Origin of the sequence: Nocardia brasiliensis ATCC 700358 (genome assembly GCF_000250675.2) — a bacterium.
Classification (GTDB): Bacteria; Actinomycetota; Actinomycetes; order Mycobacteriales; family Mycobacteriaceae; genus Nocardia; species Nocardia brasiliensis_B.
This window is the reverse complement of the sequence record NC_018681.1, coordinates 7,581,353-7,634,399: the sequence shown is the minus strand read 5'-3', so window position 1 is coordinate 7,634,399 and position 53,047 is coordinate 7,581,353. Positions and strand designations below refer to the sequence as shown.

Annotated in this window: 65 protein-coding genes and 1 pseudogene (1 of these 66 only partly in view); 30 read left to right on the top strand and 36 right to left on the bottom strand. The window is 66.4% G+C overall.

Annotation, left to right across the window (positions count from 1 at the left end; translation table 11 throughout):
* Positions 1-578 precede the first annotated feature (578 nt).
* The 5 genes and pseudogenes from O3I_RS44265 to O3I_RS47105 all read right to left on the bottom strand — a co-directional run bounded on the left by O3I_RS44265 (position 579) and on the right by O3I_RS47105 (position 6,321).
* Positions 579-1,457: a UbiA family prenyltransferase gene (locus O3I_RS44265; RefSeq protein WP_167829196.1), complete on the bottom strand. Its 879-nt coding sequence runs from the start codon at positions 1,455-1,457 to the stop codon at positions 579-581.
* A 161-nt stretch (positions 1,458-1,618) separates the two neighbouring features.
* Positions 1,619-2,533 carry a UbiA family prenyltransferase gene (locus tag O3I_RS44260; RefSeq protein ID WP_141691878.1) on the bottom strand — a complete coding sequence of 305 codons (915 nt, stop codon included), beginning with the start codon at positions 2,531-2,533 and terminating at the stop codon, positions 1,619-1,621.
* A 144-nt stretch (positions 2,534-2,677) separates the two neighbouring features.
* Positions 2,678-2,962: pseudogene (locus O3I_RS33920) on the bottom strand (flavodoxin-dependent (E)-4-hydroxy-3-methylbut-2-enyl-diphosphate synthase); the annotation flags it as partial.
* A gap of 216 nt (positions 2,963-3,178) precedes the next feature.
* A complete protein-coding gene (locus O3I_RS33915; protein WP_041563043.1) occupies positions 3,179-4,219 on the bottom strand; it encodes a polyprenyl synthetase family protein in 1,041 nt (346 codons plus the stop codon).
* A gap of 1,889 nt (positions 4,220-6,108) precedes the next feature.
* Positions 6,109-6,321 (bottom strand): recombinase family protein, encoded by a 213-nt coding sequence (locus O3I_RS47105; RefSeq protein ID WP_081594354.1) that lies wholly within the window; start codon positions 6,319-6,321, stop codon positions 6,109-6,111.
* A 14-nt stretch (positions 6,322-6,335) separates the two neighbouring features.
* Here O3I_RS47105 and O3I_RS33910 point away from each other — a divergent pair, with 14 nt between their 5' ends.
* The 7 genes from O3I_RS33910 to O3I_RS33880 all read left to right on the top strand — a co-directional run bounded on the left by O3I_RS33910 (position 6,336) and on the right by O3I_RS33880 (position 12,868).
* Positions 6,336-7,010, top strand: coding sequence for a response regulator transcription factor (locus O3I_RS33910; RefSeq protein ID WP_014987550.1), 675 nt, complete (start codon positions 6,336-6,338; stop codon positions 7,008-7,010).
* Positions 7,007-8,422: a sensor histidine kinase gene (locus O3I_RS33905; protein ID WP_014987549.1), complete on the top strand. Its 1,416-nt coding sequence runs from the start codon at positions 7,007-7,009 to the stop codon at positions 8,420-8,422. Before O3I_RS33910 ends, O3I_RS33905 begins: the two co-directional genes overlap by 4 nt.
* Positions 8,419-8,922, top strand: coding sequence for a hypothetical protein (locus O3I_RS33900; RefSeq protein WP_141691879.1), 504 nt, complete (start codon positions 8,419-8,421; stop codon positions 8,920-8,922). The genes O3I_RS33905 and O3I_RS33900 overlap by 4 nt, the downstream gene beginning before the upstream one ends.
* Before the next feature lie 67 nt (positions 8,923-8,989).
* Complete coding sequence (locus tag O3I_RS33895) at positions 8,990-10,159, top strand: DUF418 domain-containing protein (RefSeq protein WP_041563042.1); 1,170 nt, start codon at positions 8,990-8,992, stop codon at positions 10,157-10,159.
* 75 nt (positions 10,160-10,234) lie between these two features.
* Positions 10,235-10,684: a hypothetical protein gene (locus O3I_RS46635; protein WP_237748179.1), complete on the top strand. Its 450-nt coding sequence runs from the start codon at positions 10,235-10,237 to the stop codon at positions 10,682-10,684.
* The gene (locus O3I_RS47100; protein WP_366929488.1) at positions 10,666-10,941 is read left to right on the top strand and encodes a hypothetical protein; all 276 of its coding nucleotides are present in this window, start codon (positions 10,666-10,668) and stop codon (positions 10,939-10,941) included. Before O3I_RS46635 ends, O3I_RS47100 begins: the two co-directional genes overlap by 19 nt.
* A gap of 868 nt (positions 10,942-11,809) precedes the next feature.
* On the top strand, positions 11,810-12,868 hold the full coding sequence (locus O3I_RS33880; RefSeq protein WP_014987545.1) for a methyltransferase domain-containing protein: 1,059 nt from the start codon (positions 11,810-11,812) through the stop codon (positions 12,866-12,868).
* 192 nt (positions 12,869-13,060) lie between these two features.
* Here the strand turns inward: O3I_RS33880 and O3I_RS33875 are convergent, their stop codons facing one another.
* Genes O3I_RS33875 through O3I_RS33865 form a run of 3 tightly spaced genes read right to left on the bottom strand, consistent with a single transcriptional unit; the run spans position 13,061 to position 15,656 of the window.
* A complete protein-coding gene (locus tag O3I_RS33875; protein ID WP_014987544.1) occupies positions 13,061-13,387 on the bottom strand; it encodes a hypothetical protein in 327 nt (108 codons plus the stop codon).
* A complete protein-coding gene (locus tag O3I_RS33870) occupies positions 13,384-14,490 on the bottom strand; it encodes a hypothetical protein (protein ID WP_014987543.1) in 1,107 nt (368 codons plus the stop codon). The genes O3I_RS33875 and O3I_RS33870 overlap by 4 nt, the downstream gene beginning before the upstream one ends.
* The gene (locus O3I_RS33865; RefSeq protein ID WP_014987542.1) at positions 14,490-15,656 is read right to left on the bottom strand and encodes a DUF418 domain-containing protein; all 1,167 of its coding nucleotides are present in this window, start codon (positions 15,654-15,656) and stop codon (positions 14,490-14,492) included. The genes O3I_RS33870 and O3I_RS33865 overlap by 1 nt, the downstream gene beginning before the upstream one ends.
* A gap of 47 nt (positions 15,657-15,703) precedes the next feature.
* Between O3I_RS33865 and O3I_RS33860 the strand changes: the two genes are divergently transcribed.
* Positions 15,704-16,315, top strand: a complete 612-nt coding sequence (locus O3I_RS33860; protein WP_014987541.1) for a TetR/AcrR family transcriptional regulator — start codon at positions 15,704-15,706, stop codon at positions 16,313-16,315.
* A 140-nt stretch (positions 16,316-16,455) separates the two neighbouring features.
* On the opposite strand, the gene O3I_RS33855 is transcribed toward O3I_RS33860, so the two are convergent.
* Complete coding sequence (locus tag O3I_RS33855; protein WP_014987540.1) at positions 16,456-17,358, bottom strand: LysR family transcriptional regulator; 903 nt, start codon at positions 17,356-17,358, stop codon at positions 16,456-16,458.
* A 150-nt stretch (positions 17,359-17,508) separates the two neighbouring features.
* Between O3I_RS33855 and O3I_RS33850 the strand changes: the two genes are divergently transcribed.
* On the top strand, positions 17,509-17,820 hold the full coding sequence (locus tag O3I_RS33850) for an EthD family reductase (RefSeq protein ID WP_014987539.1): 312 nt from the start codon (positions 17,509-17,511) through the stop codon (positions 17,818-17,820).
* A gap of 79 nt (positions 17,821-17,899) precedes the next feature.
* Here O3I_RS33850 and O3I_RS33845 read toward each other — a convergent pair whose 3' ends face one another.
* The gene (locus O3I_RS33845) at positions 17,900-18,841 is read right to left on the bottom strand and encodes an alpha/beta hydrolase (RefSeq protein WP_014987538.1); all 942 of its coding nucleotides are present in this window, start codon (positions 18,839-18,841) and stop codon (positions 17,900-17,902) included.
* Positions 18,834-19,076: a hypothetical protein gene (locus O3I_RS33840; protein WP_014987537.1), complete on the bottom strand. Its 243-nt coding sequence runs from the start codon at positions 19,074-19,076 to the stop codon at positions 18,834-18,836. Before O3I_RS33840 ends, O3I_RS33845 begins: the two co-directional genes overlap by 8 nt.
* 79 nt (positions 19,077-19,155) lie before the next feature.
* Here O3I_RS33840 and O3I_RS33835 point away from each other — a divergent pair, with 79 nt between their 5' ends.
* Entirely contained in the window at positions 19,156-19,770 is a 615-nt protein-coding gene (locus O3I_RS33835) for a TetR/AcrR family transcriptional regulator (protein WP_014987536.1), read from the top strand.
* A gap of 69 nt (positions 19,771-19,839) precedes the next feature.
* Here O3I_RS33835 and O3I_RS33830 read toward each other — a convergent pair whose 3' ends face one another.
* A complete protein-coding gene (locus tag O3I_RS33830; protein ID WP_014987535.1) occupies positions 19,840-20,391 on the bottom strand; it encodes a CGNR zinc finger domain-containing protein in 552 nt (183 codons plus the stop codon).
* A gap of 48 nt (positions 20,392-20,439) precedes the next feature.
* Here O3I_RS33830 and O3I_RS33825 point away from each other — a divergent pair, with 48 nt between their 5' ends.
* Both O3I_RS33825 and O3I_RS33820 read left to right on the top strand, forming a co-directional pair.
* A complete protein-coding gene (locus tag O3I_RS33825) occupies positions 20,440-21,108 on the top strand; it encodes an AzlC family ABC transporter permease (RefSeq protein ID WP_014987534.1) in 669 nt (222 codons plus the stop codon).
* Complete coding sequence (locus O3I_RS33820) at positions 21,105-21,410, top strand: AzlD domain-containing protein (protein WP_014987533.1); 306 nt, start codon at positions 21,105-21,107, stop codon at positions 21,408-21,410. Before O3I_RS33825 ends, O3I_RS33820 begins: the two co-directional genes overlap by 4 nt.
* A gap of 53 nt (positions 21,411-21,463) precedes the next feature.
* Here the strand turns inward: O3I_RS33820 and O3I_RS33815 are convergent, their stop codons facing one another.
* The 3 genes from O3I_RS33815 to O3I_RS33805 all read right to left on the bottom strand — a co-directional run bounded on the left by O3I_RS33815 (position 21,464) and on the right by O3I_RS33805 (position 22,864).
* Positions 21,464-21,898, bottom strand: a complete 435-nt coding sequence (locus tag O3I_RS33815; protein ID WP_014987532.1) for a hypothetical protein — start codon at positions 21,896-21,898, stop codon at positions 21,464-21,466.
* Positions 21,899-22,043: 145 nt separating this feature from the next.
* Complete coding sequence (locus tag O3I_RS33810) at positions 22,044-22,433, bottom strand: hypothetical protein (protein WP_141691880.1); 390 nt, start codon at positions 22,431-22,433, stop codon at positions 22,044-22,046.
* A 236-nt stretch (positions 22,434-22,669) separates the two neighbouring features.
* Entirely contained in the window at positions 22,670-22,864 is a 195-nt protein-coding gene (locus O3I_RS33805) for a hypothetical protein (RefSeq protein WP_014987530.1), read from the bottom strand.
* 121 nt (positions 22,865-22,985) lie between these two features.
* On the opposite strand from O3I_RS33805, the gene O3I_RS33800 reads away from it, so the two are divergent.
* Positions 22,986-23,480 (top strand): hypothetical protein, encoded by a 495-nt coding sequence (locus O3I_RS33800; protein ID WP_237748178.1) that lies wholly within the window; start codon positions 22,986-22,988, stop codon positions 23,478-23,480.
* A 67-nt stretch (positions 23,481-23,547) separates the two neighbouring features.
* Here the strand turns inward: O3I_RS33800 and O3I_RS43165 are convergent, their stop codons facing one another.
* The 3 genes from O3I_RS43165 to O3I_RS33785 all read right to left on the bottom strand — a co-directional run bounded on the left by O3I_RS43165 (position 23,548) and on the right by O3I_RS33785 (position 25,809).
* Positions 23,548-24,504: a CorA family divalent cation transporter gene (locus O3I_RS43165; RefSeq protein WP_014987528.1), complete on the bottom strand. Its 957-nt coding sequence runs from the start codon at positions 24,502-24,504 to the stop codon at positions 23,548-23,550.
* 70 nt (positions 24,505-24,574) lie between these two features.
* Positions 24,575-25,324 (bottom strand): enoyl-CoA hydratase-related protein, encoded by a 750-nt coding sequence (locus O3I_RS33790; protein WP_041563039.1) that lies wholly within the window; start codon positions 25,322-25,324, stop codon positions 24,575-24,577.
* Between the two features lie 110 nt (positions 25,325-25,434).
* The gene (locus O3I_RS33785; RefSeq protein WP_014987526.1) at positions 25,435-25,809 is read right to left on the bottom strand and encodes a DUF4186 domain-containing protein; all 375 of its coding nucleotides are present in this window, start codon (positions 25,807-25,809) and stop codon (positions 25,435-25,437) included.
* A gap of 308 nt (positions 25,810-26,117) precedes the next feature.
* Here O3I_RS33785 and O3I_RS33780 point away from each other — a divergent pair, with 308 nt between their 5' ends.
* A complete protein-coding gene (locus tag O3I_RS33780; protein ID WP_167829195.1) occupies positions 26,118-27,179 on the top strand; it encodes an alpha/beta hydrolase family protein in 1,062 nt (353 codons plus the stop codon).
* 16 nt (positions 27,180-27,195) lie between these two features.
* Here the strand turns inward: O3I_RS33780 and O3I_RS33775 are convergent, their stop codons facing one another.
* Positions 27,196-27,615, bottom strand: coding sequence for a DUF2000 domain-containing protein (locus O3I_RS33775; protein WP_014987524.1), 420 nt, complete (start codon positions 27,613-27,615; stop codon positions 27,196-27,198).
* Between the two features lie 50 nt (positions 27,616-27,665).
* On the opposite strand from O3I_RS33775, the gene O3I_RS33770 reads away from it, so the two are divergent.
* Positions 27,666-28,472, top strand: coding sequence for an AraC family transcriptional regulator (locus O3I_RS33770; RefSeq protein WP_014987523.1), 807 nt, complete (start codon positions 27,666-27,668; stop codon positions 28,470-28,472).
* Between the two features lie 52 nt (positions 28,473-28,524).
* Here O3I_RS33770 and O3I_RS33765 read toward each other — a convergent pair whose 3' ends face one another.
* On the bottom strand, positions 28,525-29,622 hold the full coding sequence (locus tag O3I_RS33765; protein ID WP_014987522.1) for a winged helix DNA-binding domain-containing protein: 1,098 nt from the start codon (positions 29,620-29,622) through the stop codon (positions 28,525-28,527).
* Between the two features lie 119 nt (positions 29,623-29,741).
* The gene (locus tag O3I_RS33760) at positions 29,742-30,164 is read right to left on the bottom strand and encodes a VOC family protein (protein WP_014987521.1); all 423 of its coding nucleotides are present in this window, start codon (positions 30,162-30,164) and stop codon (positions 29,742-29,744) included.
* 90 nt (positions 30,165-30,254) lie between these two features.
* Between O3I_RS33760 and O3I_RS33755 the strand changes: the two genes are divergently transcribed.
* Positions 30,255-31,217: a helix-turn-helix transcriptional regulator gene (locus O3I_RS33755; protein ID WP_014987520.1), complete on the top strand. Its 963-nt coding sequence runs from the start codon at positions 30,255-30,257 to the stop codon at positions 31,215-31,217.
* Between the two features lie 127 nt (positions 31,218-31,344).
* Positions 31,345-31,548, top strand: a complete 204-nt coding sequence (locus O3I_RS33750; RefSeq protein ID WP_014987519.1) for a hypothetical protein — start codon at positions 31,345-31,347, stop codon at positions 31,546-31,548.
* Between the two features lie 94 nt (positions 31,549-31,642).
* On the opposite strand, the gene O3I_RS33745 is transcribed toward O3I_RS33750, so the two are convergent.
* The 3 genes from O3I_RS33745 to O3I_RS43160 all read right to left on the bottom strand — a co-directional run bounded on the left by O3I_RS33745 (position 31,643) and on the right by O3I_RS43160 (position 35,320).
* Positions 31,643-33,247, bottom strand: coding sequence for a peptide ABC transporter substrate-binding protein (locus O3I_RS33745; protein ID WP_141691881.1), 1,605 nt, complete (start codon positions 33,245-33,247; stop codon positions 31,643-31,645).
* 113 nt (positions 33,248-33,360) lie between these two features.
* A complete protein-coding gene (locus O3I_RS33740; RefSeq protein ID WP_014987517.1) occupies positions 33,361-33,831 on the bottom strand; it encodes a hypothetical protein in 471 nt (156 codons plus the stop codon).
* 154 nt (positions 33,832-33,985) lie between these two features.
* Positions 33,986-35,320: a pentapeptide repeat-containing protein gene (locus O3I_RS43160; RefSeq protein ID WP_081594202.1), complete on the bottom strand. Its 1,335-nt coding sequence runs from the start codon at positions 35,318-35,320 to the stop codon at positions 33,986-33,988.
* A 158-nt stretch (positions 35,321-35,478) separates the two neighbouring features.
* Between O3I_RS43160 and O3I_RS33730 the strand changes: the two genes are divergently transcribed.
* From O3I_RS33730 to O3I_RS33695, 8 genes are all read left to right on the top strand, one after another.
* A complete protein-coding gene (locus O3I_RS33730; protein ID WP_014987515.1) occupies positions 35,479-37,689 on the top strand; it encodes an MMPL family transporter in 2,211 nt (736 codons plus the stop codon).
* A gap of 81 nt (positions 37,690-37,770) precedes the next feature.
* Positions 37,771-38,997 (top strand): sensor histidine kinase, encoded by a 1,227-nt coding sequence (locus O3I_RS33725; RefSeq protein WP_014987514.1) that lies wholly within the window; start codon positions 37,771-37,773, stop codon positions 38,995-38,997.
* Entirely contained in the window at positions 38,994-39,677 is a 684-nt protein-coding gene (locus O3I_RS33720) for a response regulator (RefSeq protein ID WP_014987513.1), read from the top strand. The genes O3I_RS33725 and O3I_RS33720 overlap by 4 nt, the downstream gene beginning before the upstream one ends.
* A 149-nt stretch (positions 39,678-39,826) precedes the next feature.
* Complete coding sequence (locus O3I_RS33715) at positions 39,827-40,108, top strand: hypothetical protein (protein WP_014987512.1); 282 nt, start codon at positions 39,827-39,829, stop codon at positions 40,106-40,108.
* Positions 40,105-40,824 (top strand): F0F1 ATP synthase subunit A, encoded by a 720-nt coding sequence (gene atpB / locus O3I_RS33710; protein WP_014987511.1) that lies wholly within the window; start codon positions 40,105-40,107, stop codon positions 40,822-40,824. Before O3I_RS33715 ends, atpB begins: the two co-directional genes overlap by 4 nt.
* A gap of 22 nt (positions 40,825-40,846) precedes the next feature.
* Positions 40,847-41,107: an ATP synthase F0 subunit C gene (gene atpE / locus O3I_RS33705; protein ID WP_014987510.1), complete on the top strand. Its 261-nt coding sequence runs from the start codon at positions 40,847-40,849 to the stop codon at positions 41,105-41,107.
* Between the two features lie 7 nt (positions 41,108-41,114).
* Positions 41,115-41,585 (top strand): F0F1 ATP synthase subunit B, encoded by a 471-nt coding sequence (locus O3I_RS33700; protein WP_014987509.1) that lies wholly within the window; start codon positions 41,115-41,117, stop codon positions 41,583-41,585.
* Between the two features lie 6 nt (positions 41,586-41,591).
* Positions 41,592-42,089, top strand: coding sequence for a F0F1 ATP synthase subunit delta (locus tag O3I_RS33695; RefSeq protein ID WP_014987508.1), 498 nt, complete (start codon positions 41,592-41,594; stop codon positions 42,087-42,089).
* A 73-nt stretch (positions 42,090-42,162) separates the two neighbouring features.
* On the opposite strand, the gene O3I_RS33690 is transcribed toward O3I_RS33695, so the two are convergent.
* Together O3I_RS33690 and O3I_RS33685 are read right to left on the bottom strand one after the other, a co-directional pair.
* Complete coding sequence (locus O3I_RS33690; RefSeq protein WP_014987507.1) at positions 42,163-42,903, bottom strand: TetR/AcrR family transcriptional regulator; 741 nt, start codon at positions 42,901-42,903, stop codon at positions 42,163-42,165.
* A 90-nt stretch (positions 42,904-42,993) separates the two neighbouring features.
* The gene (locus tag O3I_RS33685) at positions 42,994-43,530 is read right to left on the bottom strand and encodes a DUF6886 family protein (RefSeq protein ID WP_014987506.1); all 537 of its coding nucleotides are present in this window, start codon (positions 43,528-43,530) and stop codon (positions 42,994-42,996) included.
* Between the two features lie 357 nt (positions 43,531-43,887).
* Here O3I_RS33685 and O3I_RS33680 point away from each other — a divergent pair, with 357 nt between their 5' ends.
* The gene (locus O3I_RS33680; protein WP_014987505.1) at positions 43,888-44,778 is read left to right on the top strand and encodes an NAD(P)H-binding protein; all 891 of its coding nucleotides are present in this window, start codon (positions 43,888-43,890) and stop codon (positions 44,776-44,778) included.
* Between the two features lie 6 nt (positions 44,779-44,784).
* Here the strand turns inward: O3I_RS33680 and O3I_RS33675 are convergent, their stop codons facing one another.
* The 8 genes from O3I_RS33675 to O3I_RS33645 all read right to left on the bottom strand — a co-directional run bounded on the left by O3I_RS33675 (position 44,785) and on the right by O3I_RS33645 (position 48,347).
* Positions 44,785-45,501 carry a hypothetical protein gene (locus tag O3I_RS33675; RefSeq protein ID WP_014987504.1) on the bottom strand — a complete coding sequence of 239 codons (717 nt, stop codon included), beginning with the start codon at positions 45,499-45,501 and terminating at the stop codon, positions 44,785-44,787.
* Between the two features lie 146 nt (positions 45,502-45,647).
* Positions 45,648-45,803 carry a hypothetical protein gene (locus O3I_RS45770; RefSeq protein WP_014987503.1) on the bottom strand — a complete coding sequence of 52 codons (156 nt, stop codon included), beginning with the start codon at positions 45,801-45,803 and terminating at the stop codon, positions 45,648-45,650.
* A 358-nt stretch (positions 45,804-46,161) separates the two neighbouring features.
* The gene (locus O3I_RS33670) at positions 46,162-46,347 is read right to left on the bottom strand and encodes a hypothetical protein (protein WP_141691882.1); all 186 of its coding nucleotides are present in this window, start codon (positions 46,345-46,347) and stop codon (positions 46,162-46,164) included.
* Between the two features lie 11 nt (positions 46,348-46,358).
* Entirely contained in the window at positions 46,359-46,664 is a 306-nt protein-coding gene (locus tag O3I_RS33665; protein ID WP_014987501.1) for a hypothetical protein, read from the bottom strand.
* A gap of 223 nt (positions 46,665-46,887) precedes the next feature.
* Positions 46,888-47,115, bottom strand: a complete 228-nt coding sequence (locus tag O3I_RS33660) for a hypothetical protein (protein ID WP_041563037.1) — start codon at positions 47,113-47,115, stop codon at positions 46,888-46,890.
* 26 nt (positions 47,116-47,141) lie between these two features.
* Positions 47,142-47,495 (bottom strand): hypothetical protein, encoded by a 354-nt coding sequence (locus O3I_RS33655; protein WP_014987499.1) that lies wholly within the window; start codon positions 47,493-47,495, stop codon positions 47,142-47,144.
* 3 nt (positions 47,496-47,498) lie between these two features.
* The gene (locus O3I_RS33650) at positions 47,499-47,975 is read right to left on the bottom strand and encodes a hypothetical protein (protein ID WP_014987498.1); all 477 of its coding nucleotides are present in this window, start codon (positions 47,973-47,975) and stop codon (positions 47,499-47,501) included.
* A 6-nt stretch (positions 47,976-47,981) separates the two neighbouring features.
* Positions 47,982-48,347 carry a hypothetical protein gene (locus O3I_RS33645; protein WP_014987497.1) on the bottom strand — a complete coding sequence of 122 codons (366 nt, stop codon included), beginning with the start codon at positions 48,345-48,347 and terminating at the stop codon, positions 47,982-47,984.
* Positions 48,348-48,576: 229 nt separating this feature from the next.
* Here O3I_RS33645 and O3I_RS33640 point away from each other — a divergent pair, with 229 nt between their 5' ends.
* Both O3I_RS33640 and O3I_RS33635 read left to right on the top strand, forming a co-directional pair.
* Positions 48,577-49,857: a helix-turn-helix domain-containing protein gene (locus tag O3I_RS33640; protein WP_014987496.1), complete on the top strand. Its 1,281-nt coding sequence runs from the start codon at positions 48,577-48,579 to the stop codon at positions 49,855-49,857.
* Complete coding sequence (locus O3I_RS33635) at positions 49,854-50,480, top strand: GNAT family N-acetyltransferase (protein ID WP_014987495.1); 627 nt, start codon at positions 49,854-49,856, stop codon at positions 50,478-50,480. The genes O3I_RS33640 and O3I_RS33635 overlap by 4 nt, the downstream gene beginning before the upstream one ends.
* Positions 50,481-50,661: 181 nt before the next feature.
* On the opposite strand, the gene O3I_RS33630 is transcribed toward O3I_RS33635, so the two are convergent.
* Complete coding sequence (locus tag O3I_RS33630) at positions 50,662-51,162, bottom strand: hypothetical protein (protein ID WP_141691883.1); 501 nt, start codon at positions 51,160-51,162, stop codon at positions 50,662-50,664.
* Positions 51,163-51,557: 395 nt separating this feature from the next.
* On the opposite strand from O3I_RS33630, the gene O3I_RS33625 reads away from it, so the two are divergent.
* Positions 51,558-51,938, top strand: a complete 381-nt coding sequence (locus tag O3I_RS33625; protein WP_065652206.1) for a hypothetical protein — start codon at positions 51,558-51,560, stop codon at positions 51,936-51,938.
* A gap of 26 nt (positions 51,939-51,964) precedes the next feature.
* On the opposite strand, the gene O3I_RS33620 is transcribed toward O3I_RS33625, so the two are convergent.
* The gene (locus O3I_RS33620; protein ID WP_014987492.1) at positions 51,965-52,708 is read right to left on the bottom strand and encodes a DJ-1/PfpI family protein; all 744 of its coding nucleotides are present in this window, start codon (positions 52,706-52,708) and stop codon (positions 51,965-51,967) included.
* Between the two features lie 96 nt (positions 52,709-52,804).
* On the opposite strand from O3I_RS33620, the gene O3I_RS33615 reads away from it, so the two are divergent.
* Positions 52,805-53,047 carry the 5' end (the start) of a GlxA family transcriptional regulator gene (locus O3I_RS33615; protein WP_014987491.1) on the top strand. 723 nt of this gene lie beyond the right edge of the window, so only the first 243 of its 966 coding nucleotides appear in the window; it begins with the start codon at positions 52,805-52,807; its stop codon lies off the right edge, out of view.

Genomic DNA, 53,047 nt, shown 5'->3' with positions numbered 1-53,047 from the left:
CCACGTAGCGATCGGTGACATAATGCGCGGGCACATCAAGCGATCTCGACATTCTGGCCCTCCATCTCTGACTGACCCAACTCAGCGAAACTGTTTGCTCTTGTGCTGCACTTGTCATGGCAGGATCCAGGAATCTCCGTTGACAAGTAGGCCGCCGTGCTCATCTCGACAGATAAGGCGTTGGGCAGATGGTTCGGTGTTGACGTCACGCCCGAGAGCTCACGCACCGCCTGCTATTGCAATACCAGGCACGCTACCGACAGGCAAACTCGTTAGTCTACATCCAAGCGGTGCATCTTAATGCCAAAAATTGACCAAATGGTCACCGCTCAGGTCGCTGACCTGGTTGCGCCTGCTCCACGGCGGGCACATCCGGTTCGGTTTCGGACCAGGGGCTACTTCGCAACAGCGAGTTCGGCTGATTGAGCCAGAGGTACGCGCATCGCGCTTACGGTCGATGCCGGTAGTGCGGCCATGTGGCACAACGGCCGCCTCAATCCTGACTGTATGGGTCGCCGGATTCGAGGTTCGAACCAGACGTTACGGCACTATTGGTCAATAGGCAGGGATTCTCCAAATTAGCGGTTAGCCCACACGAAGATCCCACTCAGAAGTGAAATGCCGACTGATACGGTGAATAGCTGGAAAGTAATGGCGTCGGACCGTACCGATCGTAAAGCCAGTGCGCGAATCGCGGTGGTCCATGAGAATGAGGCGACCATGACATCGCACACCATCAGGGTGGTGCGGCTAGAGGTTGCGTCCTGCCAAAGGTATATGTGCATGACAACAGGAGTGGCTGCGACCATTGTGAAGAAAAATAGCCGGACTGGCAATTGGCCGAAAATTGCTACCGGTGTCCGTCGTCCGACCGCAGCGTCTCCATGAATATCTCGTAGGTCTTCGAATATCTGAGGTAAGCACGTAAATATGGTCATGAGGCATAGCCATCTCCAGCCGGTTGAGTCGATCGGCCCGGATAGCCGCCATGCTGCAGCGGTCATGCAGAAGAACGCGAGACAATTGGTGGGCACCTTGGTCCAAATATAGTCTCGTGGACGCGCGATCAAATGGTTGAAAAAGGTAGCGATGAGCCAGCCTGTGGACCACAGCCAGATATTCAAAGGTAGACTGAACGACACGAGTAAGGCTGCAGCAAGAATGTATCTTGTCAGCATTCCGCGCGGGGTTGCGAGGCCGGTAGGCAATGGTCGGTAGGGTTTATTTATCGAGTCTTCCGCACGGCTTCTGACCTGATTCGACGAGTCCCAGGTGTACAAGAAGAGAACGGATAGCGCGAAAGAGATCGCGAGCGTCTTCAGTAATTCTCCGCCGTGGACGTCGAAATATACTGCTGCACTCAATGCGAACATGTTGGTCACAAATACCACGCTGATGGTGTTGGTCATCATCATGCGGATAGCTATTTCTGGCTCCATCGTCAGCTGATGGTGCATCGCACTGATTCTATGTCGAGTACCGGCAGTACCGCGGTTCTGGCTGTTTCGTGTCGGTGACGTTGCAGGTTCGAACATTGCTTCTCCAATAATGGCCTTGCTTCTAATATCGCTGCTTGCAAAGATCCTTTCTTGCCGGAGGCCTGACGGTGCCCTGGCCGTCATATCACTAGTGCCGGGGAGGCGAGTATCAAGCAGTACTGATAGCAATAGATGACGTACGTTATATGGTCGGCGCGTGCGGTCTCGGCTGTGGCGATGCGAAGCGATATAATCGCGCTGAATATCGCGATGATGACTTCGAGCACCGTTGCTGTCGAGAAGTATCGAGGTTCTGCGTACAGTGTGCAATGCAGTAGGGCTGGATAAGCTATGAAGCCTATCGCCAATAAGATTCGAGTGCGATTGATCCCGAAATATTGAGGGAAAGTGCGTCGTCCCACGGCTTCGTCGCCTGCCGTGTCCCGCAGATCCTGGAGAGACACCAATGCAAAGTTTGCGGCCGAGATAACGACTATCCACCGCCATGTGGTGTCGTTCAGATAGTTCGCTAGTGAAGCGCCTGCTGCGAGCATCGCTATAATCCCGACCAGCATTGTTATGTTCTTGAAAATCCAATTTCGAGACCAGTGTAGTTGGTTGTGCATAAAAGATATCGCTACCCATATGAGCGCCCATTCTATGACTCCTAGGAGCCACCCTGTGAGTATGAAAGCGGCTGTGGCGCCGATGAGTCGGCGGCGCATGCCGTCAACATCGACAAGACCGCGGACAAGAGGGCGGTGCGGCTTGTTCAGTCGGTCCTCTTCCAGTCCGGCGATTTGGTTCGAGAGGGTGAAGAAGTATCCGTATAGAAAGAAGTACAGCATAGACCCAGCGGCTATATTGAATAACTCAGCTGGTCGGCTCTCCGCCGCTGCGCTCACGCTTACGGTAAAGGTGACTCCGGGTACAAGCGTGATAAACGTGTTGTCCAGCGAGAACAGGGTGCACGTGGTGCGTATTTCGTGGGCGCTCACCGATAGTAGCCGCCGGGTCTTCAGCGAAATTGTGGGTGCGGCGCTTCTGTCGTGCATCGTTATCTCCCGTTGAGGAACGGCGTTGCTAGAGCTCACTTAGCCGTGATTGGGTGGTATCCAGTCGGCACCGGTGTTCACGGGGTCGAGGCCTCGGGTGTCGAGGACTCTCGCCCCGCCGTTGCGGTGTGTTTGTCCGAGGCTGTCGGCGATGACCGGGATAGGTGATCGTGCGACGATCCGAGGTAATGCCCGGGCGTCGTCGCGGGAAGGGACGGCGACTCGGACGATTTCACATCCGGCGGCAGTGAGCTCGGCGATCTGCTGCAGGATGGCGTCGGTGTCTGCGGTGCTCGTAGTACACATCGACTGCACCGAAATCGGCGCGCCGCCGCCGACCGGAACAGACCCGACCATCAGTCGGCGCGATACACGCCGCGCTGCCATCGGGAGAGGCGCTCTGGGGGTGCGCAGATAGATGATGCTCATCGCGAGCTCCCAGCTGATTCGTGTGCCCGCGTGGGTGGCAGTACGCGGGAGACGAGGTCGCAGATTCCGCGTGCCGAGATGCCGCATTCGGTGAGTAGGGCGTTGCGGGCTCCGTGCGGGAGGAAGACGCGCTCGATCGTGTCGATAGCACGCTCGACTCCCGCGCAAAGTGAGCGCGGCGCAGCGAGTACCAGCTCACGTCCACGACCGGTCATTTCAGCGCTCCCTTCGTGTGATCAGGCCGGCCAACGTCAACAGATCCGCCGCCGCCGCAGGATTCGGTTCGGCTTGTTCGAGGAGGTGCTGCGCAGCCGAGATATGTTCGGCGGCAGCGTCTTCGGCCCATCTGCGGCCGCCGGCGAGCTCGATGAGCCGCGCGAGGTCCTCGAGCTCTGCTTGGCTGAGCAGGTCGGTGCCGCTGTAGCGTTGCGCAAGTTCGATACCGGCGGTGGTGTGGGAGTTCAGTGCGGCGACCACCGGCAGGGACTTCTTGCGATGGACGAGATCGGCGAATACCGGTTTTCCGGTGATCTCGGGGTCTCCCCAGATGCCGAGGAGATCGTCGACGAGTTGGAAGGCGAATCCGAGCTGGAGGCCGAATTGCCGCATGAGCGTGGCTTTCTCTGGACCCGCGTGAGCGGCCCATGCGCCGAGCTCGCACGAGGCGCTCAACAGTGCGGCAGTTTTACCTTCGACCATGTGCAGGCACTCCGGCAGTGACACCGACGGCCGGTTCTCGAAGGCGAGATCTTCGGTTTGCCCCTCGCACAGCGCGTGCAACGCTTTAATGAGGATGCGTGCCGCGTCACGATCTTGGGAGATGAGCAGGTTCGTCGCGGCGGTCAGGAACAGGTCGCCGGTGAGAATGGCTGCGGGCACACCGAATGTCGCCCATGCCGCGCAGCGGTGTCTACGGATCTCGTCGTTGTCCATGATGTCGTCGTGCAGCAGCGAGAAATCGTGCACCATCTCCACGGCCACCGCGGCAATGATCGCGCGTTCGCGGGTGAGCTCGGCCGAACCACGGGTGTTCGCGGCGGCGCTTGCCAGCACCAAGGCGGGACGAATCGACTTCCCGCCCAGCTGTGTCGGCGTTCGCTGCGCGTCCCACCAGCCGATGTGATAGCCGCCGACCGTCGCAATATCGGCAGGTAGCGCGGTAACCGCCGACCGGTAGGCCGGTTCGAACACCTTCCGCGTTTCCGCAAGAATCTCTGTCGCGGATCGTCCTGGCCGGGCGCGAACGGTGAGCGTCATCTCGATCAATCCTCCAAGAACAGATACTTATGTCGCGCAGCGACTTTCAGGCTTCGGCGCGGAAGTCCACGAGTTCGAGAACCGGGCACGGACTCCGGACTGCTGCCGCGCACGCCGGCTAGCCGCTCTTGGACCCACCGCCACCTCGGCATGCCAGGGTTGTCGCCGTGAAACTCACGGGTGGCCGCCACACACCTGACAGCTGGCAGTCCAGCCAGTGTGCGTGCGGTAGGCGGTATTCAAGATCTGTGAAACCTGTTCGCCGACCTCGCAACTCGTCGCTGGCTCGGATCGCACTCACCGGACATGCGTGACACACGCACCGCACTCGCGGCCGAGGAGTCTCAACCGGCCGCCGTGAATCCGGCAGCGAACTTCTGAGCCCCTCGAGGGCTCAAATCGGTCGATGACACCGACTCCGCTGAAAAGTACTGGCGAATCAAATTTTCGTCGAGGCGACGTCGCTGCGGGACGCCACTCGGCCGTGTGCAGACGGGATTCAACATTCAGACGGACCTACATGATCAGTGCTCCGGAGTTGAAAATCGCAACCGACACAGACCACACCAACCCAAATCCGTTCGGCGGCTGACAACGATGGCATCCCCGAACCTTCGCGCTGTGCTCGATCCCGCTACCTAGACGATAGCCCCGTCCCCACTAGTGCAAACCGGACACTAAACGGACAGATTCGTGTCCGGCTCGCCTCGTGTAAGTCAGAAGATCGCTACTCCGAAGGCGTTGACCGCCACTGCTTTACGTAGCTGCGCAGTCCCACGGGCGTGACATGCACTGCGCAGGAAAGGATCACCGATATCGTCGTCGGCCTCACCACATGCATCGCCGGGCCTGACCTGAACCAAAACTCGATGAGCCCGCGGCACGCCGCTTGCCCACTTGCCGTGACCATGAAACACCACCCGCTCGACCCGCCGGGCCCACCACGAAAGTCCGTTGCCGCGCATATCGTCGGAGGGGATCGTGCTGTCGATGTCCGGACGGCCCTGCTGCTCACCCGCCCCACCCTTCTCGGGATCAGTGAGCAGAACTGTCGTGGGCTACAGCAATCCGGTGATGGCGAAGTCTGACACTTCGTTCGACTGGACGACGTCGGCGTGGCGAAAGGTCGACGCCCCGGTGCCTCAACATGAGGCGGTCGCATCCGGGCACACGGTGGCGGTGCAGCTCTGCCGCGTTGGTTGCCGTTGCGGCCGGTCGTGGAGTTCTGGCGCAACCGGTCCGGGGATAGTTCCCAGCGCGGCTCGGGTGCTGCGTGGCGGGTGCCGTTTTGTTGTGGATGCTGTCCGTGCTGCCCTGGGGTGCGAAACCGACGTTGGCAGAACTACTGCTGAGTCCGGCCGTCGGTATTGCGGCGTGAGATGCCGCGGCGTTGGAGGGCGGTGCGGATGGTGGTGCCGTTCTCGCGGAGAATTTGAGGATGCTGCCTTTCGCGAGTTGCCATTCGGTGGCGAGTTTGTTGATGGATGCACCGGATTGGTAGGTCACTATGATCTGCGCGCGGTCGGTTTCGCTGAGTCGTTGGAGGGCGTGGGGTTTGGTCGCGACAGTGGGGAAAGGCGTAGCGGTGTCGTGGCGACTGGATTGTTCGCGCTGGGTGGGTCCTGTGGGGTGGGTTGCGGATCCGGAAGATCGGGATGAGTCGATCGGGCGCGATGACGGTGACTTCGGCGATGAGTACTTCGATGAGTGCTTTGGTTTGGTTGTTGTTGCCGTCGCGGATGACCTCGGCGATGTGGTCTGCGATGTCGTCGAGTGTGGCAGGTCCAGGTGAGCGGGGTGCTTCTTCCATCTCGTAGGTCAGCTCGTCGCGGCGGGTCTGGAGTTGGTTGGTTTTGGTGCGGAGGCTGGAGAGGCGTTCGGTGAGGAGTTCATCGCCCAGGGTCCCGTGATTCGTGGCTGTCGGTGGTCGTGTTTCCGCGGAAGTTGGTCTCGCCCAGGTAGGTTCGGTTGTTCAGCGCTCGTAGTACTTGTTGGGTGGACCAGAGCCCACCGGTGGTGGTGCGGTGGCCGCGGTCGTTGAGGATGGCGGCGATCGTGCGTGCGCCGGCCCCGTGGCGTTCGCCTCGGCGGGCCGCGGCAATGCCATGATGAGGCGGTGGCGCGCATCCTGCTGATAGAGGACGACCCGCTGATCCGGGACAGCCTCGCGATGGCGCTGCGGCGGCACGGCCACGAGGTGCGCGTCGCGGCGTCGGGGGAGGAGGGGCTGTCCTTGGCCGCGGACGGGGTCGAGCTCGTGGTGCTGGATGTGATGCTGCCCGGCATGGACGGCTTCGAGGTCTGTCGGCGGCTGCGGGCGCGGGGTGACGTCGCCGTCATCATGCTCACCGCGCGCGAGGACGACATCGACGTGGTGGGTGGGCTGGAGGCGGGGGCCGACGATTACGTGGTCAAGCCGGTGCTGCCGCGGGTGTTGGACGCGCGCATCAAGGCGGTGCTGCGCCGGGGCGGCCGGGACGTGCAGAGCGGCACCGTGCGATTCGGGGAGCTCGAGATCGACCGTGACGGGCTGACGGTGGCGAAGAACGGAGTCGCGGTGGCGCTGACGCGGACCGAGCTGCGTCTGCTGCTGGAGCTTTCCGGCGCCCCGGGGCAGGTTTTCAGCCGCCAGCAGCTGCTCGAACGCGTGTGGGAGCACGATTACCTCGGCGATTCGCGCTTGGTGGACAACGGGATCCAGCGGCTGCGCGCCAAGATCGAAGGCGATCCGGCCGCGCCGCTGTTCGTGCAGACGGTGCGCGGCTTCGGCTACCGGTTCGGGCCGATATGAGATGGCCGCGCGGATTGCGCGCCCGGCTGCTGGCCGCTTTCGTGCTGGTCACCGTGATCGGCGCGGCGGCGGCGGCCTGGGCCGGATTCGTCTCGGCGCGAGCCTCGTTGACCAGTGACGCGCAGAACAGCGCCGCTGCCGAGGTGGCGGCGCGCATCACGGCCGCGGCGCCGTCGCTCACCGATCCTCCCGATCAGCAGACCCTGGACCGGTTGCGGGACTTGATCGGCGGCCGAGTATGGGTGTGTTACGGGAACCTCACCGCGGCAACGGATTCCGATCGCGAGTTGGTGACCGATGAGCTCCGGAAGGCGGTGCGCGACAGTGGCGGGCTGATGCTGCAAAGGATTTCAGGCCCGCGGCTGCTGATCGGCACCCCCGTCATGGTCACCGGTGTGGACGGCCGCCGCACGCGCTCGGGCATCGAGGTGTACGCGGTGCGCGATCTCAGCGAAACGCAGGCCCGCATAGCCGATTCCGGCCGCGCCGCCGCCTTGACCAGCCTGCTGGCCTTGCCCCTGGCGGCCGGGCTGGCGCTGCTGGCCGCGCGCGGCGTGCTGCGGCCGGTGCGGGAATTGCGGGATACCGCACGCAGACTCGCCGACGGCGATCTCACCGCGCGCGGCAACCCCCGCGGCGGCGACGAGCTGTCCGAGCTCACCGTGACGGTCAATCACATGGCGGCACAACTGGAATCGACGGTGGACCGATTGCGGGCCTCGGAGGCCGAGTCCCGCCGTTTCGTGGCCGATGTCTCGCACGAGCTGCGCACGCCGCTCACCGCGCTCACCGCGGTGGTGGAGGTGCTGGAGGCCGAATCCGATCGGATGACCGGCGACCAGCGGGCATCCGCGCTGCTCGCGGTCGACGCCACCCGGCGGCTCACCACCCTGGTCGCGGACCTGATCGAGGTCTCCCGCTTCGACGCCGCGGCCGAACGGCTGCACCCCGAGGACGTGGAAATCGTCGCGGCGGTGCGGGACAGCCTCGCCGCCCGGCTCTGGGACGACGACCGAGTGCGGCTGCGGGCGATGGAGCCGGTCGAGGCGATCGTGGACCGCCGCCGCCTGGATGTCATCGTGGCGAACCTCGTCGGCAACGCGCTGTCGCACGGCGCACCGCCGGTGCAGGTGGATATTCACACCGCGGGCGAGGACGTGCTGATCACCGTCGACGACCACGGAACTGGGCTGCCCGCAACCGATCCCGACCGCGTGTTCACCCGCTTCTACAAGGCCGACGCCGGGCGCGGCGGGGCCGGGGGCAGCGGACTCGGCCTGGCCATCGCCCGTGAGCACGCCCGCCTGCACGGCGGCGACATCACCGCGGGCCGTGCGCCCACCGGTGGCGCGCGCTTCACCGTCCGCCTGCCCCGGACCCCGGGGCGGCCCGCAGCGGGGAGTCGGCCGTGAAACTCCCTGGGCGACAGCGAGAATGGACTCCAATCAGGCCGGTCGCGCTCCTGCTCGCGGCGGCGGTGTGCGGCGGCTGCGGGATCTCGGGCAGCGCCGTCTTCGCCGGCGGCGACGCCCCGACCGGCATCGCGCCGGGCGTGACCCTGTATTTCGTCGCCGCCGACGGGACCGTGACCCCGGAATTCCGGGAAACCGGGAAACTCGGGACGGTCGGCGAGGCACTCGACCTGATGCGCCGCACGCAACCGGGCCCGGGACTGCACACCGAGATACCGGAGGCGGAGGGAGGCCCGGCTCCCCTGGTGACCGAATTCGACACCCTCATCACCGTCGACATGCCTTACACCAGAACAGAACTCAGTGATCACGCGATCGCCCAGGTTGCCTGCACGGCACTGGGAGTCCATCGCCAAGCGGGCCGCCCATCGGCCACCGTGCTGATCAAGCCCACCATCGGCCCGGACTTCGGCTCGCTGACCTGTCCGGTCCAGCGCTGACTGTTTGCGACAGAACCGCGACACAGCTGCCACGAAGTGCCCACATCGGGCGGGCACCGTGTCCGGCATGACAGCACTCGCCACTTCCACAGATCCGCGGACCGGGCACGCGCCGCCACGGCTGCTCGGCGTCGACGCCGTGCGCGGGCTCGCGCTGCTGGGCGTATTTCTCATGCACTTCCATATGTCGGGCTGGCTGCAGACCGGTGCGCCGGATGCCGCGCCCGCACCCGTCGCGTGGTTCCAGAACGAGACATCCTCACGCGCCATGAGCCTGTTCATCCTGCTCGCCGGAGTATCCGTGGCGCTCATGACCGGCGGTGCGCGACCGTACACCGGCCAGCGAATGAGCCTGGCGCGCAGGCGGTTGGCCGTGCGCGCGGGCATGATCTTCCTCATCGGGCTGTGCCTGGAGAGTGCCGCGCCGAACGTGCTGGAGTTCTACGGGGTGCTGCTGCTCCTGCTGGTGCCCTGCACCGGTCTGCGACCCCGGACCCTCGCCCTGATGTCCGCCGCGGCCGTACCGGCCGTGACGCTCTACGCCGTGTGGGTGATGAACAACCACATGAGCTGGCTGATGACCGAGATCCCGAGCGGGCCCGCGATACTTCTCCAGCCGCAGCACTGGGCCGCATACCTTTTCTCCTTGGTGGGCTACGGCGGCGGCTTCCAAACCGTCTACGGAATCCCCTTGGTGCTGGCCGGACTCGCGATCGGCCGCCTCGATCTGCGCGCCACGGCGGTACGCCTCCGCATGGCTGGGGGTGGCCTCGCGCTGGCACTCACCGCGTCGGCGGTCGCGGCCCTGGTTCCGCATCTGCTTCCGGCAGGCGACCTGCTCACCTGGCGATCCCTGTTCGACATGCCCGGCGCCACGGCCCCGTACGCCACCAGTCTCGTCGGCATCACCTTCATGATCGGCGTGGCGCTGCTGCTGCTCGGTCTGCTGCTGCCACTCTTGGACCGCCCGCGCGCGCAGTCGCTGCTGTGGCCCCTCGTCGCGGCCGGGAGCATGACCCTGACCTGGTACGTCGGGCACCTGCTGTTCCTGTACTCCGTCCTCGAGCCCCGGACCCAGTTCTCGGTGGCCGGGTTCGGCGGGGTCATCGTGGCAGTCCTCGCGCTGTCGGCCCTGTGGCGCAAGCGATTCCGTCGCGGGCCCCTGGAGTGGCTGGTGCACATCGCCATGGTCACCGCGGGCAATCCAAAACAGGGCCGACAGCGAAAGCGCCCCTGACGGCTGACGGAGTTCTGGACAGTTCACCTGTTAGCTCCCTGTCGCCAGTGGCACGTGCGGTCGATACTTCACCTCATGGACGACATTTCCGAGAATAGTCCTGGAGTGCAACGACTTTGGCTGAGGATTTCCGGCGGTTGTGCGATGGTGGGCGGTGGTGGGTTTCTCTTGGTCGGTGTGATGCACGGTGACCTGCCCGACGAGGACGTCACCGCGGCCGTCCGGTTCGTCGCTGATCATCCACACTGGTACGTCACACATTTGGCGGGCATTCTCTGTGTTCTGCTGTGGGCGGGCGCCTTTTATGGCCTGCCGCGCACGTTGCGCACCGCGCTCGGCTGTGTCCTCGGCCGTTTCGCGGCGCTGAGCATGGGAATCGGTGCTGCGATTTTCGCGGTGGACTCACCATCGATGGGTTCGCCTTCAAGCGCGTCGCCGATCAGTGGGCGACCTCGGCCGACGCCGAGGCGGAACGGAATCTGCAGCTCGCCGACGCGTTGTTCGCAGTGCTATATGGCACGGTAACCGCCTCGGCCACATGGACTTTCGGTCTTCCCTTCCTGCTGATCGGGTCAGCGATCGTGGTGGATCGGAGCTTTCCGCGCTGGATCGGTGTCTTGATGGCGGTCGCGGGGACGGGTAGTGCCGTCGGGGGTGTGGTCACCTATCTGGATTGGCACCCGAGTTCGGGTTTCGTTGTGGCATTGGCATGTAACGCGATCTCGACCGCATTTCTCGCGGTGCTCGGAGCCGTGATGTGGCGGCAAGCGAAGCGGCTGTAAACGCGGCGACAGCGACCCCTACGTCATCATGCTGGGTTCGGCTCGATCAAACCTGGCCGAACACTGCACGGGTGGTGCCGACCCGACGCTGCTTGCGCTGCACGAGGCGTCCATGCTCGAGTCGCACGAGCAGGCTCGCCGCCTGGGCTCGACCCTCTCCGGCCGATCCGCCGCCTGAGCGCTGCCCGCGGCATCGGGCGGCCGGCGAAATGGGTGGCGTTGCCCGTCCGGCAGTGAACCGCTGGACGGGCAACTGGCCACATCGGGGAAGCCCGGAACTGCCCTCCGGCACCGACATGAGCCGTGATACCCGCCGCAGCCTCCGGCAATCACTGGGTCAGGTGGATTCTCGGGGAAATAGGACGGGTGTCGCGCCAGATAGAACCGCAGTCGTCCACGCGCGACATCGACGATCGGGCCGTTTTCATCTCCGGCGAGGCGGAGGCGCGCTGGGGAAACCGAACAGTTCGGGAGAATGGACAAGGGGAGAGGGTTCCACAAATGACTGAAGGTGTCCTGGACGCCAGCATGTGCTGCAGGGCGTGAGCGACCAGGGCGATCCTCGCTGGCTGGATTGGCCGGGGCAGATGGATGGGTAGCCACTCCGATGCCGCGGCCGCCGCCAATAGAGGGCGTGCCCCCGACGCGATGGCGGCGTCCGCCGGTCGAGAGCGACAGTTGGACGACCGCCGCGTGATCCGGCGCGAAATTCGCCGGGACCGATCCAGTTCCCCCTGTTACGATGCCCGACATGAATTTCTTCTTCCTGCGCTGAGGATCCCGTCGGCGAACCGAGGATCCCCCCGTCGTCGACGAGGCGGGGCGGCATACCGCCGCTTCCGAACCTCGTTGTGGGAGAAATACATTCATGGGCATCCGCCTGGTGGCGCGATGTGTTCGAGGGCTGGAATCCGTGGTCGCCGCGGAGGTCCTGCGGCTCGGTCTCGGTGCCGTCGTCGAACTCGGCCATCGCGAAATCCATTGCCACACCCTCTCTTCAGCCTCTCAGGTACTGCGGTTGCGGACCGCTGACGACGCGTTCGTCCTGGCCGCCACCGCGCCGGATATCGGCCGGCGCAAGAACTCGGTCGCCGTCTTGGCCGGTCTCGTCGCGGACTTGGACGTGCCTCGATTGTGGGAAGCCAGGGAGCGGTGCGGTGGGCCACCCGGTCTCGGCGGTGGTATCGAAGTGTCGGCTTCGTTCCTGGGCCGGCGAAACTTCAACCGCTACGACGTCGAAGACGCCGTAGGCGGTGCGCTCTCCGAACAACTTGGGCTCCACTATCATTCGCGTCGCGGCGGTGCCCGGCCGCCGGACTCGGGTAGCGGGTGGCGGGTGACCCTGGACGGGCAACATGCCCGTCTCATGCTCCGCATCGCGACGCACCCGTTGCACCGTCGTCCCTACAAACAACAGAGCGTCCCCGGCAGCCTGCATCCCCCCGTCGCGTCGGCAATGGTGCAGCTGGCCGACCTGCGGCCCGGCGACCGAGTGCTCGACCCCTGCTGCGGTGCGGGCACGCTGCTGCTCGAGGCGCGCCATCTCCAGCCCGCAGCCACCTACCGCGGCTTCGACGCCGACCCCGCAGCAGTCCGGGCAACCCGCGCGAACGCCGCGGCCACCATCCCGGCCCGACTCGGCGACGCGGCGAATGTGCCGTTGCCGCCGGGCAGTATCGACCGCATCGTCTGTAATCCGCCGTGGGACAGCCAAGCTCCGGCTCGCGGGCTACTCTCCCACAGCTCGCTACCACTGTGGACCGAGTTGCGCCGGCTGCTCACCGCCAACGGAATCGCGGTGCTCCTCATCCCCGACGCCCGCGAACTCGCCACCGCCATCCACGCCGGATTTACACCCACCCACCTTCAGCAGGTACGCATCTCGGGCAGGCCGTCCTTTCTCATCCGTGTCGCCCCGGCTTCGTGAATGCGATCGAGTGTCAGCGGCCGTGTTCATCCGCGCGGCTCGGCGGCGGCGAGAACCCGGTGGCCGGTGAAAAGCTCAGCGGGTCACTCGTTTTCAGGACTGTTGTGCCGAGGTGGCAGCTCGGCCGATTCACCCGTGCGCCCGGGTTGCCTGGCGCTTTCTGGTGATTCTGGCGTCCGCTGTGCGGGGGCATCACCATTCGAAGCTGCCGCCGCCAGCCGGTTTCTTGAAGTCGACGGTTATGCCGTACGCGGCGCCCTTGGCGCCCGGGGCCACGGTGCCCACCGGGTTACCCGTGCAGTCGTCGGAGTTGTAAATGTAGGCGGTGCGCTTGCTGGTGTAGTTCTCCACGGTGATGTCCATCGGCCCGACCGAGATGCACCGTGCGAGATCACCGTACTGGTCCTGGTACACGAGCCCGTTGATGATCGCGATCTCCTGGGGCGCCGCCGTGGCGACCGGGGCTGACGCGGCGAGAACGACTGCAACGATCCCGGTGGCGACTGCGAATGCCTTCATGATCTGTCTTCTCCTTCATTGGCGAATCGATGACCACCGGTGGCGGCCGTCGGGGTTATTGTTGCCGCCTGCTGCTCGCGGCTCGGCGGGGTGATTCTCGAAGCACACAGCCACGCGACGAGCAGAATGAGCAGGGCTGCGGTGTTGGATATCAGTTTCGGCGGCCAGTTCCCGTCGTGCACGGGCGGGACGGCGAAGGCCAGCAGAGCGGTGCAGATCAAGGGTGCGAAGGCGACCGCGAGGAGGTGGGCGCGCCGCCACATCCGTCGCCGCGACCATCGGTGCAGGGCATAGGCCAGGAGCGTCAACGGGGCGACCGAGGCGGCCACCCATACCCAGGCGAGCGGACCGAGGAGGGGCTCGGGTGCGCGCAGCACCATATGGGTACCGACCGACAGCACGGTGAGGGAGCCCACCAACGTCGGATGCGGCGCCCGATCGCGCCATTTGCCCGGTCCGTCGGCGTCGAAACGTGCCGACGTGGGCCAACGGTGGGGGCGGCGCGGTAACGCGAATGCCACCACGACGAGCACGACGACGACCGCGGACACCCCGGCGAGCCGGACTGGTGAGCCGACCAGCCCGGGCACGACGACGAGTTCGTAGCAGAACAGACTGGCGGCGCCCAGATAGAGCAGTCCAAACACCGCCAATCCCGGTCGGCGGAGCCAAGGTTGTGCTGCCGACCGCGCGAATATCCCCTCCACCAATGCGATTGGCGCACCGAAGGTGACCATCGCGTGTCCGCCGACGAATACCAGCAGTTGACTGATGTCGATGCCGACACCCGGTACCTCGGTCGCCCGTCCCGCCCAATACGGAGAGTCGGCGAAATGCTCCTGGTCCAGCAGCGATTGGTCGATCAATCCGGCTTGGACCATTCCGAAAGCCCCGCATACCAGCAGGATCGACACCCATCCGAGCCCGGTGCGCACCGCTGCTTCGCGGATCAGCACCGCGACAGCGCCATAGAGAGGGCCGGCGATCAGCACGGCAGTGACCACGCCGAGCGGGGTGGCGTGCCCGGAGTAGCCGCTGAGTACCTCGGCGGTGAGTGGGGGCAGCGCGAACAGCAGCGCCACCGCGCGATAACGCGAGGCCATCACCGCGACTGCCGGTAGGTCAGTCGGCGCAGCAGAATCTCGGCCGGGCCGCGTCGATCGCACCGTGCCAGGATCACGGCCACTGCTACGGTGACCAGCCAGATCGCGACCCCGACGGCCGCGGCGGCCGCCACGCCCAGCGCCTCGAAAAGGTTGGCAAGCAGTGGTTCGGTGAGTACGAACCACCCGACGGACTGGAGAAGATAACAGGTCAGGGACCGCTGTCCCACGGCGGCGAGTGCGTGGGTGATCGGCCCGCGCCGCGACGTCGCCCGCGCGACCACCAGCCCGATCAGCGCCGCATACCCGAGCCCGCCTGCGATCCCGGTGAGGGTGTGCAGCGCTGCGGCGCCCCAGCTCGTCCATTCGGCCCCGGGGGACCACCAGCCGAGAAACCTTGCGACCGTAGGGATCGCGCCCGCGACGGCGATCAGCAATCCGAGGAGCGCGAGCCTGCGCAGTAGCCGCACATGGCGCCACGGTTCATCGAGCAGACCCGCGCGTGCTGCCCAGATGCCGGCCAGCATCGGCGCGATGGCCATGATCGCGCTCATCGGCGCGATGAACACCAGCGATCCGAGTCGCTGCACCGCACCCACCAGCGGATCGAGGGGTGGGTGCGGCTCCTCGACGCCGTCGAGCAGGGCCTGCAACCCGCCGAACACGGTCGCTCCGGCCAGCGCCGCGACCGCTCCCACCGCGACCAACCGGCGATTGGTCCAACCGACCGCGCCGGCCAGCAGCACCGCCAGCAACCCGTAGGCGGCGAGGATGTCGCCCGCGTACAGCAGTGCGGCGTGCGCGATCCCGAACACGACGAGCCATCGGCCCCGTCTGCGCAGCAAGCCGCGCGCCTGTTCCGGCGCCAGTCCACGCGCCTTCGCGCGCCGGAAGATCTGCACCAGTCCGTACCCGTAGAGTGCCGCGAACATCGGATACGCGCGCCCGTCCACGAGCGTGGTCGAGACGGCCTGCACCAGGTCGTCCACCGGGCCAGGGCCTCCGCGCACCGCGAGTGCGGCACCGCCGGGGTGCAGGATGCGGGTATGGGCCACCGCGATCAACAGCAACATCGCACCGCGCGCCAGATCCGGGGCCAGCGACCGCTGCGCGGGGGCGATCGGCGCTGGCGCGAGGTCAGCGGGCGGGCGGTGGGAGTCGGACATACCACCCCACATTAACAGAGTGGCCACTCTAGTAATAGAGTCGATTCATGCCCAGAACCGTCGATCCCGCGCGTCACCGCGCCCGCCGCCTGCGCATCATCGATGCCGGTCTCGGCGTTCTGGCCGAGCACGGCTACTCCGGCGCGACGACCGCGATGATCTGCAAGGCCGCCGGCATCGGCTCGGGCACCTTCTTTCATTACTTCCCCACCAAAGACTCGCTGGTGGTCGCCGCAATCGAGCTGGGCACCGAGGAGGTCAGGGATTTCTTCGCCCAGCGCACCACTCGCACCGACCACCGGCAGGTCCTCGTCGAGTACACCGAACACGCGGTTGCCGAATTGGCCGACCCGCGCGCTCCGGACTTCATCCGAATCGTCGGCGGTCTGATACATCACCCCGAGATCACGGCGGCACTCGCCGCCGACGACGAGGTGGTGCGCACGAGCCTGACGACTCATGCCCGATCGGCCACCAAGGCAGGCCAGATCGACACTGCCCTGGAGCCTGAACGCGTGGCGGCCTGGATCATGGTTCTGCTCGAGGGCCTCGCCGGCCGGATTGCTTCGGACGACTCGTTCGACGCGATGCGGGAAATTCCGGTGTTTCGTCGACTTCTCGGCGCACTACTCGATGATGGGCGCAGCATCTCGTCGTGACTCTTTGTGGGGGTGAATGCTGTTGGCGTTCAAGGGCATCAGTGCTTCGGTCGGGCACGGTGACCGTGGCGCGCCCAGCATGCCAAGGCGGACAAGCTGCTCGTCGTCGGGCGTTGTATCACGCGTACGCCTGCTGTGCGTCAGTCCGGCAGCCAGTGCAGCTCTTGTGCCAGGGTTTTGGCGACGGTACGGATGCGGCGGTGTAGTGGTGACTGTACGCGCGGGAGCACCAGGTGGATGGTCAAGGTGGCTGCACCCTGCAGCGGTCGCCAGGTGAGGCCGGCCGGCTGTGTCGCGATCGCGGCTGCACCGGCTGGGGCGAGGGTGAGCCCGTCGCGTAGGTCGCGCTGAGACAGGTCGAAAGAGACTGGGGGCGTGCGGAATCGGAGGTTCGGCTGGGTGTCGCGGAACAGCGCGGACAGCTGATCGTGGATCACCGGATTGGCCGTACGGTCGGGGAGTCGCAGCGGATACGCGGCAGCATCGGCGATCGCGATCTCGGGGTGTTCGGCCAGCGGATGATGCTGTGCCAGTTGGACTCCGACGCGCTCACGCCGTAGCAGGAATCGGCGCACGCCACGACCCGGCTGTTCGCCGCGGGTGATCCCCGCGTCGATGCGGCCGTCGGCGACCGCTGGGGAGATCTCCGGTGTCGCCATGGGGACCGCGCCGACCTCGAGTCCCGGGCTGCTGTGAATGAGCTTGTTCACCAGGGCCGGTGCCGTCTCGGCCCCCGTGCTGAGGCTGTATCCGATGCGCAGTGTGCCCAGCTCACCGGCGCCCGCATGCCGGGCGGTGTCCCATGCTCGGTCCAGTGCCGCCAGCGCGGGCGGCGCGGACTCCGCCAAAGCCGCACCGGCCGTGGTCAATACGACGCTACGGGTGTTGCGCACCAGCAGGCGCGTGCCGAGTTCCGCCTCCAATCGGCGCATCCGGGCACTGAGTGCGGGCTGCGCTATACCGATCCGGGCGGCCGCGCGCGTGAAATTCAACTCCTGCGCCAGTACCAGAAAGTACCGCAGGCTCACCGTATCCGGCGCCACATGCCCTCCCCGCCGATTGATAACGATCCGTTCTGAGTCTATCCCGTCCCGGTCTTTCCCTCGACCACACATCGAGCCCTAACCTGCGCATATGACGATTCAGCCGACCGCGGCACTGGACACCGCACGCACGCCCACCAGGAACTGGTCATGTACAAGCTGGTAGTCCTGTACGGCGAGCCCGCCGACCCCGACCACTTCCGCCACTACTACGTGACCAACCACCTGCCATTGGTCAGGAAGCTGCCCGGCCTGCTCGCGTGGCGCTACAGCTTCGACGTCGCGGCGACCGACGGCGAAGCACCGTATTTCGCGGTCTTCGAAGCCGACTTCGCCGACGCCGCCGCCGAGGCCGCGGCTCGGGCTTCGCAGGAAGGCAGGCAGGCGGCCGCCGACGTCGTCAACTACGCCACCGGCGGTGCGATCATCATCCACTATCCGGTGCAGGAGGGCATCGGCTGACGAAATGGCGTGCCGGGAGCGGAGGCGGTGTGTGCACGCCCGAATTCGCAACGTACACAACGAGTTCCCGGCGCTACGGTTACCGTTGGACGAGAGAGACGAGAATGTCCGCGATCGCCTGAGGGTGCTGCGGGCCGAGGTGTGGCGCGGCGATCGAATGAATGTCGAAGCTGTTGCCGGGGGTGGCCGCGTCCGCTTCCGCGATCATGCGGTCCTGCAGCGCGAGGGGGAGGGTGCGGTCGCGGGTGCAGCGGATGTAGCTGCGCGGGATTCGGCCCCACGTCGCCGGGTCGCCGCGGGAATCGTCGATGGTCACCGCCCACGCCTCGTCGGGTTCCATGGCATTGAGCGCTGCCCGGAAAGCCGCGTCGTCGTAATCGTCGGCGAGTGCGGCCTTCGCGGCGGCGAGGAACTCGGGATCGGCTGAGCGCCAATTGGTTCGGGTCACACCGGTCTGCTGGGGGTCGCCGAGGCTGGGAATCGTGGTCGCCAATGTGCTCGCGGCCTCCGGTGTGGTGTAGCACTCCAGCACGCTGCGCAGCCGCACGCAGCAGAACGCGGTCAGATACACCAGTCGTGCGATGTGATCGGGGATCTCGTTCGCGACCCGCGTGATCGTCGCCCCGCCCATGCTGTGGCCGACGAGGATGACAGGGCCCTGTGTAGCGGCGCGGCGGACCACACCCGCCACATGCTCGACGTTGTCGGCCGGGCGTAGTCGGGCCAGGGGTGAGGGTTCGGCCGCCAATGCCGAGAGATCTTGCGGCGCTTGATAGGACAGTGGGAAGTGTGCGGCTGGTCCGTGGCCCGGCAGGTCGACGGCCAATGCTCGGTGACCGGCCAGGGTCAGGGCGGCCACCAGTCCGGCGTACGAGGCGCCGTTCCCGTTGGCGCCGTGCACGATCACGAAGGTCGGCCGGCCGCCGCTGGTTGCCCGGTCCCCGTTCGCGCACCCGGCGACCAGGGCTCCGGCGCCCAGTGCGCCGACTCCCAGTACCCCCCGACGGGACAGCTCACGCATGCGTCACCCCACATCGGGCCCGCTGCAGACCAACCGCGAGCGCCGCCGCCCCGAGCGCACCGATCACGTAATCCGACCATCCGGGAAATCCGGACACGCGCAGCATCGCAGCCACCCCGAAGCTGTTCTCCCACAGGGCTTCCGCCACCGCCGACCCCAATCCCTGCACGAACAGGATGAACCCGAACAGCAGCCACCCGGACTGCGTGCGAGCCGCGGCGATCCATGCCGACATGACACTTCCTCTCTTTCCGATGCAACTGCATCGGAACCGTAACATCTTTCCGATGCGACCGCATCGGTATGCTGACGGGATGCCCCGATACGTAGATCACGAGAGCCGTCGGCGTCTGATCGCGGACGCGGTGTGCAGCCTGATCGGCCGACGCGGAATCGAGGCGGCGACGCTGCGGGAGGTGGCTGCGGAGGCGGGCGTGTCGATGGGCGCGGTGCAGCGGTGCTTCAGCACCCGGCAGCAGATGTTGATCTTCGCGCAGGAGCGGGTGAACCAGCGCATCACCGAGCGCACCCGAGCCCGGATCGCGGCATCGGCCGCGCCGGAGTCGGTCGTCACGATGCTGGAACACACGTTGTCGGCGATGCTCGCCGTCGACGACGCGGACCTGATCGAGGCGCGCGTCTGGATCGCCTTCAGCGCGCAGGCGGCAGTGGACCCGGCGGTCGCGGCGGCCCAACTGGACCACTACCGCGGTGTGGCCGAACTGCTGACGCTCCTGCTGCGGCTGGGCCGGGAGTCCGGTCAGGTCCGGCAGGAAATCGTGCCCGACCAGGCTGCTGAGGAACTGATCGCGGTTGCCGATGGTTTGACACTGCAGGTCCTGACGCGGCGCCTGACTCCCGAACTCGCCCACAAAACGCTGCGCAGGCATACGGCCGGACTTTGGGTGGTCCCGGCCGCACCCTCCTGACACAGGTCGATCTGTGCCTGATCGACCTGACAGACCGGCTCGGCCGACGCGACCGGGTTCGCATCGCGGTCACGGCTCGCGGACCTTGCTGTAGTGTCGCCTGGCCCGCGCCCGGTTTCCGCAGTCCGATGAGCTGCACCAGCGCCGTGATCGGTTGCGTGTCCGGTCGATGAAGACCCAGCCGCAGCCTGGCCCCTCGCATTCGCGGATCCGCTCCAAGTCCGCGGATCGCAGCAATTCCTCGGTCCGCAGCGCGAGAAAGTGTGGAAGCGCGGCGCCGTCGCGCAATGGCACGGTCCACCGCAGGGGCAGCGCGGGCGCCAGCTCGGCATACCGATATGCCGCGAGCAGCGGCGCTCGCAGTGCGGCGACGTCCGGCGGATCCGAAACGAGCACCTGGTAGAGGGCCTCGCGGAAGATGTGCACCGCCTGCAGGACGGCCTCGGAAACCGCCAACCGTTCGGTCGTCGCGCCGACCAGGACGACCCATTCCGAGAGTCGCTCCGGGGTCGAAAGCCGATCGTTTCGCCTGGCCGGATCGCGTCGCCAAGAAACGGTGTTGACCAGGTCCAACGGCACACTGCCGCCGATGCTGTCGTAGCCGTCCCAGTGGTCACCCACCTATCCTCCTAATGGTCAAAACCAGTTTAGCTTGTTAGTGTGCGGAGTATGACAACGCTCCGGCGAAGCTACCTGGCCGGCGCCCGCGTCGGGCTCGGGCTGGGTGCTGCGACCTTCGTCCTCGGCGTCACCTTCGGCGCCTACACTCAAACTCTGCACTGGGGGACCGCGGCCCCGATCGTTGCGTCGATCATCGTGTTCTCCGGCTCCGCTCAGTTCGCGCTGGCTGCCGCGCTGGCCGGCGGCGGTCATCTAGCTGTCGCGGTCGGCGCCGCGGCCCTGATCAACGCTCGATTCCTGCCGATGGGCGCCGCTGTTGCCGCAGATCTGCGCGGCGGGCGGCTGCGCCGTGCGTGGGAGGGGCAGGCCGTCGTCGACGGGTCGTGGGTCGCCGCTCACCTCGGGCAGGGACGCTTCGACCGGGAAAAGCTCATCGGCTGCACCCTCATTCAGCTGCCGGCCTGGGTGCTGGGCACGGTGCTCGGCGTTCTCACCGCGCCTTCACCGGAGTTGGTCACGCGGTTCGGGCTCGACGTCGTCTTTCCCGGTTTCTTCCTGGTCCTACTCATCGACGAGTTGCGCCGTTCGCGTCAGGCGGTCCAGACCGCTGCGCTTGCCGCGTGCCTGGCCGGTGCTCTGGTCTTGTTCGTTCCGGTCGGCCTCGCGCTGATCGGCGCCTCGACTGCCGCGCTGCTCGGTCTGGCGGTGCGGCGATGACCCTTTGGGCTGCGATCGTCCTCGTCGCGTTGATCAGCATCGGTTTCAAGGCCGCCGGTCCGGTCCTACTCGGCGACCGCGAGATACGGCCCCGGCTGGCCGGGGTCATCGCGCTGCTCGCGCCCGCGTTGCTGGCCGGCCTCGTGCTCACCGACGTGACCGGTCCCGGCTGGTCAGGGATCGATTGGACGCTGTGCGCGGGGCTGGCGGCGATCGCAGTGACCTACGTGCTGCGCATGCCAGTGCTCGCCGCGATCCTCTGCGGCGTCGCCGTCACGGCCACGCTGCGGTTGCTGACTTAGAACGCCCGCAGTGGTTTACACAGCCTGCGGTGATGACCGCGCCTCCGGACCCATCATCCGCCACCATTCCCCGACTCCGGACAGCTCAACTGGGACCAGAACAAACCGTGGGTGCGCCGGGCGACCCGGCGCTCGAATTGCTCTATGGTGATGCGCTCTTCGTCGTATCCGTACAGCAGCAGCGGCCAATGTCGCGCTGCTTCCAGCACGATCTCGGCGGCCAGCCATTCCGCCGCTGTGGTGGCCGGGCTGTGCAAGGTCGCCCGGTGGCGGGGTGGCGAGCCGAGTAGTGCGTGCAGTTCGTTGTAGGCGGCTGCTTCTTGCCGGGGTGCGTTCGCCGGTAGCCGCCGGACGAACGGATGGATGTCGACGGCGACCCAGGAATTGTCACGCTGGAGCCAGGCGGTCCATGTGGTATCGAGTTGTCCGCCCATCTCGACGATGAGTTCCTGGAGTCGCCCGGGATCGAAGTCGTCGCCGAAAGTCATCCAGACGATGCGCTTTACCAATCCCGCCCTCCCGTCTGCGTCCCGGACGGCCCGGTCGGCGCGACTATGTCGAGCCTGTTGGGTAGCAGTGGTTTTCAGCAAGCCCCCAGTTGCGGTAGCGCCATCCGAGTGCGGGGGAACGCTGTCAGGTGGACCGGCTTCGCAATGCGACCGCCGCGCACACGGTGGCCAGCACCCAGACGACCGGCCCCACGATCGCGCCGATCAGGTCGACGTATCCGGGTGCCGCGAGCAGCAGGAGGAACGCCAGATCGACCACCCCGAGTACGACGGCGTTGAGCCAGAAACCCAGACGACTGTTGACCCGGTTCATGGTCACCGCGACGAAGATGGCCTGCGCGCCCAGCGTGGTCACGCAGATGAAGTACAACAGGCTCTCAGCCGCCGATTCGGTGCCGGGCACGCCGTCGGCGAGGTCTCCGATCACCATGGACAAGCCGAGCCCCATGTGCAGCACGCCCCACACGACGTACAGCGCAGCAGCGGTCGTCGACCACCGGCGATTTTCTCTCACGTCGCCCCCGACCCTTTGGAAAACGTTGGCCCGCTATGTTTCCGGCCCCGCGCAGAAGAATATGCCGTTCGGGCGATGCCCGCATCGGGGTAATCACCGATTTTCGCGTGCCCCGAACTACTTTCCCGTCTTCAGCGCGTCGGCACGAGGACCCAGTTCGTCCAGGTAGGCCGTAATCTATTGCACCCGAGAAGATCTCACCCAGGGGCGAGGACTTCGGCGAGACGAAGGAAAGCTCAGGTCGATTCCGATGTGACCTGAGCAGGCTCGGGCGGGCGGGCCGTCGAACAGAGCAGAACGATGAACGGCAGCGCAAGCACCGCCAGGCCGAGCAGCACTGCGCGAGGACCGGCCAACTCGATCAGCACGCCGGTCAGAGCCAGGGCGAGCATGCGGACCGTGGCCGTCACGGCGGTGTTCGCCGTGATCACCCGGCCGCGTTGGCTCCTGCACACCACAATTCGCCGTCACCGGTGGCGGAGTTGTCCAGCCCCTGAGTTTGAGGGCTCGGGGCGGGCTAACGTCGCTCAGACGTAGGACGACAGACGGGACATGAGTCTGAAATATGTTTCCTTACAACGGTTCATGTTCCGTACGGGCGTCGTCGCGGCAGCGATGGCGGCCGGAATGAGCGGGTTCGCCGGGAGCGCCGGTGCCAACCCTGACGATCCGGTGGCGCAGTTCACCTCGACCCTCACGCGGGTACCGGGGCCCAATTGTGCCGCGATCATCAATGCCGAGACGGTGCCGCAGCCGCAGTCCGGTACGTTCGGTGTTCGGGTGAAGATCACGCAGACCGGGGAGTTCTGCGGGGGCTATCACCTCACCGTGCACTGGCGCAACGTCGACACCGGCCTGACCAGCGGGCAGTCCCAACGGGTCGAGGGCACCTCCGTCGTCGGCATGCCGGACAACGTGATCACCGGCATCGGTATGGCGCCGGGTGCCGGAAAGGTGGAGGCGTGGATCGACACGTACTCCCAGGTTTATCCGCAGAATGTGGATCTGGAACACCTCACGGGACGCGCGACGTTCACGCTCGGCTGATCACGCAACGGATCGACTAGGCGGTGGCAGGGATCGACCGGATCCCTGCCACCGCTGTGGCCCACTGTCATAGCCACCCTTTACGGCGGAAGACTATGTGCACCAAGGCCGCAAGGGTGATCATCAGCGTGAGCACGGCAGGGTAGCCGTAGGTCCACGAAAGTTCCGGCATCCCTTCGAAATTCATCCCGTAGATGCCGGCGATCAGGGTGGGGGCGGCAGCGGTGGCGACCCAGGCGGAGATCTTGCGCATGTCTTCGTTCTGGCGGATGCCGACCTGGGTGAGATTGGCGTCGAGCACTCCGTCGAGTAGTTCACGGCGCGCGCGGACGCGGTTGTCGATGTGCCGGAAATGACGATCGATTTCGTGCAGGACTTGTTCACCGACGTTGGCGCTGTAGGGATCGTCGGTGATCCAGGCGGGCAGGCGACGGCGGACCAGACGTTCGAGCGGTTCGTCGACGAGTGCGGCCGTGGTTTGCTCGAACTCCATCAGCAGGCGTCGGAGCCGGTAGATCTGCTCGACCGGGTTTGCGCGATCAGTGGAAAAGACTTCACCCTCAACCTGTTTGATCGCGCGGTCGAGCTGCTCGAGCAGGATCAGGTAGCTGTCGATGATGAAGTCGAGGACGATGCGAAATGCGGCGAGCGGGCCGTCGGTGTGGGTGCGCGGGGGAGTGAGCTCCGTGCCGACTGTCACGACGAAATCCCTTCCGATGGCGAGCAATACGTCCACCACGTCGATGGAGGTGTCGCTGGCATCGAACTGGCCCGTGGCCAGCGCGATGATCACTGTCTCGCCTCGGACCTCCAGGCCTGGACGTTGCAGGGACTGATGTGCCTTGGCCAGCAACGCCGGATCCAGGCCCACCGCCTGTTCCAACTGCGCGAGGTCGTCGTCATCGAGATCCCGCACCCCCAGCCAGGCGAATGCCCCCGGCGGCTTCCGGTTGCCTTCGGTACCGGTTGCCCGGAGTTCGGGGCACAGCTGTCCGTCGAGGTAGACGGCATCATCGGTGATCATGCCCGCATTGTGCCCCGGGATCGGATCCCCTTTTGTCAGCGGTCTGTGGTGACCCGCGCCGCGCGGTGCGTCATCGGCCGGACCAGCGGGGTTCGCGACGTTCGAGGAAGGCCTGCACGCCCTCGGCGGTGTCCTGCGAGGTCAGGGTGTTGGCGATCGCTTCTTCGGTGACCTGCCAGGCGAACTGATCGTCGGCGCTGTGCACGCGTTCCAGGGCGACCAGGCTTTCCTGGACCGAGGTCGGCGCGCTGCGGCAGACGCGTTGCGCCAAAGCCATCGCGGCCGTCAAAGCTGCTCCCGCATCGGCGATTTCGTTGACGAAGCCCAATTCGTAGCCACGTTCGGCGGTGATCGGCTCGCCGGTCAGCAGCAGTTGCTTGGCCACGTTCAAGGGCAGCGCCCGCGCGGTGCGGAACAGCCCGCCGCACGTGGCGATGACGCCGCGCCGCGATTCGGGCAGTCCGAAGGTGGCGGTGCGGGCGGCGACCAGCAGGTCGCACGCGAGCACGATTTCCATGCCGCCGCCGTAGGCGAAGCCCTCCACCGCGGCGATCAGCGGCTTGCGGCGGGCACGGCGCACCAGGCCGTAGTGCCCGCCGCGGGGCGTGGGTTCGCCGGATCCGCTGCTCAGGTCGGTGCCGGCGGAGAACCCGTCGCCCTCGCCGGTGAGGACAGCGACCCACAGGCTCGGGTCGTCGTCGAATTCGTTGAGCGCGGCATCGAGTCCGCTGGTCATCGCCGCGTCGAAGGCATTGCGTTTGTCCGGTCGATTCAACCGGATAACGAATATCCTTCCGTCCCTACTGGTTTGGACTCGCATGAGTTCCTCTGGTCGAAAGATCGGTTTCATTACGAGGCCGGACGCTACCTGATCCAGTCTCAATTCGGAACTGATCTATGGCGCTGAAGAGGGATATCCCATCGCGGGCGTCAGGGTGGCGGTTGATTCGGGGCGTACTGTCGCACGATCCATCGGCAGATCGCGTCGACGACGTAGGCGCGTTCGGCGTCGTCGAGTTCGTGCCCGGCGGGAATGTCGTGCCAGCGGGCGAGGCAGGTGCGGCAGCAGGTGGCGGTGGCGTGCTGGGCGACGAAGACCGGATGTCCGCGGTAGGGCGTCTGCTTGCCGTCGTTGCGCGGTTCGGCCGGGGCCAGCCTGCGGGCGATCAGGTCCTCGGCGTGCTTGCGGACGGTCGCGATCCCGCGCAGGTCGACCACGGCGCGGTCGCGCCCCCGCAGCCGGAACTTCGCGCGGAAATGATGCTGTCCGATCCGGTCCAGTCTGTCGTCGAGTTCGTCCGTCATAGACCTGGGACCAGTCCGCGTGCCGTGCGCTCGCCGAGTACCACCCGGTAGAGCGTCATCACCCGCCGCGCGTCCCCGCTGAATCCGAGGTACGGGTCGGCTCTGGTCACGAAACCGACGCTACCAGCGGAGATCGCGACCATCGAGTAGCGCCCACCGATCCCCGCAAACACCTGCGAGGTGGCGGGAGTGCCGAGCGATGCCGCGAAATCTACTGGTGTACCTCGGGGTGTTCCCGGATGTGCGGGGTGAATGGGCGCGCCTACAGTCCGTGCAGGAACCGATGCGGGAAGGGACGGCGAGTTGATATGGCTTTTGTCGCCAGCAGAGGCGGGCTTGCCCTCGTCGCGTTGTTACTGTCGGCCGTTGTGGCGGGGTGTACGTCGTCGGAGGAAAAACCTGACGAGACTTATCATTCGACCGACGTGACACTGCGCAACAACGGAATCACCATCGGTGGCACCCTCACTGTCCCCGATCGAAAGGGCCCGTTTCCCGCGGTGGTTCTGGTGCCCGGCGGTGGAAAGCAAACTCGCGACGAAGAGTTCGCGTCGCACAAGCCCTTTCTGCTCATCGCCGATGCCTTGACCAGGGCGGGGTATGCGGTCCTGCGGTCCGATGATCGCGGGGTCGGCGCGACCACCGGGGACAAGAGCGAGGCCACCTACGACGACCTCGCCTCGGATGTGCTCGCGCAAATCTCTTATCTGCGTGAACGATCGGATATCGATCGCGATCGCATCGGCGTGCTGGGCCACAGTCAGGGCGGTTCCCTGGCGCCGCTGGTGGCGCAGCAGGCACCAGACAAGGTCGCATTCACCGTGCTCATGGCGGGACCGGCGCAGCACGGATGCGAAGTCCTCAAGCATCAGCTGCGCGTGCAGTTGCAGGCGACCGGGACGACCTCCCCCGACCGCCTGGCGGCGAGTGACGCTGCAGTGCAAACCGAATGCGATCTGCTGCGGGCAGGCAATTTCGACGAAGCGCGACGCAATGCACGCGAAGCGAATCGGCGACTTCCGGCGGCCGAACAGTCCCGTGACGAAGATATCGACAAGTCGATCAACCAGGAATATGCGGCGCAATCGACTTACGACCCCGCGCCCGCGTTGCGTGCTTTGCGCGTCCCCGTCCTTGCTCTCTTCGGAACCAAGGACGTGCAGGTCGAGGCTGCGGTCAATGACCCGCTGATGCGTGAACTGCTGGCAGGCAACCCGAAGGCGACGGTGCACACCTTCGAGGGCGTGAACCATCTCATGCAACCAGCGGTCACCGGTATGCCGGATGAATACGCGAGAACCGAGACCACCACCGACCCGAAAGTGCTCGACTACATAAAGACCTGGCTGGACCGGAACGCGCGGAGTTGATGCCGCAGCCTTCGGTTCATGGATGCATGCGGGCGCCTTTGAGTACTTTGTCCACCACGTTGCGCGGTCCGTAGACGGCGACGCCGACGAGGTCCAAGTCGTCGCTGCCGACCGCGCGCACCGCGGCCCGATTGTCCTGATCGTTTCCGGTGGTGAACAGGTCGGAGGTGAACACCGCAGTGCGCAGTTCCCGCGCCAGCGCCTTGCCGTGTGCGTTGCGCACGACCTCTTTGCTGCCCTCGAAGACGAGCACGGGCTGCCGGAACATCGGCAAGTAGCTGGTCGCGTCCGCGTCCTCGTACGGTTCCCCGATCACCTCCGGGTGCACCGTGCCGAGACCGCTGACCAGGAATGCCGTCACATTCAGCCGCTGCCAGGTCGGCAAGTCCGCCCGCAGCAGTACCGCGATCTTGGTATCGAAACGCACGTTCTCCATGCCCCCGACTCTTCCGTGGACCGGCACAGGAAGGCTTGTACGATCCTGGCATGGTTGCGGGCGGTGCGATCGAGCAGATCAGAGCCTGGCAGCCGCGAGTGCCGGGCATCGTCGAGGTCTTCCATGCCCGTTTCGTCGAGCACGTCTACCCGATGCATGCCCACGACTCCTGGACGCTGCTGATCGTCGACGACGGGATGGTCCGCTACGACCTCGACCGGCACGAGCACGGCGTGCTCGGCTCGGTGGTGTCGCTGCTGCCGCCGCATGTGCCGCACAACGGTCAGGCGGCGACCGCGGACGGATTCCGCAAGCGCGTGCTCTATCTCGACGACGCGCAGCTCAGCGCGGCGATGATCGGTCGTGCTGTCGACTCGCCCACCTTCACCGACCCGCTGCTGCACCGGCGAATCCGCCAATTGCACGCTGTCCTAGCGCATTCCGGCGAGGAGTTCGAGGCCGCCAGCCGCCTCGCCCTCATCCACGATCGGCTGCGCGACCTGCTGCTCGGCACGGATCCGCTGCCGCGGCACGCCGATCCGGGGTTGGCACATCGGCTGCGTGGTCTGCTCGATTCCCGTATTGCCGAAGGGCTTTCGCTCACCGAGGCGGCGGCGATATTGCACGCCGATGCCACTCATCTCATTCGCGCGTTCCGCCGCGAGTTCGGGATGCCGCCGCACCAGTACCTGATTTCCCGCCGGGTCGATCTCGCCCGCCCGTTGCTACTGAGTGGCATGCCCGCGCGAGATGTGGCGGCTGCCACCGGCTTTCATGACCAACCGCATCTGACCCGCCACTTCAAGCGCATTCTGGGCACGACGCCGGGTAGATACGCACAGAGCGCGGCGAACTAGCCGCGCCCCGCGCACCACTCGAGCAGTGGCACGATCTTTTCCGCGGTTCCGATCAGCGCGCAGGCGTGTCCACCTGGACGCGCTGACTGTCTTTGCCGGAGAGGAACAACGCGAGTTCGCGACCCTGCTCGGTGACCGCGGTGGACTCGGCCCGGGACAAGCGGCGCAGCGGGGCGACGTGCACGGTGCCCGACTCCTCGGTCCACGTGGCCGCGACCCGGCCGTCGACCAGCACGACGCGCGCACCGGCGACCGACAGGCCGCGGTGCTCGTCGTCGATGATCCGGCTGCGGTCGTGATAGCCGAGGATCGCGTTGTCGAAAGCGGGCAGGAAGCGCACCGGGGCGGGGGTGTCCGGGTCGGGGCGGGGCGCGTCCGGGAGGTCGAGCAGTTCGCGGCCGCGTTCGTCGCGGAAGGCCACCAGCTCCGCGCGGACCGCGCGCACCGCGGCGGGCAGCCCGGCCAGGCCGCACCAGGCGCGCAGGTCGGCCGAGGCCGCCGGTCCGAAAGCGGCCAGATAGCGCCGGACCAGCGCGCGACCGACCAGATCGGGATCCTCCGGAAGCGAGGCGATCGGGCGGCCCAGCCACATGGCCAGCGGCTGGTAACGTGCTCCTGCTTTCGCGCGCCACAGCCCGCGCGGTGGCAGTTGCGCCGTCGGGATGAGGGCGGCGATCAGGATTTCACCGAGTGCTCGCGGTCCGGGCGTCGGCCAGCGGTCGGTGAGTTCTCGCGCCAGTTCGGCCATGGTGCGCGGCGCGCCATCGGCCAGCAGCGCGCTGCCCGCCGCCGCGAGTTCGTCCAGATCCACGCCGGCCAGTTCGCGGCGGTAGGTCCCGAGCACCCGCTGGCACAGCATGGCGTGGTGGCGAGACCGCCAGGCCAGCGCGTCGTCGGCGGTGAGCAGATGGACGGTACGGCGCATGAGATGCAGGCGCACCACCCGGCGCTCGGTGAGCAGCTCGTCGAGCACGGCGGGCTCGAACGCGCGCATCCGCGACCAGAGTCCGAGGAACGGTTCCTGTGGCTCTTGCGCTTGCAGTCCGCACAGGTGGGCGACGGCATCGAGTGTGGATATCTCGGCACGGTCGAGCAGCATTTGCCGGGCGAGCGTGGCCCGGTTGAGCGCCCGGGTCGTCAGTATCGTCATCCGATCATGCCGCCGCGAGCGACCCGTCCGCTGGTGCGTGTTCTCATCGTTGGTGTCCTCTCGGTCATCAGATGGGCCGCCGGGGCGAGAGCGCGGCTCCCACCCCGCACGAGGTGGCGCTATCCGTTGTATCCGCTGATGACATCGAGAACCCAGACGACACCGAAGCGGTCACGCAGCATCCCATAGGCGGGCGCCCAACCCGCCGGTCCCAGCGGGACCACGACGGTCGCGTCGGCGCGCAGTGTTTCCCAGTATCCGGTGATCTCCTCGGCGGTCTCGCCGCGCAGGGAAACGAAGAACGAATTCTCGCCCTGGCGGTAGCTCATCCGCGCGGGCACGTCGTAGGCCATCACGTGAAAGCCGTTCTCGGCCAGCACCTGTCCCCACATCACCTGGTCGGCCGCGGACTCGTCCTCGACGTCCCCCGCATCCTTGTAGGTGACGACGGCGAGGTGGCCGCCGAACACGGACTGATAGAACTCCAGTGCCGCGCGTGCGTCGCCGCGGAAGTTCAGGTGGGTGGTGGTCGTGACGGACATGCTTACTCCTCTTTGTCGACTTGCTGCCGAGACCACGGTCGCAAGAGAAGCGGTCAGGTTGTGTCCGCTACTTCCGGCAGAATCAGAAATATGCCGAAAACTTCCGCACGGCTGCTGACGTTGCTGTCGCTGTTGCAGGCGCGCCGGGACTGGCCGGGGACCTTGCTGGCCGAGCGGCTGGAGGTCAGTCCGCGCACCGTGCGCCGCGACGTCGACCGCTTGCGCGAACTCGGCTACCCCATCGTCACCACCAAGGGACCGGAGGGCGGATACCGGCTCGGCGCGGGCACGCAACTGCCGCCGCTGCTGTTCGACGACGAACAAGCCGTCGCACTGACCGTGGCGCTCCAGCTGGCTACCACCGCCGGGGCCGGCATCGAGGAGGGCGCGGTGCGGGCGCTGCACACCCTCCGGCAGGTGATGCCCGCACGGCTGCGCCACCGCATCGACACCCTTCAGGTCACCGCCGTCGCGCACCCCGCCGCACCGCCGCTCGACAGTGCGGTGTTGCTGGCGATCAGCGCGGCCGTGCACGCCAACGAGGTGCTGCGCTTCGACTACGTCAGTGCGGGCTCTTCGGCGGTTACGCAGCCGCGGCGAGTTGAGCCGCACCACCTCGTGACCCGGGGTGGTCGCTGGTACCTCGTGGCGTGGGACCTGGACCGCGACGACTGGCGGATCTTCCGCGCCGACCGGATCTCGCCGCGCACCCCGACCGGCCCGCGGTTCGTCCCTCGCGACTTGCCGGGCGCGAATGTGGCGGCGTTCGTCGCGAGCAGGTTCGCCGGTTCCGACGGGTCGGGCGGGCGGCCATGCCGAGGCGAGGTGATTCTGGCCCGGCCCGCCGCCGAGGTGTCACCGTTTCTGCACGACGGGATAGTCGAGGACCTCGGTCCGGACCGCTGCCGAGTGGTGCTGGACTCCTGGTCATGGCCCGCCCTGGCCGGCGCGCTCGGTTTGTTCGACGCCGATATCGAGGTCGTGGGGCCCGCCGAGCTGACAGCAGCTTTCGCCCATTTGGCCCGCCGCTACGCCGCCACCGCAGCCACCTGATCCCCGGATCCAGCTCATTTGGTGCGGTGCGCGCCGACTCTGTTCGAGCCCCCCCAAACCTGGGGGTACCGCGTACAGCGCGCCATCATGGATCGTGTTCCTGTCTCCCGACGAAGAGGACACTCTTGTGAAAAAGCTCATCGTTGTCGCCGCCCTGACGGCGGGCCTGCTCGCGCCGGCCGGACTGGCCGCGGCGGAACCCATTGCCGCACCGGCCGATACGACCTCGACCGCGACCTATGTCCAGGGGTCGTCGGCGGATATCTTCTGCGCCGTGATCCGATTCCTGAAGGGCGGTTGGGCGGGTCGTCCCGCGGACTGCTCCTTCTGACGCAGCGGCTGCCCGCCGGCGGCGACGGCCGGTCGATCCCACTGGGATCGACCGGCCGTCGCTTGTCCGGTTCCGCCGGTTCACCTGCCGAGCACTACTTTTCGACGCCTTCGTAGGCGAACAGACCGTTCCAGGTCAGCTTCGCCTGACGCACCTGGTCCGAATGCCCCGCATTGTTGTTGTCGTCGAACACCGGAATGTCGGGCATGTCCTGGAACAGGATGGCCTGCGCCTTCGCGATGTGCGCGTAGGACTCCTCCGGGGTGGGCGCGGCCAGCGCGGTCGCGATGATCTTGTCGAATTCCGGGTTGACGTAGCCGATGTCGTTGCTCGCCGAATCGGAGAGATACTGCGGCATCAAGAAATTCAGCATCGTCGGGTAGTCGCCCTGCCAGGCGTTGCGGAACGCGGTGCGGATGGATTTACCGACGATCGCGTCCCGCAGCGGCTTGAACGTCGGGTAGGGCGCGCCCAGGGCATCGATGCCGAGGGTGTTCTTGACGCTGTTCGCGACGGCTTCGATCCAGGCCTGATGGCCGCCGTCGGCGTTGTAGGCGATCTCGAAGCGGCCCGTCCACGGCGCGATGGCGTTGGCCTGCTCCCACAGTCGCCGCGCCTCGTCGGGGTTGTACGTGAGCAGTTCCACGCCGGGCAGACTGCCGTTGTAGCCGGGCAAGCTGGCCGAGGTGAAATCCTTTGCCGGAACCTTGGTTCCGTGCCAGATGGTGTCGGCGATCTGCTGGCGATTGATGGACAGCGAGATCGCTTTGCGGCGCAGCACGCCTTCCGCGCCGCCGAAATGCGGCACGGTGGGCTGGAATCCGATGTGCTCGTATCGTGCCGTCGCCTTATGGATGGCGCGGTCGCCGAGGTCGGAGTTGAAGCTGGTCAGCGCGTTGTCAGGGATGGTGTCGAGCAGGTCGAGGTTGCCGGCCAGCAGGTCCGCGTACGCGGTCTCGTAGGTCGCGTACATCACGAACCGCAAGCCCTTGTTCTTGGCCGGACGGTTGCCGCGGTAGTCCGGATTGGGTGCGAGATCGATCTGCACGTTGTGCTGCCAGGCGTTGTCGTTCGCGAACTTGTACGGGCCGTTGCCGACCGGACGCTCGCCGAACGCTTTCATATCCCGATAGGCCACCTCGGGCAGCGGGAAGAACGGCGTGAAGCCGAGGGAGAGTTCGAAATCGATCGACGGGCGGGTGAGATCGACGGTGAACGTGCGCTCGTCGACCACCTTCAGCCCCGACATCGTCTGCGCCTTCGGGGGATCCACCGATACCTCGTCATAGCCGACGATCGAGGCGAAGATCCAGCTCTGCAGTTGCGCATTGGTGCTCAGCGCGCCGTAATTCCACGCGTCCACAAACGATTTCGCGGTCACCGGGGTGCCGTCGGTGAACGTCCAGCCCGGTTCGAGGGTGATCCGATAGTGCCGCCGATCGGCCGACTCGATCGCCTCGGCGACCTCGTTGTGGGCCTTACCGTCGGCGTCGTAGTACTTCAGCCCGGCGAACAGGCGGTCGACCACGCGCCCGCCCTGGTTCTCGTTGGTGTTCGTCGGCACCAGCGGATGTTGCGGCTCACCGCCGTTCGCGGTCACCACGCCCGCCGCCGCATCGTCCCCGCCGGACGAGCAGGCCGTCAGGCCTATCGCCAACGCGGCCGTCACCAATAACGCTGCCCACCTGGTGGATTTCACTTCGCCCTCCGACCTCGAGCGGCCGGTCACACCCTGGCCACTCGTAATTTCTTCGGAGAGTAGCTATTTCGTACGGCGTTGTCCTCGGAATCCGTCCGCCGGGCCGGAAATGTTCAGCCCACCCCGCCGCCGGGCGGGATGGTCGGGGCACCGCCTCTGACCACGATCTTGACCGCGGTGCTGCCTTGCCATTGACCGGTGGTGGCTTGTCCATCGGTCTTCAGGAAGGTGCAGTAGACATCGCCGTACGCGGTGCTACCCGCGGGCGCCGAGGTCTGGAACGAGTCACTGACCCAGCGCCCTTGATGATTGGCCGAGCCGCCGATGGCCGAGTAGTCGAATTCCCGGTACGTCCCGGTGGTGCCGACGCTGTTCTCGACGACCATGTCGCAGGTCGCGGTGCTGCCCGCAGGAAGGTAGACCCGCCACCCGAGCGTCACCGTGCCCGCGGCGGGACTGCTGATACTTCCCTCGACGCCGTTGGCCGCGTGCGCGGCGGGTGCGACGAGGGTGGTGAGGGCGGCGAGTCCGGCGACGAGCAACGTTGTCGTCGCGAGCTTCTTGGTGGTGGACGGTGTAGTCAACGGGTGCTCCTGGAGGTTGCCGGGTGTGTGCCTGTTGAGGCAATTCAACGCAGCAGGAGCGGGCTGAGCCACGAACCCCAGGAGTGGTCGGGCACCACGCAGGGGTGGGCGTTCGCCACCTCGGTGTCGAGAGTGGCCGAATCCGGGCGATCTGTCAGGCGGTCGGTTGCACCGCCGGGGGCCATTTGTTCGGCAACACGTTGGGGGGCTGGGCTCCCGGGACGTGATCCCAGTCGAAGGTCAACATCCGCCATGCGGCGGGGCGCTCGAACGAGATGGTGGGCCCGGTGAAGACGGCCGCGTCGAAACTGGTGTGCCAGCCGTTGAACGCGGCGCCGATGAACGAGGTGTGCTTCTGGAACTTCGTCTTGTGGAAGGAGACCCCTTCACCACCGAAGATCGCGTCCGCGAAACTGGTTGCGCCGTCCAGTGTCGCGCCGTCGAACCAGGTGTTGGACCCGGCGAACTCGGTTTCGGAGAAGCGGGTCAATCCGGCGAAGGTGGCGTTGCGGTAGGAGACCTCCTCGTCGAACCGCGCGCCGCCGAAGTCGGCGGGCCCGGCGAAGGTCACGCCCTCGAACCAGGTCTTGTCGTAGAACCTCGCGCCGTTGAACGACGCGTATTTTCCGGCGAACACCGTGTCGTTGAAGGTGTTGCGGCCACGGAACTGCGACGAGCTGAAGTCGGCGTCGGCCAGGTAGGCCCCGGTCAGATCGAAGTCCCGATCCGACCACGGATGCTCGGCGGCGGGCACCAGGTGCGCGGCGATGACCCGCACGATGGTCTTGCGCACCTCGAGACCGTTCTGGCTGCGCTCGCAGTCGGGATCGGGCGTGTAGGGCAGCCGCAGATACCCGCAGAGCACGTCGACGCACACCTGTACTTCGGCGTGGTTGCCGCGGGCGTGCCAGTCGTCGGCCAGGGCAGCCATCGCGTACACGCCCGCCATCCGGACCGCCGGCGACGCGTGCGCGAGTTGTCCCGAGGTGGTGGTGAACCGGGTGCGCAGATCGCGGATCGCGGCCGCGTCATGCTGCGCGGCGGCCAATTCGTACTGCTTGTTGCTGACGACCAGCGCGTCGGCCGAGGTCTGCTGTGCCTTCGCGGCGATCTCCTGCGCCGCCGTGGCGAGTCGGTTCGCTTCCGCGATGAGAGCGACGGCATGAGCGGCGGTGTGCTGCGTCGAGTCCGCGGTGCGCTGCCGCCGAATGGCCAGATAGGCGGCCCCGCCGGCCACGGTCAGCGCCACGACCGCCACGGTGTTGCGCACCGCCTCGTACCACTGCGCCGTGGTCAGGTGATGACCGGTCAGCCACCACGGGCCGCCGCCGTCGATCAGGCGTACGGCCACCATCAACACAGGTAGCGCGAACGCGAACGTCGCGACCATCCCGAAGAGCGTCTTCCACAGCAGCTTCCAGCCAGGTTCTGGAACATGAACGGGAACAGCCGCATTGGGATCCACCGACACCATGTGATCTTCCCTCATCGCACGAATACTGACCGGACATCACCGTATCTAGTGCCTCGCTGCTCGCCACCGCCCGGTGCCCTGTTCATCAGTGAGAACGTACTGCGAATGCAGTAGTCGCAACAGCCTGCTTTCGCACGACGCGGACTACGGAACCGTCCCACGACCATGGCGGCATGGCGAAATTCCTCTACCGGCTGGGCCGGTTCGCGTTCGAGAAACGGCGGCTGGTCGTGCTGCTCTGGCTGGGCGTGATGGCCGCCGTGGTGGCCGGGGCGCTCAATGCACCGAAGCCGCCGCCGGACACCTTCTCGATCCCTGGCACCGAGTCACAGCAGGCGTTCGACCTGCTCGGCGCACGTTTCCCGGGAACCAAATCCGATGGGGCACAGGCCCGGATCGTCTTCGTGGCCCCGGCGGGCGAGCAGGTCGGCGCCGAGCCGGTCAAGGCCGCGGTCGAGCAGATCCTGTCCGATGTCGGGGGCGGCGCCCAGGTGAAGGGCGTACTCGACCCGTTCCAGACCGGGGCGGTGAGCAAAGACGGCACGACGGCCTACGCGACGGTCAGCTACGGCGAAACCACGCAGAACCTCACCGACGCGACGAAGACGGCGCTCACCGACGCGATCGACGCGGGCAAGTCCGCGGGTGTCACCGTGGAGGTGGGCGGGACCGCGCTGATGGCCGAGCCGGAAATGGGCGGCGCCACCGAGATCATCGGAATCGCCATCGCGGCCGTGGTTTTGCTGATCACCTTCGGCGCGTTCGCGGCCGCCGGGCTGCCCCTGCTCACCGCCCTGATCGGGATCGGTGTGGGCATCGCCGCCATCGTCGCGATCGGGCTGTCCACCACGACCACCACCCTGGCGATGATGCTCGGGCTCGCGGTCGGCATCGACTACGCGCTGTTCATCGTCTCGCGGTACCGGAGCGAGCGCGCGCAGGGCTACAGCGCCGTGGAAGCCGCGGGCCGTGCCGTCGGAACCGCGGGTTCCGCGGTGGTTTTCGCCGGGCTCACCGTGGTCATCGCGCTGGCCGGGCTCGCCGTGGTCGGCATTCCCGCGCTCACCACGATGGGCCTGGCGGCCGCGGGCACGGTGGCCGTCGCCGTGGTGATCGCATTGACGCTGCTGCCCGCACTGCTCGGCTTCTTCCAGCAGGCGGTCATGCCGCGGGCTTTCCGCAAGAGCACCGTGGCCGACCGGCGCGCGGTCGACGCGACCCGGCCGACTGCGAAACCCGCAATGGGGACGCGGTGGGCACAGATCATCGTCCGCAGACCGGTGCTGGTGTTGCTGATCGGCCTGATCGGCATGGGGGCCTTGGCCTTGCCGGTGCGCAGCCTCGAACTCGGGTTGCCGGGCGACGAAGCGCAACCCACCTCGACGACTCAGCGGCGCGCCTACGACGCGCTCGCGACAGGCTTCGGTCCCGGCTTCAACGGGCCACTCACCGTCGCGATCGATGTCGCGGGTGTCGCCGACCCGAAGGCCGCGGTGGAACAGGCGACGAAGACACTGACCACGACCGAGGGCGTGGTGTCGGTCGTGCCGGCCTCGTTCAATCAGGCCGGGGACGCCGCGGTGCTCACGGTGGTGCCCGCCACCGGTCCGTCCACCACCGAGACCAAGGACCTGGTCCACGCGGTGCGCGACGCGGCAGGCGACCTGCGGACGGCGACGGGGGCGACCATGCTGGTCACCGGTGCGACCGCGATGAATATCGACGTGTCGCAGAAGTTGGCGGACGCGCTGCTGCCGTACCTGGCCATCGTCGTCGGGCTGGCCGTGCTGCTGCTGATGGTGGTGTTCCGCTCGATCGCGGTGCCGATCAAAGCGGCGCTGGGCTTCCTGCTCTCGGTGGGCGCGGCCTTCGGCGTGATCGTCGCGGTGTTCCAGTGGGGCTGGCTGGCGAACCTGCTCGGCGTCGAACAGACCGGGCCGGTGATGAGCATGATGCCGATCTTCCTGATCGGTGTGGTGTTCGGGCTCGCGATGGACTACGAGGTCTTCCTGGTCACCCGGATGCGCGAGGCCTTCGCGCACGGCGAGAGCGCGCACGACGCCATCGTCACCGGGTTCCGGCACAGCGCACGGGTGGTCGCCGCCGCGGCGGCCATCATGATCGCGGTGTTCGCCGGATTCATCGGCGGCGGCGAACCGATGATCAAGATGATGGGGCTGGGGCTCGCGTCGGCGGTTTTCTTCGACGCGTTCGTCGTCCGGATGACCCTCGTCCCGGCGGTCCTCGCGCTGCTCGGCGACAAGGCCTGGTGGTTGCCCCGGTGGCTCGCGAAGATCCTGCCGAATGTGGATGTCGAAGGGGAGGCGCTGAAACACATCGAGCCCGTCGAACCGGATCGCGAACTCGAATCCGCTCGCGTCTGACGGGGCACGCGCCGTCCGGCTGTCCGTCAGGGCGGCCGGACGGCACGGCCGGTTAGTGTGCAGGAACAAGGAGGTGCAGGCATGACCGCCGCTTGGTCGCAATGGCCGCGCCGACACCGGCACGCCATCGACGTCATCATCGCTGTCCTGCTGTGCGGATTGGCCACCTACGCCAGCCGGGTCGCCGGCGGACTAGACGGGCACGGGCCGATGGTGGTCCGGCCCGCGTCGCCTGCGGTGTTCGCCTTGGCGGCGGCCGCCTCGCTGGCACTGCTGTGGCGGCGGCGGTTCCCGCGCGGCGTGCTGCTGCTCACCACCGGCTGCGCGATCACGATCGGCGTGCTGGGTTTCGAAATGTCGATCGTCAGCGCGGGCGCCGCCTTCGTGGCGATGTATTCGATCGAAATGTATTGGCCCCGAACGTGTCACGCCAAGGCCGCGCAGGTATCGGCGGGGCTCGCGTTACTGATCACCTCGTTGATCACCTCGTTCACGCCGCTGTTGACCGGGGACCGCATCACCTTGATCGCCGGCCTGCTGGTGGCGTCCGCGTTCGGTGAAGCCGGCCGTAACCGGCGTGACTACCTGGCCGCGCTGCACGCGCGCGCGGAGCTGGCCGAACGAACCCGCGAAGAGGAAGCGCGGCTGCGGGTCAGCGCGGAGCGGCTGCGCATCGCGCGCGAACTGCACGATGTGGTGGCCCACCACATGGCACTCGCGCATGCTCAAGCATCCACTGCCGCGTACCTTTTGCGGATCCAGCCGGAGCAGGTGCAGGAGATACTCGACCAGCTGTCCGGCACCACGGCCGCGGCGTTACGCGAGCTGAAGGCGAGTGTGGGACTGCTCCGGGAAAGCGACGTGGACGTTCCACTGGCGCCCGCGCCCGGGCTCGCGCAGCTGGGCGAACTGCTGGCCTCGTTCGAGCGGGCCGGGCTGACGCCGTCGCTGTCGATCAGCGGGGCACCGCGTCCGCTCTCGCCCGGCACCGACCTGACGGCCTACCGGATCATCCAGGAAGCACTCACCAATGTCACCAAGCACGCGGGTGCCGGCGCGACGGCGACGGTCCGCCTCGTCTATTCGCGGCTGCTGCTGACCATCAGCGTGCGCGATGACGGGGGCCGGGATTCGCGCCCGCCCGCGCCGGACGGTCAGAGTTTCGGGTTGATCGGCATGAACGAACGAGCCATCTCGGTCGGCGGCAATCTGCGCGCCGGGCACCGCCCGGACGGCGGGTTCGAAGTCACCACCGAGCTGCCGCTCGCGCACTCGGAAAACCTTGATCTCGAGGACAAGACAGCATGACCATCCGGGTTCTCCTGGCCGACGACCAGGCGCTGCTGACGGGCACCTTCCGGCTCCTGATCGACTCGGCCGTCGACATGGAGGTCGTCGGGATCGCCGGAAACGGCAGCGAGGCAATCGATCTGGCTCGCTCGACCCAGCCGGACGTGGTGGTCATGGACATCCGGATGCCCGGTGTCGACGGCCTGGCCGCGACCAAGGAGATCTGCGACGATCCCGCGCTGCGCCGGACCCGGGTACTGATCCTGACCACCTTCGAGCTCGACGAGTATGTGGCACAGGCCCTTCGCGCGGGCGCCAGCGGATTCCTCGGCAAAGACGTCGGCCCCGAAGAGCTGCTTGGCGGTATCCGCTCCGTCGCCGCCGGCGATGCCCTGCTCTCACCCACCGCGACCCGCACCCTGATCGCGCGCTATCTCGCCCTGCCGGAAAACCGGATCAGCGCAGGCGATCCCGTCGAGATCCTCACGGCCCGGGAACGCGAAGTGGTCGTGCTGGTCGCCTCGGGGCTGTCCAACGAAGCCATCGCCGAAAAGATGTACGTCAGTCCGCTCACCATCCGCACCCATGTGCAACGAGCGATGTCGAAGCTGGACGTACAGAACCGAGCCCAACTCGTCGTCATCGCGTTCCAGTCCGGGCTGGTGCGCATCGAGGCGCCGCGCCGGGAACATCCCTGACCTCGGGCGAATAGCCGCCGTCGGCGCGCGGGCGAGCCGCGCGCATCTCTCTATCTCATCGCATCGTGCTACCCCATGTCAATAGCGTTGTCACGACGAGATGTAGCAACTATGCTACGTCGTAGAACGACCTCAAAGGGGAGGCTCCGGTGATGATGCCAACGGCGATGTACTTCTGCGCGGGACTCGCGCTCGGGTGGGGAAATGCCCTGTGGACGCGGCGGGCGATCACCCGCATCGTGGACGACGACGTGACGAGCGGGCGGTTGATCCTGCTGTCGATGACGAGATTGCTTGTGCTGACCGTGGTTTCGATCGCGATCGCATTCCTGGCCGGGGCGCCCGGCGTGGGCGTGTTCTTCGGGCTCGCGATATTCCACGCCGCCCGGCTGTTCCGAATCCGGCGACCGGCGTTGCAGGGGCAGACATGACGACGATCAAGGTCGGCGAGCACCAGACGGTACGGCTGCTCGGACTGGAGTTCAACATCGACACCATCGTGTCGACCGGTGTGGCGGCGGTGGTGGTGCTCGGGCTTGCGTTCTATCTGCGGGCCACGGTGACCTCCGGCGTGCCCAACGGGGTGCAGCTGTTCTTCGAGACCGTCACCGTCCAACTGCGCAATCAGGTGGAGAGTGCGATCGGGATGCGGGTCGCGCCGTTCGTGCTACCGCTCACCGTCACCCTGTTCATCTTCATCCTGCTGTCGAACTGGTTGGCGGTGCTGCCGGTGCGATACGGCTCGGGTGAACTGATCCATCCGCCGGCGGCGGACGTCAACTTCGTCTACGCCCTGGCGGTTTTCGTCTTCTTCGGCTACCAGGCCGCGGGCATCGTCCGGCGCGGCCCGCTCGGTCACCTGAAGCAGACGCTGAAGGGGCACGCGGGGTGGGGGATGGTGCTCATCAACATCATCGAGGAAATCGCGAAACCGCTGTCCCTGTCGCTGCGGCTGTTCGGGAACATCTTCGCCGGGGGCGTGATGCTGTCGGTCATCACGTTGCTGCCCGCCTGGATCAGCTGGGCCCCGAACGCGGCCTGGAAGCTGTTCGACCTGTTCGTCGGGCTCATCCAGGCGTTCATCTTCTCGCTGCTGACCATCCTCTATTTCGCCGAGTCGATGTCGCGCGAGCACGAAAACCACTGACCACGAAGAAGGGAACAAGAAAATGGCAGACATCACCAACGCGGCGATCATCCAGTCGGCGGCGCTCATCGGTGGCGGACTGATCATGCTCGGCGGCGCCATCGGCGCCGGTGTCGGCAACGGCATGGTGGGTTCGTCGCTGATCGGCGGCGTGGCCCGGCAGCCGGAGGCCGAAGGCCGGTTGCGCGGCAACTACCTGATGACGGTCAGCTTGATCGACGCCGTGTACTTCATCAATCTCACCTTCATGGCGCTGCTCGTGTTCGCGACACCGGGCAAGTAGGCGCGACATGTCGACGAAAAACACTGCCGGAGAGAACTTCCTGCTCCCCAACGGCACCTTCTTCGCCGAGTTGCTCATCTTCGTGACCGTGCTCGGCGTCATCTGGCGCTTCGTGGTACCGCCGATCAATCGCGCACTGGAAGAACGCGAAGCGCGGGTCGCCAAGACCGAAGCGGATGAACGGGCGGCCGCAACGCTACGCGCCGAGGTCGATCAGCGCTATCGGGCGGCGCTCGCCGAAGCCCAGGGCGCGGCCGCCGTGATCCGGAAACAAGCTCGGGCGCAAGGCCGTTCGCTGATCGCCCAGCGCAAATCCGGTGCACAGAAAGAGGCCGACGCCATGGTGGCCCAGGCGGCCCTCGAGTTGCGCGCCGAGGCCGAGCGGATCGGCGCGGAACTGCACGCCAGCGTCGAACCGCTCGCCCGGACGCTCGCCGATCGCGTCATCGCCGACCGGGCCCAGGTCGGAAGGAGGTAGTCGCAGGTGCACGACATCGTCTGGGACTGGCCGGTTTTCCTGAGTCAGCTGTTCGGTTTCGCGATCATCGTCTGGGTGCTCGTCAAATGGGTTGTGCCACCGCTGCTTACCGCAATGGCGAAGGCGCAGAACGTAGTTCGAGCACAGCTGGCGGACAGCGAACGGGCGGCGAACCGGGTCGTGGCGGCCGCCGAGGCGGACGAGGCGGCGGTGGCGCAAATCGCCATCGCCGCCCGGCATCTCGAACAAGACGCGCACACCGACGCCGCCCACATCCTCGAACAGTCACGAGTAGCCGCCGAAGCGGAAGCGTTGCGGCAGCACAGTTCCGGCCACGCACGCCTGGCCCGCCTACGCACCGAACTGACCCGTGAACTCCGCACCACCCTGCACACCGCCATCCTGACCCGCACCGAACAACAAGTCCGCACCCACTTCACCACCCCCCGAGCCAAAACCACCGCCACCGACCGCTTCCTCGACGAACTGGAGGCAATGCGCTGAAGGTGGTTATCTGTTCGAAAGGAGCTGTGTAGCAGTGAGATTGGTGAATTGAATGGTGCTGAATCGGCACCGTTCAATGTCCGGCTGCGAGTCGGTCCAGCCATTCGCGGAGGAGGTGTTGTTCGGCGGGGGTGAGAGGGGTTTCGTCGGGGAGGGAGGCGCGGAGGGCTCGTGCGGCGGCGGCGGGGCCGGCGTCGGGTACGGCCGGGCGTTCGGTGGTGATCGCGGTGACCATGGCTTCGCGGAGTGCGGTGAGCAGGGCCGGGTCGCGGTCGGCTCCCGGTAGGGACAGCCAGGTCAGGACGGCGCCGCGGCCGGTCGCGTGGATGATCCCGGCCGCGAGCTGCTCGTCGACCCGCAGCCAGCCGCCCGCGGCGAGGCGACGGACCCGTTCGCGTAGGATCTCCAGTCCGGCCTGGAACGCGGCCGACTCGGTTCCCGCGGGTTCGCTGTACATGAGGGTGTAGAGCGCGGGGTTGGACAGACCGAACTCGACCGCGAGATCCCATGCGGCGCGGAGGTCTTCGATGGGGTCGGCGGGGTCGGGGTCGAGGTGTTTGCTCGCGACGAACTTCGCGAAACCGTACTGCGCCACCGCCTCGAGCAGTCCGTCCTTGTCGCCGAACAGCCGGTAGATGGCCGGGGGTTGCACGCCCGCCGCGTCGGCGACCGCACGCGTGGTGACCGCGTCCCGGCCGCCGCGCTCCAGCAGGTCGGCGGCGGCTTCGATGACGCGCTGCCGGTGCTGTTCGCGCGTCGTCGCGGTGCCGTCGGGTTCCGCGGTGCCGTTCCGGCGAGCAGAGGGCGAGGTCATGGATCAACGATAACGGTTGATAGTTTCCGTTGGAATCAGGAAGAGTGCATGATCGCTCGGTGGTCCCGTATCGCCACAGACTGGCACCGGCTAGGCGCGCGGTCGGCTGCCGCGCAACCGAATGCCGCTGAAGCCAAGGGAACTCGACGTCACGGCAGTCCAGAAATCCCCCAGGGCCGGCAGTACGCGCAGCTGAATTCCGGCTTGCTCATGCAGACCGAGGAGATCCCCGACCGCTTGAGGTGGCCCCAGCGGGTCGACGGGCACCGTCGCGACATGGGCGTGCGGCACCGGACTGCCGAACGGCCGGAACGCTGACGCGGGCAGGCGGTAGGCAAACAGCTCGACGGTACGCATCGCGTCCAGCCAGCGATACTCGATGGCGTGCACGCGATCTCCGCTTCCCGCGCCGAGGATTCTGTCGCGATCAGCGGAGGTCGAGGTCGGCACGACCCATGCCATCGCGCGAGGACAGTTGCGCGGAAACCAGTAGTCGGGCGCTCGTAGACGGTCCACCGCCCACACGTAGGCACCGGCCTGCCGGGCGGTCGGCGCGACGTGGGGAACGAATCGTGTGATCGTGGGATCTTCGGAGAAATGCAGAACTTCACCCGGCGCGGGGTACATGCCGCCATTGCTACCACGTCGGTCAGCCGGGCTCAACGAATTTCAGCCCGTCTGCCGCAGCCCTTCGAATCATCTTCTGCCGCATGGGCGGTCGTTCGAGACCGTGGCGCCGGTCAGAGCGCTGCGATAAGTCGATCTACTTCTGCTCTGCCGTCGACCGGTGGCGAGCGGTGAACGTCCAGCACGCGGTGCCGAGCGAGGGCCAGAGTTCGAGTAGCTCGAACTGCTCCTCGGGCGACGTGTCAGCGGGGGTTGCTCCGGCGGGCGCGGTCGTGAATCAGCGATACCGTTTGACTGATTCCGGTGGAAGTATCATTGTTAACGTATAAATGTTTCCATTGGAACCAGGAGAAGTGCATGATCATCGTGACCGGAGCAACCGGGCAGCTGGGAAGGCAGATTGTCGAGCGCCTGCTGACACGCGTGCCCGCCGACCGAGTGGGTGTGAGCGTCCGCGATCCGCGCAAAGCCCAGTATCTGGCCGAGCGGGGGATACGAGTGCGACAGGGCAGTTTCACCGATCCGGACGGCCTCGCCCACGCCTTCGAGAATGCGGAGCAGGTGCTGGTCGTCTCGGTCGACAAGCTCGGTTCCGAGGCTGTTCATCAGCATCGAGCAGCAGTGGCGGGAGCGGTCGCGGCGGGCGCCCGGCGCATCCTCTACACCAGCCATATGGGTGCCGCGGCAGCTTCGCGATTCGAGGCCTGCCGCGATCACGCCGCGGACGAGCGGATGCTGCAAGCCTGCGGCGTGCCGTTCACCGCGCTCCGCAACGGGTTCTACGCCGCGAGCGCGGTGCGGCTTCTCGGACAGGCCGCCGAGACCGGGCGGCTGGTGTTGCCCGAGGACGGTCCGGTGAGCTGGACCGCACACGCCGACCTCGCCGACGCGGCTGCGGCGATCCTGGCCGGCGACGCTCGATTCGACGGTCCCACACCGCCATTGACGGCCGCGCGGGCCATCGACTTCGAGGAGATCGCCGCGCTGGCGTCCGAGCTGACGGGCCGAACCATCAAGCGCGTCACCGTATCCGACGCGGAATTCCGGCAGCAGCTGCTGAGTGACGGTGTTCCGGCGGCGCAGGCGGACATGATGGTGGACATCTTCGCCGCGGGTCGAGCCGGTGAATTCGCCACGGTCGACCCGACATTGGCACGGTTGATCAATCGTGAGCCGACCGAATTCGCGGCGGTTCTGCGTGCGGCGTTGTCGGCTTCTCCTGGCAGTGCGGGACCGGCGTACCAGTGACGTGCACTAAGCTTCAGCCGGTTGACCCGAACCTCTGGATGCGTTGCGCAGCAACATGATTCCCAGCACCGCGAGCCAGATCGTCACCGCGCTGATGAACGGGAGCAAGAATTCGAATCCGGCTCCCGGTAGTCGCAGGAACAGCGCCGACCCACCGGCGAACCAACCGAATGAGAGCACGATCCCGAACCAGCACAGCGTGGGGGAGAACTGGCGGCTGAGCAGCAGAGCCACTGCGTAACCGGTGAACGCCGAACCGATGAGGACATGGGCGAGCATGGTCGTCCCGCCGACGAGCCCCTCGACGACCTGGTAAGCGGCCTGCGCTTGCGCCGCCGTGCGGTCGCCGTCGGCCCACTGCCGCGCCAGCACTCCGGTCGTGACTCCATCGTGGGCGTAATCGACCGAGAACACCGCGACACCGACGAACAGGATCGGGTCGACCATCCGCGCGAGCGCACGGGCGGAGGGATCGGCCAGCGCTCGGCCGGCCGTCGACAACGCGACCGCCCAGCAGATCATGCCGATGATGCCGAGGTATGCGGCGAGAAACCACGGGCGACCCTCGACGTAGGACAGGACGTCGAGGGCATCGCCGCGGGGGATGTCCTGCCGCCACTGGATCACCCCGGCGACGATCGTGCAGAGACTGCCCAGCACGGCGAGCGCGCCCGCTGCCTTGCCACGCAACGCCCGGGGGCTGCCGATGATCTGCTCGGACATGATTTTCGGCCCGCCCTCCGAAAGTCGCGATGGAGTTTTCAGCGTAGGTAGCCATGACCGGTCGCGGGATCCGGGAAGCCCCTGATATCGATCGAGGTCAGCCCGGATATACGCGGTTCCCGCGAACGGATCCGCCCTCAGCGCGCTCAGTCCGGAGGTTCCTGTGCTCCGTCGGTCTCGGTCAACTCGGGTGCGATCTCCCGCGTCGCCATCCCCCCGTCGCGCCCCTCATCGGTGGGACCCGGCCGTCCGCCCTTCGGCTCGTCCGTCTCGTTGTGGTCGACCTCGTTCGCGCGATGCATGAGCAACCTCCTCTAGTAGGTCGACTCGCAATACCCCCGCCGGCACGTTTCGATCACACGAGACGATGCGTTCTCGGCGACTTTCGGGTGAGGTTGTCGGTGGGGCTCGAGTCCGCTGGTCAGCGGTCCTGGCAGACAGCGCGCAGCACCAGGTTGATCGGCGGGATGACGATGTTGTCCGTTGTCGTAGACCGAAGCCGCGAAACCGGCGAGACCTCCCGGACGTTCGAGAACCTCACCCGCGCCGCGTGGTTCGCGCGCCTGCTGTGCTTCCCGCCCGGCCGAGGCGCCGGTTGGGCGGGCGCGTCGTTCGAGGCGCTGCTCCGGCCTGTCATCAGGTCGGGGCGCTCTTGGCGTGTCAGCCCGCGTCGTAATCGCCATACTGCCGCGGGACAGGCGCGGCGGCCGCGAGTTCGCGCACGGCCTGCTGTAATGAGACCGCCGCAGCGTGCTCGGCACCGAGCAGCGCGACGGTTTCCTCGTAGATCGGTTGGATCTTGTCGCGCAGCTCCCGCGACTTGCTCACGTCGATAGGCTCCGGCACCGGTTGTCCTTTCATCGGCTCGGGCATTGGCTGGTCGGCACGTCGCGCGTGGTCGAGGAGTCGCTGAACACGAACGGGTTTCCTTGCAGCTTGCCAGCGACGCTCATACTGACACGCCAGGTTCCCGCGTAACAGGCTGCCTTCACCTCGTACGACCGGGAGTTCGGCGGCCCCGGCGGGATCCCCGCATCGGTGATGTAGGCGGCGTTCATCCATTTACCCCCTTGGTTGTACTCCAGTGCCAGAGTCAGAATGTGCTCGATGGGCGGCACGTCGCACTGGGCGAAGCCATTACCGATGATCTGCGGTGGGTACACCGACGGCCGACTGTGGGTGAACTCGAACCCGCAAGACTTGGCGGGAACGAACTCCGAATGTGCACCGGCGGTCGCCGCTCCGCCAAGCGGGGCGCAGCATAGTAGTCCAGCGAAAAGAATTGCGTTACAACGATATAACATGGGAGACCCCATCTTTCCTTAGTCTGGGCGACCTTGTGCGCCCAGTACTTCTGCGCAGGTCTGCGAAGAGGCTGCAGCAGCTTCAGGTTCCCGACCTTGCAGCGCACTTCGCTTTCCACTTCGTGATGCCGACGCGCAGCTTTTCGACCCTGGCCGGTCCTAGGTTCTCGAATTCGCACAGCTGCGCGTCGGTCATATCCGACAACGTCGCCATCGTGTGAATCCCATAGCGGCGCAACGTGTTCTTGGTGACTTCGGGTATCCGGTCGAATTCATCTCGCGGCGCTTCGCCGGTCGCCGAGGCCAGCATGTCGGTTCCGTGCACCACGTTGAAGATCAGCCGCTCCGTGCTGGGCTGGAGGTCCCAGCCGTATCGCTCACGCTGATAGGTTCGACGTCGATTACGGGTCCGTCCGGCTCCGGCTCGCACACCCAGCCGTCCTCATCGAGAACATCGACCGTTCCGTCTGCGCGATGCATCTGCGGTCGGCTGTCTGCGGGTGCGTTCCACAACCTGTCAACGGTGTCCTTGTGATAGTCGGCGAGCAGGTGCCGCACCGACGGCGCGATCTCGGTCGAGCGGCGCAGAGCGATCCCACCGAGACCGGCGTTGATATCGAGGAAGGAGCCGAGGCACACCGCGAATGCGTCATGCATCCCGCGGTCGCGTTCGTTGCGGCGGCGGGCCATGGGTTACCGCCGGAGCAGGGATACACAGGACCGGATCATGTTCACTACCGCAAGGCCCGAGGGCTGGAAGTCGTCGATCGGTTCGAGTACCCACTCCCGGTAGCTGAGGGGTTGAGCGAACGGTGAGGGCAACGGGACCTCGCTACCGATCGGAACCACAGATACGTTGTCCCGGTTCAACTCTGCGAAAAGCGGGATGTCGTACGGAATGTCGGGGCGCACGAGGAGCGTCCACCGTTTCGAGCGTGGATGCGAAACGATCGGCCCTGCTTGGCCGTAGGGCTGGGCCAGCATTCGCGCTTTGACCAATGCGCCGATGTGCGCGGGCATCATGACCGCGCCGACGCTGCCGACCGTGAACTCGAGTCGCGCGAACTCCGGCCGTATCCGGGTAGACAACCCGCACGTGACCTCATGGAACCGGCGTTTCGATTCCAACGCCGCCGCACGCTTTTCCGTTGGTATCTCGGTGTTCGGCATGGCGGGTCACTCGATCCCGGCGGGCGGTTGCGGCTGGTCGGAATCTGGTTCCACCATGCGAGCTTTCAGCACGGCGACGCCGTCCTCGGGCGGCAGCTCGGCAAGCGTCTGCCGTGTTGCGCCAGTGATCCAGCCCGCCTCTTCCATCTCCGACAGCAGGGCAGCGACCTCTTCGACCGTCGGCGTGTTCGCTTCGTAGTACAGGATCTTCCCGGTGACCCCGTCCGTCTTCTCTGGTGGCGGTGGCCCGGCCGCGGAGAACTCGGCTACCTGCTCAGGTGTGCCGTGGTGCTCGAGGTAGTACCGCTGCGCGTAGTAGCTCTGCTGTGGCGTCACCTTCAACGGTGAACGCAATTCGTCGTCCGAACCCATCGCCTGCGCCTCCTGGTCGCTCGTCGGTGCGAAGCACCCGACGCCGGGGCGGCACACACACCTACCTTGCGGTTCAACACGAGTGGTGTGCGGAAGAGGAAGCGCCTTCCAACCGGCGTCGGGACCTACATCGAGAGTCGCGGACCAGCGAGTTCGATCCCAGACAAAGAACCGCACGGAAGCGATACGCTTCCGAAAGAGTGCGTTGTGAGCACGAACAGGGGCGGCGATGATCGTCAATAGATGGACAGGCATCGAGGTCGCGGCGCTGCGTGAGTGCGCATTGCGGCTGACAAAAGCGCGGTTCGGTGAAGATCTGGGGTACAGCGAGCCCACCGTGCGGAAGTGGGAAAAGGCGACACCGGATCGCCCCGTCCGCGGCGAATCCGCGCAGGCGTTGGACACCGCACTTGCACGGCTGACCGACGAGCAGCGTGCCCGCTTCCGTGCTGCAATGGATGGCGGGCCGCACCGCACGCTCGCGGTGCTCGAGCAGTCGATTGTGCTGGAGGACGAGGTGAAGCGGCGAGATTTCGGGATCGCGATCGGTGCCGCCCTCGCCGGGTCGGCTTCACCGCTGAGCCGCATCGGCATCGGTGACGCTAGGCGGCTTATGGAGCGCGTCTCCGACTTGAACAGTCGTGACCAGGTAGTCGGAGGGGTCTCTCTCGTGCGCGAGGCAGTCGACAGGCTAGACCTGGCGAAAGACCTTCTTGAAACCTGCACGTTCGATGAGTCTGCGGGCAAGCTTTTCATGAGCGCTGCGGGAAACCTTGCGGCACTGGCAGGGTGGCTTGCCTACGATGCCGATATGCACTCGCTCGCGTTGCGTTGCTACGCCGACGCGTTCTCCTTGGCGAACCAAGCTGGCGACGACGAACTGACCGTGCACGTCTGTCTCAACGCTGCGCACCAATCGATCTGGCTGAGCCGGGTCGGCAACGGAAATCCACACAGGGCGCTAGGCCACGTTGCCCGCGCCCAAGACCTCACCCGAGGCCATCCGCCGGGCCGGATTCACGCCTTGATCGCGACGCGCCAAGCGCAGGCGTATGGCGTTCTCGGCGATCGAACTGGATTCGGCCGGGCAGTCGCAACCGCCTGGCGTGAACTCGATTTCGCTCTTGAACATGAACCTGCCGACCAGTGCCCCGAGTGGCTTACCTTCATGTCGCCCACAGAGGTTCGGTTCCATGAGATTCGCGGATTCGGCGATCTCGGGTCGTTCACCCAAGCGGCCGACCTCTCGGCCGGACTCGCCCTAGCCCAAGCTGGCGCTCGTAACGCCGCAGTTTACCGAGCAGGCTGGGCGGCAGCTCTTGCCAACATCGGCGACATCAACGGCGCGGTAGACCAGGGGCTGACTGTCCTAGCTGACCTTGAAGATTCGGTGTCTTCTACACGCACATTGCGAGTGCTGGAACCAGTTCGGAAAGCCTTCCCTGTTGACTCGTCCAGTGAATTTCCCGAACGATTCGACATGCTGACGCGACAGGCGGCGACGACGTGACCACCGAGCAACCAGCCTCGACCCTGCCGGGTCTCGAGTTTCAGCGGTACTCGGCCGAGCAGGCACGAGGTATCCGGCCCAAGGTTGAAGCCATTTTTCGAGGGGCCTATGTTGACGCCATCGAATCAGGCGAGGACTTCGAAGCGCCAGAGGCGTTCATGCAGCGGTTCGACGCGTACACCGATCCCGGCCGCCAACCTGGATTCGAGTTGGCCGTCGCTCTGATCGACGGCGAACCAGGTGGTCAAGCGTGGGGTTGGCCTCTGCACGAGGGAACCGCTTGGTGGACCGGACTACAGCTCGCTGAGGGCGACCTCGCGGAGTTCACCGTAGAGGACGGACACAGGACGTTCGCGCTCAGCGAGATCATGGTCCGCTCTGAGCTGACCGGCCGAGGGATCGCCCACGCTCTCCACGACGAACTACTCGCGGGCCGTCCTGAGAGCCGCGCTACCCTGCTGGTTCAGCCAGACAACGAGCGTGCATACACCACCTACCGTAAATGGGGCTGGTATCGAGTAGGGACGCTGCGCCCGAGCTGGCCGGCCGCACCGAACTTCGATGTTCTAATCCACGACCTCGTGCCCGCCTCACCGTCCAGGCTCGGACAGTCGTCCCAGTAGGTGCCCCGCATCCACTCGTGCCCCCGTCGCGCCCCTCATCGGTGGGGCCCGGTCGTCCGCCCTTCGGCTCGTCCGTCTCGTTGTCGTCGACCTCGTTCGCGCGATGCATGAGCAACCTCCTCTAGTAGGTCGACTCGCAATACCCCCGCCGGCGCCTTTCGATTACCAGGCGCGGCGAACATCAGCCGGCGATGTCGGTGGGTCTCGGGTCCGGGCCGGAGTCGGAATTGTTCGCCATCACGGCTTTGCGTTGCTCCAGGAGTCGGCGCAGGGCCCCGTACAGAGCAGGTGGGTCTGCGTAGGCCTCCTGGACTTGGACCAGGCGGGCTTCTGCTTCCAGTGCGCGCCAGCCGCGTTTGCGGTTCGAGTTCGCGGCGGCGCGGACGTCACTGCGCAGAAAGCCCGCACCGGCCGAGAGCCCGGCGGAAATCAGCGCGAGCAGCGCGGCGGGTACGCGAAGATCGGCAGAGGCCAGCCCGGTGGCTCCGGAGATGGCCGCGAGCACCGCGGCGGGGAACCCGAGCACGATATGAGTGGTGTTCCAGAATCGTGCCCAGTCGCGGGCTTGCCTGCCTTGCCGGGCTGCCTCATCGACCAACTGGTCGACTTGGTCCCGCATCGCGGTCATCTGCTCGGTTGTCGCCTGCGCGCGCTGTGCTGGTTCCGGAGCGTCCCCCGTCATGCTCGAATGGTCCACCATTGCGGTTGGTTTGGTGGCGCAATCGCTGATGGCCGAGCAGGGGGGCTTGCGGGCGGGATCGGACGGCCCCAGCCCGGGCTGCTGCCTGGCAAAGCGTTCGCGGGGGCCAGTGTGACCGCGGCCGCCGTGGCGCACGGGCTCACCTGACGGACCAGGGCGGTCACCTGCGATCGCGTCCGGAACCCGAGGGTAGGCGACACGCCCGGACGTCCTGAGAGAGAATACGGGCGTGAGTGACGTAATCAGGAAAATGTTCAGAGCTCGATCCGCGGTGCCGACGGGTGTCGTCGCGCCCACAGGCTGCTAGGACGATGTCGGACCGGGACGAGCCGGAGCGGGGATCCCCGCCGGGACCCGGCGAAGACAGGCTCGATGCGGTGGAACGGGTACGCCGGAAGCTGGAAGGCCTACGGGCGGCCGAGACCGATCAGCCCGACGCGAGCGACGGCGAGTCGAAGCTCATCCGGCTGCCCCACCGCCCGCGACGAATGAAGCACGACGCGGGGGAACCCGCGCGCAAACCGTGGCAGGCGCCGGGCACCGTCTTCGACCCCGCCCCGACCAGACCTGTCATGCGATCGGAACTGCAGCGCGAAACCGGGGAATGGCCGCTCGACGCCGGCCCAGTCGAGGACGGCGCAGGCGAGCACGAGGCAAGTGTCGTCGATCTCGCCGCCCAGCGACGAAAACGGGATGCCCCGGCCGCCGGGATCCGGCGCGTGGCCAAGCCGCGCAGAGTCGATCCCGAACAGCCCTGAGGGGCTGGTTCACCACGCCGAGCCGCTCATTGTGCGGTGCTTTGCCGCAGGGCCTGCCCTGCCCGGGCACGCTCCAGCAAAGACGCTGCCAATTCCGGGTTGTCGGCGAGTCCGTCGGTGACCCACTCCCGCACGAACGGATCGAAGAATTCGTGCGGTGCTTGCTGCCAGTCGAGCCTGCCCAGTGGCGGCTCGGGGTCGTACTCCATCGCGTACTGTGTCAGCCTGGCGATATCGGTACCGCCGAGCCGCTCGACCAAATGCAGGCCCATGTCGATGCCGGCGGATTGGCCTGCGGCGGTGACGAATCGGCCGTCTTCCACCCAGCGTGCCCGCACCGGGTGCACGCCGAGCTCGGCCAGCAGATCGAAGGCCGTCCAGTGCGTGGTGGCCTTGCGTCCGTCGAGCAGACCTGCCGCGGCGAGCAGCAGTGATCCCGAGCACACCGAGGCGACGATCTGCGCGTGCTCGGCGGCGGAGCGGACATAGTCGGTCAGGACGCGATCGGACATCGCGCGAAACAGCGGTGTCGAAGCGCCGGGCACCACGAGCACGTCAGGCGCAGGCACCTCGGCGAAAGTATGGCTCGGCGTGAGACGTAAAGGGCCGCCGTCAGTTTCGTACGCGATCAATTGCTCGCCCACGGCCACCGTGCGCCATCCTGGCAGCACATGGCCGAGGAAGCCGAGCGGTTGCATCGGCCCGATCAGATCCAGCGGGTCGACGCCCGGAAACAGCACGCACGCAATGGTCTTCGTTTCGTCGGTCATGTGCTCCAGGATCGCGCGAGCCACGGGGCGGTGCGGGGGCGTTGTCCGAAATCCTGCGAACCATGTCCATCGGCCGGTCAGCGTAGGGTCGGCGGTATGCGCAACGTTGTCGTCGTCGGCTATCCCGACGCGGCTCTGCTTGAAATCGCCTGCACCACAGAGGTGTTCGATTTCGCCAACCGTGCCGTCGAGCGGCCGTCCTATCGGGTGGGCCTCGCCGGGGTCGAGGAAGGGCCGATGCGATGCAGTTCCGGGCTGAGCCTGCTCGCGGCACAGCGAATCGATCGGCTCGATGGTCCGCTCGACACCCTGATCGTCGCGGGTGGGCCGGGCAGCCGA

Excerpts from the sequence above, each read along its gene's own strand:
- O3I_RS33675 (WP_014987504.1), bottom strand. The coding sequence starts at position 45,501 with ATGTCCGAGCAGATCATCGGCAGCCCCCGGGCGTTGCGTGGCAAGGCA.
- O3I_RS33700 (WP_014987509.1), top strand. The coding sequence starts at position 41,115 with ATGTCGACGAAAAACACTGCCGGAGAGAACTTCCTGCTCCCCAACGGC.
- O3I_RS45770 (WP_014987503.1), bottom strand. The coding sequence starts at position 45,803 with ATGCATCGCGCGAACGAGGTCGACCACAACGAGACGGACGAGCCGAAG.
- O3I_RS33680 (WP_014987505.1), top strand. The coding sequence starts at position 43,888 with ATGATCATCGTGACCGGAGCAACCGGGCAGCTGGGAAGGCAGATTGTC.
- O3I_RS33875 (WP_014987544.1), bottom strand. The coding sequence starts at position 13,387 with ATGAAGGCATTCGCAGTCGCCACCGGGATCGTTGCAGTCGTTCTCGCC.
- O3I_RS33640 (WP_014987496.1), top strand. The coding sequence starts at position 48,577 with ATGATCGTCAATAGATGGACAGGCATCGAGGTCGCGGCGCTGCGTGAG.
- O3I_RS33775 (WP_014987524.1), bottom strand. The coding sequence starts at position 27,615 with ATGGAGAACGTGCGTTTCGATACCAAGATCGCGGTACTGCTGCGGGCG.
- O3I_RS33870 (WP_014987543.1), bottom strand. The coding sequence starts at position 14,490 with ATGGCCTCGCGTTATCGCGCGGTGGCGCTGCTGTTCGCGCTGCCCCCA.
- atpE (WP_014987510.1), top strand. The coding sequence starts at position 40,847 with ATGGCAGACATCACCAACGCGGCGATCATCCAGTCGGCGGCGCTCATC.
- O3I_RS33895 (WP_041563042.1), top strand. The coding sequence starts at position 8,990 with ATGACAGCACTCGCCACTTCCACAGATCCGCGGACCGGGCACGCGCCG.
- O3I_RS33755 (WP_014987520.1), top strand. The coding sequence starts at position 30,255 with ATGCCGAAAACTTCCGCACGGCTGCTGACGTTGCTGTCGCTGTTGCAG.
- O3I_RS33850 (WP_014987539.1), top strand. The coding sequence starts at position 17,509 with ATGTACAAGCTGGTAGTCCTGTACGGCGAGCCCGCCGACCCCGACCAC.
- O3I_RS33725 (WP_014987514.1), top strand. The coding sequence starts at position 37,771 with ATGACCGCCGCTTGGTCGCAATGGCCGCGCCGACACCGGCACGCCATC.
- O3I_RS33655 (WP_014987499.1), bottom strand. The coding sequence starts at position 47,495 with ATGGCCCGCCGCCGCAACGAACGCGACCGCGGGATGCATGACGCATTC.
- O3I_RS33820 (WP_014987533.1), top strand. The coding sequence starts at position 21,105 with ATGACCCTTTGGGCTGCGATCGTCCTCGTCGCGTTGATCAGCATCGGT.
- O3I_RS46635 (WP_237748179.1), top strand. The coding sequence starts at position 10,235 with ATGGACGACATTTCCGAGAATAGTCCTGGAGTGCAACGACTTTGGCTG.
- O3I_RS33650 (WP_014987498.1), bottom strand. The coding sequence starts at position 47,975 with ATGCCGAACACCGAGATACCAACGGAAAAGCGTGCGGCGGCGTTGGAA.
- O3I_RS33815 (WP_014987532.1), bottom strand. The coding sequence starts at position 21,898 with ATGACTTTCGGCGACGACTTCGATCCCGGGCGACTCCAGGAACTCATC.
- O3I_RS33860 (WP_014987541.1), top strand. The coding sequence starts at position 15,704 with ATGCCCAGAACCGTCGATCCCGCGCGTCACCGCGCCCGCCGCCTGCGC.
- O3I_RS33915 (WP_041563043.1), bottom strand. The coding sequence starts at position 4,219 with ATGACGCTCACCGTTCGCGCCCGGCCAGGACGATCCGCGACAGAGATT.
- O3I_RS33880 (WP_014987545.1), top strand. The coding sequence starts at position 11,810 with ATGGGCATCCGCCTGGTGGCGCGATGTGTTCGAGGGCTGGAATCCGTG.
- O3I_RS44260 (WP_141691878.1), bottom strand. The coding sequence starts at position 2,533 with ATGCACGACAGAAGCGCCGCACCCACAATTTCGCTGAAGACCCGGCGG.
- O3I_RS33905 (WP_014987549.1), top strand. The coding sequence starts at position 7,007 with ATGAGATGGCCGCGCGGATTGCGCGCCCGGCTGCTGGCCGCTTTCGTG.
- atpB (WP_014987511.1), top strand. The coding sequence starts at position 40,105 with ATGACGACGATCAAGGTCGGCGAGCACCAGACGGTACGGCTGCTCGGA.
- O3I_RS33825 (WP_014987534.1), top strand. The coding sequence starts at position 20,440 with ATGACAACGCTCCGGCGAAGCTACCTGGCCGGCGCCCGCGTCGGGCTC.
- O3I_RS33660 (WP_041563037.1), bottom strand. The coding sequence starts at position 47,115 with ATGCTGGCCTCGGCGACCGGCGAAGCGCCGCGAGATGAATTCGACCGG.
- O3I_RS33845 (WP_014987538.1), bottom strand. The coding sequence starts at position 18,841 with ATGCGTGAGCTGTCCCGTCGGGGGGTACTGGGAGTCGGCGCACTGGGC.
- O3I_RS33730 (WP_014987515.1), top strand. The coding sequence starts at position 35,479 with ATGGCGAAATTCCTCTACCGGCTGGGCCGGTTCGCGTTCGAGAAACGG.
- O3I_RS43165 (WP_014987528.1), bottom strand. The coding sequence starts at position 24,504 with ATGATCACCGATGATGCCGTCTACCTCGACGGACAGCTGTGCCCCGAA.
- O3I_RS33765 (WP_014987522.1), bottom strand. The coding sequence starts at position 29,622 with ATGACGATACTGACGACCCGGGCGCTCAACCGGGCCACGCTCGCCCGG.
- O3I_RS33685 (WP_014987506.1), bottom strand. The coding sequence starts at position 43,530 with ATGTACCCCGCGCCGGGTGAAGTTCTGCATTTCTCCGAAGATCCCACG.
- O3I_RS33865 (WP_014987542.1), bottom strand. The coding sequence starts at position 15,656 with ATGTCCGACTCCCACCGCCCGCCCGCTGACCTCGCGCCAGCGCCGATC.
- O3I_RS33780 (WP_167829195.1), top strand. The coding sequence starts at position 26,118 with ATGGCTTTTGTCGCCAGCAGAGGCGGGCTTGCCCTCGTCGCGTTGTTA.
- O3I_RS43160 (WP_081594202.1), bottom strand. The coding sequence starts at position 35,320 with ATGAGGGAAGATCACATGGTGTCGGTGGATCCCAATGCGGCTGTTCCC.
- O3I_RS33840 (WP_014987537.1), bottom strand. The coding sequence starts at position 19,076 with ATGTCGGCATGGATCGCCGCGGCTCGCACGCAGTCCGGGTGGCTGCTG.
- O3I_RS33690 (WP_014987507.1), bottom strand. The coding sequence starts at position 42,903 with ATGACCTCGCCCTCTGCTCGCCGGAACGGCACCGCGGAACCCGACGGC.
- O3I_RS33785 (WP_014987526.1), bottom strand. The coding sequence starts at position 25,809 with ATGACGGACGAACTCGACGACAGACTGGACCGGATCGGACAGCATCAT.
- O3I_RS33770 (WP_014987523.1), top strand. The coding sequence starts at position 27,666 with ATGGTTGCGGGCGGTGCGATCGAGCAGATCAGAGCCTGGCAGCCGCGA.
- O3I_RS33630 (WP_141691883.1), bottom strand. The coding sequence starts at position 51,162 with ATGACGGGGGACGCTCCGGAACCAGCACAGCGCGCGCAGGCGACAACC.
- O3I_RS44265 (WP_167829196.1), bottom strand. The coding sequence starts at position 1,457 with ATGCACCATCAGCTGACGATGGAGCCAGAAATAGCTATCCGCATGATG.
- O3I_RS33720 (WP_014987513.1), top strand. The coding sequence starts at position 38,994 with ATGACCATCCGGGTTCTCCTGGCCGACGACCAGGCGCTGCTGACGGGC.
- O3I_RS33790 (WP_041563039.1), bottom strand. The coding sequence starts at position 25,324 with ATGCGAGTCCAAACCAGTAGGGACGGAAGGATATTCGTTATCCGGTTG.
- O3I_RS33620 (WP_014987492.1), bottom strand. The coding sequence starts at position 52,708 with ATGACCGACGAAACGAAGACCATTGCGTGCGTGCTGTTTCCGGGCGTC.
- O3I_RS33760 (WP_014987521.1), bottom strand. The coding sequence starts at position 30,164 with ATGTCCGTCACGACCACCACCCACCTGAACTTCCGCGGCGACGCACGC.
- O3I_RS33645 (WP_014987497.1), bottom strand. The coding sequence starts at position 48,347 with ATGGGTTCGGACGACGAATTGCGTTCACCGTTGAAGGTGACGCCACAG.
- O3I_RS33800 (WP_237748178.1), top strand. The coding sequence starts at position 22,986 with ATGAGTCTGAAATATGTTTCCTTACAACGGTTCATGTTCCGTACGGGC.
- O3I_RS33835 (WP_014987536.1), top strand. The coding sequence starts at position 19,156 with ATGCCCCGATACGTAGATCACGAGAGCCGTCGGCGTCTGATCGCGGAC.